The sequence below is a fragment of the Actinomycetota bacterium genome (assembly GCA_035765775.1).
In the GTDB taxonomy this organism is placed as follows: Bacteria; Actinomycetota; CADDZG01; order JAHWKV01; family JAOPZY01; genus DASTWV01.
The window spans coordinates 1-42,144 of record DASTWV010000012.1; the positions used below are offsets into that span (position 1 = coordinate 1).

General features: G+C 72.0%; 39 protein-coding genes. 22 read left to right on the top strand and 17 right to left on the bottom strand.

All coding sequences use genetic code 11. The features are described 5' to 3' along the window. Positions 1–173 precede the first annotated feature (173 nt). Together VFW71_02195 and VFW71_02200 are read right to left on the bottom strand one after the other, a co-directional pair. Positions 174–551, bottom strand: coding sequence for a hypothetical protein (locus tag VFW71_02195; protein ID HEU5001574.1), 378 nt, complete (start codon positions 549–551; stop codon positions 174–176). Between the two features lie 118 nt (positions 552–669). Then, positions 670–2,103: an NADH-ubiquinone oxidoreductase-F iron-sulfur binding region domain-containing protein gene (locus VFW71_02200; protein HEU5001575.1), complete on the bottom strand. Its 1,434-nt coding sequence runs from the start codon at positions 2,101–2,103 to the stop codon at positions 670–672. A gap of 193 nt (positions 2,104–2,296) precedes the next feature. Here VFW71_02200 and VFW71_02205 point away from each other — a divergent pair, with 193 nt between their 5' ends. Further along, positions 2,297–3,805, top strand: coding sequence for an NAD(P)-binding domain-containing protein (locus VFW71_02205; GenBank protein HEU5001576.1), 1,509 nt, complete (start codon positions 2,297–2,299; stop codon positions 3,803–3,805). Here VFW71_02205 and VFW71_02210 read toward each other — a convergent pair. From VFW71_02210 to VFW71_02230, 5 genes are all read right to left on the bottom strand, one after another. Beyond that, positions 3,695–4,945, bottom strand: coding sequence for an alpha/beta hydrolase (locus tag VFW71_02210; protein ID HEU5001577.1), 1,251 nt, complete (start codon positions 4,943–4,945; stop codon positions 3,695–3,697). The two genes, VFW71_02205 and VFW71_02210, sit on opposite strands and share 111 nt — an antisense overlap. A gap of 268 nt (positions 4,946–5,213) precedes the next feature. Beyond that, on the bottom strand, positions 5,214–5,834 hold the full coding sequence (locus tag VFW71_02215) for an LON peptidase substrate-binding domain-containing protein (GenBank protein HEU5001578.1): 621 nt from the start codon (positions 5,832–5,834) through the stop codon (positions 5,214–5,216). 421 nt (positions 5,835–6,255) lie between these two features. Then, positions 6,256–7,245: a zinc-binding dehydrogenase gene (locus VFW71_02220; GenBank protein HEU5001579.1), complete on the bottom strand. Its 990-nt coding sequence runs from the start codon at positions 7,243–7,245 to the stop codon at positions 6,256–6,258. A 48-nt stretch (positions 7,246–7,293) separates the two neighbouring features. Continuing rightward, the gene (locus tag VFW71_02225; protein ID HEU5001580.1) at positions 7,294–8,046 is read right to left on the bottom strand and encodes a hypothetical protein; all 753 of its coding nucleotides are present in this window, start codon (positions 8,044–8,046) and stop codon (positions 7,294–7,296) included. 41 nt (positions 8,047–8,087) lie between these two features. Further along, positions 8,088–8,459: a hypothetical protein gene (locus VFW71_02230; GenBank protein HEU5001581.1), complete on the bottom strand. Its 372-nt coding sequence runs from the start codon at positions 8,457–8,459 to the stop codon at positions 8,088–8,090. Between the two features lie 190 nt (positions 8,460–8,649). On the opposite strand from VFW71_02230, the gene glgX reads away from it, so the two are divergent. From glgX to treZ, 3 genes are read left to right on the top strand one after another with little or no spacing between them, the layout of a single operon-like run. Further along, a complete protein-coding gene (glgX, locus tag VFW71_02235; protein ID HEU5001582.1) occupies positions 8,650–10,791 on the top strand; it encodes a glycogen debranching protein GlgX in 2,142 nt (713 codons plus the stop codon). Continuing rightward, positions 10,788–13,478, top strand: coding sequence for a malto-oligosyltrehalose synthase (gene treY / locus VFW71_02240; protein HEU5001583.1), 2,691 nt, complete (start codon positions 10,788–10,790; stop codon positions 13,476–13,478). Before glgX ends, treY begins: the two co-directional genes overlap by 4 nt. After that, positions 13,475–15,229, top strand: a complete 1,755-nt coding sequence (gene treZ, locus VFW71_02245; protein HEU5001584.1) for a malto-oligosyltrehalose trehalohydrolase — start codon at positions 13,475–13,477, stop codon at positions 15,227–15,229. The genes treY and treZ overlap by 4 nt, the downstream gene beginning before the upstream one ends. Before the next feature lie 88 nt (positions 15,230–15,317). On the opposite strand, the gene VFW71_02250 is transcribed toward treZ, so the two are convergent. Then, positions 15,318–16,061 (bottom strand): class I SAM-dependent methyltransferase, encoded by a 744-nt coding sequence (locus VFW71_02250; protein HEU5001585.1) that lies wholly within the window; start codon positions 16,059–16,061, stop codon positions 15,318–15,320. A 195-nt stretch (positions 16,062–16,256) separates the two neighbouring features. Here VFW71_02250 and VFW71_02255 point away from each other — a divergent pair, with 195 nt between their 5' ends. After that, positions 16,257–17,024 (top strand): neutral zinc metallopeptidase, encoded by a 768-nt coding sequence (locus VFW71_02255; protein HEU5001586.1) that lies wholly within the window; start codon positions 16,257–16,259, stop codon positions 17,022–17,024. Between the two features lie 99 nt (positions 17,025–17,123). Further along, entirely contained in the window at positions 17,124–17,966 is an 843-nt protein-coding gene (locus VFW71_02260; GenBank protein ID HEU5001587.1) for a GNAT family N-acetyltransferase, read from the top strand. An 85-nt stretch (positions 17,967–18,051) separates the two neighbouring features. On the opposite strand, the gene VFW71_02265 is transcribed toward VFW71_02260, so the two are convergent. The 3 genes from VFW71_02265 to VFW71_02275 all read right to left on the bottom strand — a co-directional run bounded on the left by VFW71_02265 (position 18,052) and on the right by VFW71_02275 (position 20,829). Next, positions 18,052–19,179, bottom strand: coding sequence for a potassium channel family protein (locus VFW71_02265; protein HEU5001588.1), 1,128 nt, complete (start codon positions 19,177–19,179; stop codon positions 18,052–18,054). Between the two features lie 63 nt (positions 19,180–19,242). Continuing rightward, entirely contained in the window at positions 19,243–19,710 is a 468-nt protein-coding gene (locus VFW71_02270) for a MarR family transcriptional regulator (protein HEU5001589.1), read from the bottom strand. A 147-nt stretch (positions 19,711–19,857) separates the two neighbouring features. After that, positions 19,858–20,829 (bottom strand): sigma-70 family RNA polymerase sigma factor, encoded by a 972-nt coding sequence (locus VFW71_02275; GenBank protein HEU5001590.1) that lies wholly within the window; start codon positions 20,827–20,829, stop codon positions 19,858–19,860. A 242-nt stretch (positions 20,830–21,071) separates the two neighbouring features. Here VFW71_02275 and VFW71_02280 point away from each other — a divergent pair, with 242 nt between their 5' ends. Both VFW71_02280 and VFW71_02285 read left to right on the top strand, forming a co-directional pair. Next, positions 21,072–21,914 carry a class I SAM-dependent methyltransferase gene (locus VFW71_02280; GenBank protein HEU5001591.1) on the top strand — a complete coding sequence of 281 codons (843 nt, stop codon included), beginning with the start codon at positions 21,072–21,074 and terminating at the stop codon, positions 21,912–21,914. A gap of 64 nt (positions 21,915–21,978) precedes the next feature. Next, on the top strand, positions 21,979–22,320 hold the full coding sequence (locus tag VFW71_02285) for a DUF4870 domain-containing protein (GenBank protein ID HEU5001592.1): 342 nt from the start codon (positions 21,979–21,981) through the stop codon (positions 22,318–22,320). 29 nt (positions 22,321–22,349) lie between these two features. On the opposite strand, the gene VFW71_02290 is transcribed toward VFW71_02285, so the two are convergent. After that, positions 22,350–23,003 (bottom strand): RDD family protein, encoded by a 654-nt coding sequence (locus VFW71_02290; GenBank protein HEU5001593.1) that lies wholly within the window; start codon positions 23,001–23,003, stop codon positions 22,350–22,352. Positions 23,004–23,077: 74 nt separating this feature from the next. Here VFW71_02290 and VFW71_02295 point away from each other — a divergent pair, with 74 nt between their 5' ends. The 4 genes from VFW71_02295 (at position 23,078) to VFW71_02310 (ending at position 25,719) form a co-directional block, all read left to right on the top strand. Further along, complete coding sequence (locus VFW71_02295) at positions 23,078–24,331, top strand: MurT ligase domain-containing protein (protein HEU5001594.1); 1,254 nt, start codon at positions 23,078–23,080, stop codon at positions 24,329–24,331. Beyond that, positions 24,328–25,065: a glutamine amidotransferase gene (locus tag VFW71_02300; protein ID HEU5001595.1), complete on the top strand. Its 738-nt coding sequence runs from the start codon at positions 24,328–24,330 to the stop codon at positions 25,063–25,065. Before VFW71_02295 ends, VFW71_02300 begins: the two co-directional genes overlap by 4 nt. A 98-nt stretch (positions 25,066–25,163) precedes the next feature. Next, positions 25,164–25,358, top strand: a complete 195-nt coding sequence (locus VFW71_02305) for a hypothetical protein (GenBank protein ID HEU5001596.1) — start codon at positions 25,164–25,166, stop codon at positions 25,356–25,358. Positions 25,359–25,377: 19 nt separating this feature from the next. Further along, a complete protein-coding gene (locus tag VFW71_02310) occupies positions 25,378–25,719 on the top strand; it encodes a pyridoxamine 5'-phosphate oxidase family protein (protein HEU5001597.1) in 342 nt (113 codons plus the stop codon). Between the two features lie 21 nt (positions 25,720–25,740). On the opposite strand, the gene VFW71_02315 is transcribed toward VFW71_02310, so the two are convergent. Beyond that, entirely contained in the window at positions 25,741–26,739 is a 999-nt protein-coding gene (locus VFW71_02315; protein HEU5001598.1) for a zinc-dependent alcohol dehydrogenase family protein, read from the bottom strand. Positions 26,740–26,841: 102 nt separating this feature from the next. On the opposite strand from VFW71_02315, the gene VFW71_02320 reads away from it, so the two are divergent. From VFW71_02320 to thrB, 3 genes are all read left to right on the top strand, one after another. Continuing rightward, on the top strand, positions 26,842–28,131 hold the full coding sequence (locus VFW71_02320; GenBank protein ID HEU5001599.1) for a homoserine dehydrogenase: 1,290 nt from the start codon (positions 26,842–26,844) through the stop codon (positions 28,129–28,131). Then, complete coding sequence (gene thrC, locus VFW71_02325) at positions 28,128–29,183, top strand: threonine synthase (GenBank protein HEU5001600.1); 1,056 nt, start codon at positions 28,128–28,130, stop codon at positions 29,181–29,183. Before VFW71_02320 ends, thrC begins: the two co-directional genes overlap by 4 nt. 63 nt (positions 29,184–29,246) lie before the next feature. Beyond that, positions 29,247–30,104 carry a homoserine kinase gene (thrB, locus tag VFW71_02330; GenBank protein HEU5001601.1) on the top strand — a complete coding sequence of 286 codons (858 nt, stop codon included), beginning with the start codon at positions 29,247–29,249 and terminating at the stop codon, positions 30,102–30,104. A gap of 24 nt (positions 30,105–30,128) precedes the next feature. Here thrB and VFW71_02335 read toward each other — a convergent pair whose 3' ends face one another. Further along, positions 30,129–30,374, bottom strand: a complete 246-nt coding sequence (locus tag VFW71_02335) for a hypothetical protein (protein ID HEU5001602.1) — start codon at positions 30,372–30,374, stop codon at positions 30,129–30,131. A 254-nt stretch (positions 30,375–30,628) separates the two neighbouring features. Then, the gene (locus VFW71_02340) at positions 30,629–31,177 is read right to left on the bottom strand and encodes a hypothetical protein (protein ID HEU5001603.1); all 549 of its coding nucleotides are present in this window, start codon (positions 31,175–31,177) and stop codon (positions 30,629–30,631) included. 41 nt (positions 31,178–31,218) lie between these two features. Here VFW71_02340 and VFW71_02345 point away from each other — a divergent pair, with 41 nt between their 5' ends. From VFW71_02345 to prmC, 7 genes are all read left to right on the top strand, one after another. Further along, positions 31,219–32,598 carry a 2,3-diphosphoglycerate synthetase gene (locus VFW71_02345; GenBank protein ID HEU5001604.1) on the top strand — a complete coding sequence of 460 codons (1,380 nt, stop codon included), beginning with the start codon at positions 31,219–31,221 and terminating at the stop codon, positions 32,596–32,598. Positions 32,599–32,681: 83 nt separating this feature from the next. Continuing rightward, positions 32,682–33,806: an AAA family ATPase gene (locus tag VFW71_02350; GenBank protein ID HEU5001605.1), complete on the top strand. Its 1,125-nt coding sequence runs from the start codon at positions 32,682–32,684 to the stop codon at positions 33,804–33,806. A gap of 68 nt (positions 33,807–33,874) precedes the next feature. After that, the gene (gene rho / locus VFW71_02355; GenBank protein HEU5001606.1) at positions 33,875–35,965 is read left to right on the top strand and encodes a transcription termination factor Rho; all 2,091 of its coding nucleotides are present in this window, start codon (positions 33,875–33,877) and stop codon (positions 35,963–35,965) included. A 64-nt stretch (positions 35,966–36,029) separates the two neighbouring features. Beyond that, positions 36,030–36,242: a 50S ribosomal protein L31 gene (gene rpmE, locus VFW71_02360; GenBank protein HEU5001607.1), complete on the top strand. Its 213-nt coding sequence runs from the start codon at positions 36,030–36,032 to the stop codon at positions 36,240–36,242. 23 nt (positions 36,243–36,265) lie between these two features. After that, entirely contained in the window at positions 36,266–37,183 is a 918-nt protein-coding gene (locus VFW71_02365; GenBank protein ID HEU5001608.1) for a DUF1385 domain-containing protein, read from the top strand. A 47-nt stretch (positions 37,184–37,230) separates the two neighbouring features. Next, the gene (prfA, locus tag VFW71_02370; GenBank protein HEU5001609.1) at positions 37,231–38,298 is read left to right on the top strand and encodes a peptide chain release factor 1; all 1,068 of its coding nucleotides are present in this window, start codon (positions 37,231–37,233) and stop codon (positions 38,296–38,298) included. Next, the gene (gene prmC, locus VFW71_02375; protein ID HEU5001610.1) at positions 38,282–39,172 is read left to right on the top strand and encodes a peptide chain release factor N(5)-glutamine methyltransferase; all 891 of its coding nucleotides are present in this window, start codon (positions 38,282–38,284) and stop codon (positions 39,170–39,172) included. The genes prfA and prmC overlap by 17 nt, the downstream gene beginning before the upstream one ends. On the opposite strand, the gene pepD is transcribed toward prmC, so the two are convergent. Both pepD and cysN read right to left on the bottom strand, forming a co-directional pair. Continuing rightward, a complete protein-coding gene (gene pepD / locus VFW71_02380; protein ID HEU5001611.1) occupies positions 39,169–40,683 on the bottom strand; it encodes a beta-Ala-His dipeptidase in 1,515 nt (504 codons plus the stop codon). The two genes, prmC and pepD, sit on opposite strands and share 4 nt — an antisense overlap. A gap of 10 nt (positions 40,684–40,693) precedes the next feature. After that, positions 40,694–42,034 (bottom strand): sulfate adenylyltransferase subunit CysN, encoded by a 1,341-nt coding sequence (gene cysN, locus VFW71_02385; protein HEU5001612.1) that lies wholly within the window; start codon positions 42,032–42,034, stop codon positions 40,694–40,696. Positions 42,035–42,144: the final 110 nt, after the last annotated feature.

Here is a 42,144-nt window from a genome sequence, read left to right on the forward strand (position 1 = left end):
CGGTAGCGGTGGACATCGATGCCGGTGTAAACCTTCATCTGGGCCTCCTCCCCCGAGCTCGAGCTGCGTACAACCGTGGAGCCTACGAAGCTCCCTGAGCAGGGGGTCGAGGCCCGACCCTCATATCCTCAAATGTCCCCCGAACGATGTGGGCGGCGGCCCGGTTTCGAGGCTCAGAGCTCCGCTTCGTTGGCCGTGGGCAGGGCAGAGGCCTCCAGGGGCTCGCCCAGCAGCTCCTCGGTTTCCTCCCGCATGCTTGCGACGTCCGCCTCGACGGCCGTTGTCGGCGGAGGCGTTTCCCGCGACGATGGTGACATCTCCGGGGCTTCGCCCAGGAGGGCCGCGTCTTCCCGCCGCCACTCGGCGACCTGCTGCTCGGCGACGTCGAGGTTCACTGACGGGACAGCTTCGGCATCGGCCCCCGAAGCGGCCTGCACGGAGTCCTCGGCAGCCGGCTCCGCCTGGGTTTGGCCCCCCGCAGCGCTTTCCGCCAGATCCTGCTCGTCCGCGACGTCGTCGGTACGGCCTTCGGCCTGCGTCTGTTCCGTCATGGCCCGCTCCCTCTCTAGGGCTGCCTGTGGACGCTACGTATGTAGGAGTACCCAGTTCGAGGGCCTTGTTGTCCCGACTGGCCCGTGGGAGACCGCTGGTCTGGGGCCCACCGCAGATCTACGGGATGATCGGCTGGTCGTCGTAGGTCCAGTCGGAGCGCTTGTGCGAGTAGTGGTCGTCGAAGGTGAACTCGCCGGTTGCCTCGTTGAAGTCCACCAGCTTCGGGATCTGGAGCTCCCGGGTGAACGGGCAGCCCCCGTACTCGATGTGGGCCTCGACCTCCCCGACGAAGATGCGCAGAATGCTTTGCACCACCACCGACTCGGCCTGAGGCACGTAGCAGCGGTTGCCGTCGGTCACCCGGTTGCACGCCGCCAGCGCCTCCCGCACGAGGCCCTGGGTCCCGGTGCCGGCCTCGAGGGCCCGCAGCCGCTCGGTGATCAGGAGGGACTGGGTCTTGCAGGGCACACACTGGCCGCAGGACTCGACGTGCAGGAAGTTGGAGAACAGCACCGCCGCCTTCATCATGCAGGCGGTGTCGTCGTAGACCATCCAGCTCCCCGAACCCAGGCCGGAGCCGACGGCGGCGATCGAGTCGTAGTCCATCGGGGTGTCGAAGAACGAGGGCACGAGCACCGGGTTGGAGACGCCGGGCACCAGGGCCTTGAACTCCCGGCCGGGCAGGGGGCCGCCGCACACGTCGTAGAGCAGGTCGTGAGTGGAGATGCCGAGCGGCAGTTCGTACACGCCCGGGCGCACGAGGTCGCCCACCATGGTGAAGATCATGGTGCCGGGCGAGCGGTCGGTGCCCAGCGAGCGGAACCACTCCGGGCCGTTGCGCAGGATGCCGGGGATGTTGGAGAAGGTCTCGACGTTGTTGACCAGCGCCGGGTAGGGGTGCTCGGGGTCGGCCAGGATGCCCTGCATGTACGTGGGCAGGATGCGGGGCATCGGGTCGCGGTTCTCGATGACCTCCAGCAGGCCCCGCTCCTCACCGAAGAGGTACTCGTCCGGTCCGAGGCGCAGCTCGATGGGCACCGAGCCCAGCATGTCGGCTTCCTTCATCTCCTTCAGGGCCCGCTCCATGGCTTTGACCTGCGGGTGGAACCGGCGCTTCAGGGCGACGAAGGCGGCGCTGGCCCCGGTGGCATAGGCACCGATGGCCACGCCCTCGAAGATCTGGTACGGGTTGCGGGCCATGAGGAGGCGGTCCTTCCAGGTGGCCGGCTCGCCCTCGGCGCCGTTGCAGCACAGGTACTTGGTGGTGGCGGGGTCCGCCCGCATCGACCCCCACTTGACCCCGGTGGGGAACCCGGCACCGCCCCGGCCCCGGAGCCCGGAGCGGCGCACCATGTCGATGATCTCCGCCTGCGGCACCGCCAGCGCGATCTCCAGGGCGTCGCCGCCACCCAGGGAGATGTACTCGTCCAGCGACTCGATCGGCCGCTCCGGCAGGACCCGGTTGCAGATGACATAGGGTGTGACCTGCTCCGGGTAGGGCTCGCCGAGATGCGGTGCGGCGGTTGCTGTCGCTTGCGGTGCATCGGCCACGGGGCACGACCTCCTGTTGCGGCTTGGGCTGGCGTTGACGGTAGATTGGTGGCACGCAGGCCAGGTGACGCGGTGATCCCTGCAGGGTAGTCCACTCGGCGCCGCCGGAGGGTTCGCCGGCGGCCGTCTACGGCCTGCGCGCGGGCGGGCGCGGGCCTGAGTCACCATCGTAGCGCTGGCAGAAAGGAACCCGGTGCTGGACGCTGCGGCGGCGCGGGAGGCCGACGTCATCGTGGTGGGGGCCGGCCCCACCGGCATCGCGGCCCTGTTCGAGGCCCGCCGGCTGGGGCTCTCCGCCGTGGGCCTGGAGGCCGGGAGCAGCCCGGCGGCGTCGATCCGGGACTACCTGAGTGGCCTGGTGCTCATCTCCCGCCCCACCGACTACGAGGTGGCCGGCCTTCCGCTGGACTGCCGGGACCCCAACCAGCTCACCCGGGAGGACGTGTTGCACTACCTGGGGCGGGTGGTGAACTACGGTGCCCTGGACATCCGGGAGGGCGAGCCGGTGCGCTCCCTGACGCCGGCCCCGGGCCCGGGCGAGTGGGTGCTGGTGGAGACTCCGTCGGGCACCTGGCAGGCCCGCCACGTGGTGGTCACCACCTGGTACCGCAGCCGGCCGCCCCCCCCGGGGCTGGTGAACCCGGACGCCGGGGTGCGGGTGATCACCGCCCTGCACGACGGGGTCGAGGTGGCGGGCCGGGAGACGGTGGTGGTGGGGGGCGGCCTCTCCGCCTTCGAGCACGCCACGGCGGTGATGCTGCACGGCCAGCGCGTCACCATCGTGTCCCGCCACCGCCTGCCGGCGGCGTTCCGCACGCCGCACTTCGAGACCCTGCTCGCCGTGACCGGCTCCGAGGTGGTGGAGCACGCCGCCGAGCTCCGCCTCGGTGAGCGCGGCCTGGAGTTCCGGTGGGGGATCGATGCCGCGCTGCGCCGCGTGCCGTGCGAGTGCCTCGTCCTGTGCCTGGGCCACGAGGTGGACCCCGCCGTGCAGGAGATGCTCACGAAGGCCGGCGTGCTGACCCCCGAAGAGGTCGAGCAGGTGCGGGCCTCGCCGACCCCGGACACCATGATCCGTCACGGCCGCCCCCTGCAGGAGGCCATCGCCGCCGCCCTGGCAGCCTGGCCGGACTTCCGTACGAAGCTCATCGGCGGGGTGGGCGGCATCCGCCTGGCCGGTGGGGGGCTGCACATCGGCGGCGCCCACTCGGGCGTGCGGGTGTCGATGCGCACCGCGGTGCTGGCGGTGCGGGACGCCGCCGGCGTGCCCCCCGGCCCCGAGCTGGGCGCCGGGCTGCCGCTGCCGATGGCCATGGCCCGCTTCGTGCAGATGCCGCCCGAGGAGGCGACGCCCGAGGTGCTCGGCCCGATCCGGCCGCTGCGGATCGCGGCCTGGTCGCGCACTGCGATGGCGCTGCGCAGCCGGGACAACTTTGAGGCCAGCCCGCAGCCGGTGCCCGGCCGCCCGGTGGCCGCAGGGCAGTCGCCCTACCTGCTGGCCCCGCACCCCGACGACCCGGTCATCGGCCAGATCCTGGCGCTGGCCGACGGCAGCCACTCGGTGGCCGACCTGCGGGAGCACCTCGGCCGGTCAGTCGAAGTCCGGCGCCTCCTCGGGGCCTTGCGGTACCTCTGGCAGAACAACGCCCTCACCTGGCTCCCGCCGGTCGCCGGCCCGCCTCGACCCGGCCAGGGCGGGTGAGGCCAGGAAGGCGCTGAGGGCGGCGGCGCACCGGGCCCGGTCCACCACCCAGGAGTCGAGGTGGTCGCCCGCGGTGCGGACATAGGTGACGAGATCGCTGCGGGCGGCGGCCAGCCGGTCGGAGGGGCCGACGGGGACGGTGGCGTCGGCTTCGCCATGGATCAGCAGCGCCGGAACGCCGAGGTGGTCCGCCAGGCGCACCTGGTCGAACAGGTCCCAGTCCACCCCCACCCGCAGGCGTGCCAGCCGCTTGGCGGCGACGGTGAGGGCGGGCGGCAGGTGGCGCTGGGCGGCGGCTAGGACCAGGGTCTCGTGCCAGTCCAGCACGGGTGAGTCCAGGACCAGGCCGGCGATGAGCCCGGCCAGCGAGGAGCGACGCAGGAACTGGAAGGCGATGGCCCCGCCCATCGAATCGGCCACCAGGACGACCCGTTCGGCACCGTGGCGGCGGGCGTAGCGCACCGCAGCTTCCAGGTCCTCCCACTCGGTGTCGCCCAGGTGGTAGAGGCCATCGGGTGACGCCGGGGCGCCGACGTCGTTGCGGTAGGTGGTGATCAGCGTGGTGGCACCGGCGGCGTGCAGCTCGGGCAGCATGCGCAGCATGGCGACCCGCCCGTGGCCCCGGCCGTGGACCGCCACCGTCCAGAGTGGCGGGCCGTCCGGCTCCCCGTCCGAGCCGGCGGGCACCAGCCAGGCAGCCATCGGGCCGAGCACGCCGGGGACCTCCACCTCCTCGTAGGTGAGCCCGTAGGCGGTGGCCGGGGTGCCCTCCACGGCATGGCGTTTGATGCGGGTCCGGGTACCCACGGTGAGCTCGACCCCGCAGCGGGCGGTGAGCGCCCGGCGGGCGCCCAGCGAGGTCTCTGCCACCACCGGCCCGAGTTGGCCGTAGCCACCCAGCCATTGCAGCGTGGCCGCCCCGGCCTCCGTGGTCGCCTCGGTGGCGGGCAGCGTGACGCAGTACGGGTCGAGGGCCAGGACCTTCAGCCCGTAGGGGTCGCCTGCCCGGGCCGGGTCGAGAAGCTCGCTGGAGAAGTACCAGGCGGCCCCGAGGAATCCGAGGGCGCCCGCCCCCGCCCCGGCGACGAGGCCAACGGTGGTCCGGCGGGCGATGTGCTGGAGGCGCTCGGGCGTCGGCATCGCCCTCACCTTACCGACTGGGCTGGGTCGACTCCACCGGATCGATGGCGGGCCCCGAACCTGAGTGCATCGTGCAACTCAAGGCACGGATTCTGAGCCGTCGCTGTTTCGAGCGGGTAGCCCCTAGGTTCGGGTAGGTTCGGGCCACCGCCAGGTCCAGTTCGCCGGCCTGGTGCACGTTTCACCGCGCATTGTGCGGTCAGTCATGGGCAAAGGAGGGAAGAGGGCGAATACCGGATCCCTGGCCAGCTCCACCTGACGGCCCCGCTCAGTCCTTCGTCACATGCCCGTTCGCCGCCGCCCGGCGGGCGATCTCCCGGCCCCGCAGATCCTCGGTCACCGGGCCGGTGAGGGCCTCGGTGAGAAGGCGGACCCGGTCGCGCTCCGAGCGGCTTGCCAGCAGCTCCTGCTTGAGGGCGGGCGGTAGCTCGACCACGGCGGCGATGGCGAAGGCGAGGGCCTCGTCGTCCGAGGGCAGCGGCGACGCGGCGGGGTCGGCGCCGATCTGCACCAGGAGGCGGTCGAATGCCTGCCGGCAGCGGGCGGCCTCGTCCGGGGTCGCCGGGTCGGGGAGGTCCTCGAAGTCCTCCACCCGCCCGGTGATGAACGAGCGCCCGGCGGTGAGCTCGACCAGGTGGAACCGGCGGCCGCCGGCCACCACGATGTCGAAGGTGCCGTCGGGGTGGCGGGTCAGCACCTCGGTGACGGCGGCCCGGGTGCCCACGGGGCCGATCTGGTCGCCATGGCTGCGGATGAAGCCGAAGGGTTGCGAGCGCTCGAGGCACTCGCCGATGAGCTCGCGGTAGCGGGGCTCGAAGATATGGAGCGGGAGGCGCTCGCCGGGCACCAGGACGGTGCCGAGAGGGAACAGACCGAGCGTCTCGGTCACGGGGAACACCCGCCGGGTGGGGCCTGCTGCACCTGTTGCGGCCGGCGCACGGCCCCACCAACGAGCGAGCGACGAGGCGGACTGCGCACGGGGAAAAGCGCCCCTTCAGGCACGATGGGGAACGTTACGGCCGCACGAAGAGTTGTCCGCGTGCTGTTACTGGTCCTTGCTCTTGAACGTCAGCCCGATGGTCGCGATGACTGCGACGACTACCAGGATGATGAACCAGTAATTGTGCGCGAGGTTGCCATACACCATTGACGCCATCCAGTGCTCACCTCCCCCCTCGTCGAGTACTACGACACGCCCGGCCGTGTTTCCGGTCCAGAGCCCCCATGTGCCGCGTCCGCTTGCCCGTTGGTCTCCCTAAGACACGCTGACTATACAAGAGGGCGGGGGGCATCGGCTGCACCGTCCCGGCTCAGGCCGGAGGCGGCTCGGCCACCCGCATGACGATCTTCCCGAAGACGTCACCGGCCAGTAGCCGGGCGAGGCCGGTGTGGGCTTCGGCCAGCGGCAGGACCGAGTCGATGACCGGCCGGACGCCGGTGGCCGCCAGGAAGGAGAGCAGGGCCGCCAGCTCGCCCGACGAGCCCATTGTGGAGCCGACCACCCGCAGCTGGCGGTAGAAGATCCGCCGGAGGTCGGCGGGCGGGTCCGGGCCACTGGTGGCACCGATGGACACCAGCGTGCCACCGGGCAGGAGCGCCTTTAGCGAGTGCTCCCACGTCGCTTCGCCGACCGAATCCAGCACGGCGTGCACCCGGTCGGGCAGCCGGGCGCCGCTCTCGAAGGAGTGGTGGGCACCGATCTGCACGGCCCGCCCGGCCCGCTCGGGCGTGGGGCTGGTGACCCACACGGTGAGCCCGGCGGCCCGGCCGAGCACGATGGCGGCGGTGGCCACGCCGCCCCCCGCCCCCTGGATCAGGACCCGGTCGCCGGGGCGCAGCCCCGCCTTCACGAACAGCGCCCGGTAGGCGGTGAGGTAGCAGGTGGGCAGGCAGGCGGCCTCGTCGAAGCTCAGGCCCTCAGGCTTGGGCAGCAGGTTGCGGGCCGGGACGGCCACCCACTGGGCCAGGGTGCCATCGTGGCGCTCGGACAGCAGGGAGAAGTCGGGGGCGAGTGTCTCGTCCGGGGAGCCGCCGGGCGCCGGGGTGGCGATCACCGCGTGCACCACCACGGGTGCCCCGTCGGGCCCGAGCCCGGCGGCGTCGCACCCCAGCACGACGGGGAGCCGGCCGGGGTCGACGCCCACCCCCCGCAGGGTCCAGAGGTCGTGGTGGTTGAGGGAGGCGGACAGCACCCGCACCGTGACCCAGCCGGGCGGCGGGTCCGGGTTGGGATGGTCCCCGAGCCGGAGGCCGGACAGCGGGTCGCCGGCGCTGGAGGAGGCGGCGAGGGCGGCGAGCATGGCAGGCACCTTCCCACACCTGCCGGCGGGACGGCATCGCCGGGAGGGCTACAGCGCCTTCAGGTCGGCCCTGACCTTCTGGGCGCCGGTCCGGGCGGTGACGAAGTCGCTGCGCGCCTGGCCCATGTCGGTGCGGGCCTGGGTGAGCACCGGCTGGGCGGCGGCCCAGTTGTTGTCCGCCAACGGGAGCACCATGGCGGGCACCGGGGCGGCGGCGTTGAGCCCGGCGGTGATGGCGGCGTTGAGGGCGCCCTCGTCCGCCTGGGCCTGGGTGACGTCCTTGCCCTTGGCCTTCGCCCGGTCGATGTCGGCCTGCAGCCGGGAGGACAGGTCCTGGAGCCTCGCGACGGCGTGGGCAGCGGTGTCGGCGGCGATGGTCAGGTGGATCTTGGGCTCCTGGATGATGTACCAGTGGAACTGCGCCACGATGCTCTTGCAGTCGGCCCGCAGCGTGGCGAGGTCGCTGTCCCCGGCGATCTTCTCGCCCAGGGCGCTCAGCCCGGTCTGCTCAGCCGCGATCTGGCCCTGCAGCTTGGAGCGGTCCGAGCCGGTCAGGTACTGGTTGTCCTTCACCACCGCGGTGGCCGTGGTGATGCTGGCGAGGCGGTTGTTGACCGCGGTCTCGCAGCGCTGCTTCAGGGTGTTCAGGGTGGTGCCGGCGGTGCCCGGGACCACCGTGGAGGTGGTCGGGGTGGAGCTGGTACCGGTGGCACCGCTGGCGAACGCCGGGCCGGCGAAACCGATCAACAGACCGCCGGCGACGGCCATGACGCCGAAGCGCCTGACGAAGGTGGTGCCCATCGCAGATCTCCTCTCGTTGCTGGTTGGGGGCTGGTGGTGGGTTAGTTGGAGGGGACGTCGTTCTCGCCCTGGCCGCTGGCCTGGTCGGCGGTGGAGAGCTCGGTGTTGAGCTGCGCCAGGTCCTGGGCGATCGCCGCGTCGTCCTGGGTCTCGGCGGTCTGGTCCTGGGTGGTGCTGTCGGGGCTGGACTGCGCTCCCGCCGCCCCGCTGCCTGCGCCCGCGGCCGGGGACGGGGGAGGTACTGCCGGCACCGCGGTCGGCGCGCCCGCCGCCGGGGTGGCTCCGGAGTCGGCCCTCGCCGGTGCCGGAGGGGTGGTGTTGGCCGCCCGGGTGCCTGCAGTGCACCCGGCTGACAGCACGGCGGCGCCCACCAGCACGCCGGCCCTCCAGATCCAGCTTCCGGTCTTGGCCATGTGCCACTCCTTTCGCGGGAAGCTCGGTGCTTCCATACGAGGAAGCGCCCAGAGCACCTCGGCGGATACGGCGGGTACGGTGAAAGCTCTGTGAAATGCAGGTGCGTTCGGCGTGAAGGCGGGTATGACAAGGGCGGCCGCCTGACGGGGGGCCCGCCCGGCGCGCCGAAGAAACGATGGGAGGACGCAGTTGACCGACACCAACCGGCCTGACATCCAGGTGTGGCCCGGGCAGCCCCTGCCCCTCGGCGCCTCCTTTGACGGGGCCGGGACCAATTTCTCGTTGTTCTCCGAGGTCGCCGAGAAAGTCGAGCTGTGTCTCTTCGACGAGGAGGGCGCCGAGACGTGCGTGGTCCTCCCCGAGCGCACCGGCTCCTGGCGCCACGGCTACCTGCCGGCGGTGCGGCCCGGCCAGCGCTACGGCTACCGGGTCCACGGGCCCTACTTCCCGGCTGAGGGCCTGCGATGCAACCCCGCCAAGCTCCTGCTCGACCCCTACGCCAAGGCGGTCGAGGGTTCGGTTGAGTGGTGCCAGGCCGTCTTCCCCTACCGCTGGGGGCCGGGCGACGACCGCGACGACGTCGCCGAGGAGTCCGATTCGGCACCCTTCGTGCCCAAGAGCGTGGTGATCAACCCGTTCTTCGACTGGTCCACCGACCGGCGCCCGAACCGCCCGCTGCACGAGACGGTGGTCTACGAGACCCACGTGAAGGGCCTGACGATGCGCCATCCGGACGTGCCGCCCGAGCAGCGGGGGACCTATGCCGGGCTGGCCTCGCCGGTGATCATCGACTACCTCACCCGCCTGGGTGTCACCGCGGTGGAGCTGATGCCGGTGCACCAGTTCATCCACGACCACCGCCTGGTGGCGCAGGGACTGCGGAACTACTGGGGGTACAACTCGATCGGGTACCTGGCCCCGCACAACGAGTACTGCGCCGGCCCGCACGACGGCGAGCAGGTCCAGGAGTTCAAGTTCATGGTCAAGACGCTGCACGAGGCAGGCCTCGAGGTGATCCTCGACGTGGTCTACAACCACACCGCCGAGGGCAACCACCTGGGGCCGATGCTGTCGTTCCGGGGGATCGACAACGCCGCCTACTACCGCCTGGTCGCCGACAACCGCCGGTACTGCATGGACTACACCGGCACCGGCAACAGCTTGAACATGCGCCATCCCTCCGTGCTGCAGCTGATCATGGACAGCCTGCGCTACTGGGTGCTGGAGATGCACGTCGACGGGTTCCGCTTCGACCTGGCGGCGACCCTGGCCCGGGAGCTGCACGACGTGGACCGCCTGTCGGCGTTCTTCGACCTGATCCAGCAGGACCCGGTCATCAGCCAGGTCAAGCTGATCGCCGAGCCGTGGGACGTGGGGGAGGGCGGCTACCAGGTAGGCAACTTCCCGACATTGTGGTCGGAGTGGAACGGCCAGTACCGTGACTGCATGCGGGATTTCTGGCGGGCCCAGCCGCAGTCCCTGGGTGAGTTCGCCAACCGGCTGACCGGCAGCTCCGACCTGTACGAGGGCGAGGGCCGGCGGCCGTACGCCAGCGTCAACTTCGTCACCGCCCACGACGGCTTCACGCTGGCGGACCTGGTCTCCTACAACGAGAAGCACAACATGGCCAACCAGGAGGACAACCAGGATGGCTCGGACGACAACCGGTCCTGGAACTGCGGGGTGGAGGGTCCGACCGACGACCCCGAGGTCCTGGAGCTGCGCGCCCGCCAGCAGCGCAACTTCCTGGCGACGCTGCTGCTCTCCCAGGGCATCCCCATGGTGCTGGGCGGCGATGAGATCGGGCGGACCCAGGATGGCAACAACAACGCCTACTGCCAGGACGACGACATCTCCTGGTACGACTGGGAGGCGGCCGGGGAGGCCGCCAACACCGAGCTGGAGGAGTTCACCCGCCGGGTGATCGCGCTGCGGGCGCAGCACCCGGTCTTCCACCGCCGGCGCTGGTTCCAGGGCCGGCCGATCCACGGCAGCGCCGTCCGGGACATCGTGTGGTACCGCCCCGACGGCATCGAGATGTCCGACGACGACTGGAACGCGTCCTGGGCGTCCTCGGTGGCCCTCCGACTGGACGGCGAGGGGATCTCCGAGCCCGACGCGCGCGGCGAGCGGGTGCACGACGATACGTTCTTCCTGCTGGTCAACGGCCACTACGAGCCGCTGTCGTTCACCCTGCCCGAGGGGGAGTGGACGCCGGTGCTGGACACCGCCCTGCCTCTCGGGGGCATGGATGACGAGTGGGACGCCGTGAGCGGGGAGCGCAAGGTGGCCGGGCGCAGCATGGTGGTGCTGCGGGGTGCTCCTGCATGACGCACCTGCGGGCGACGTACCGGCTACAGCTCCGGCCCGAATTCGGCTTCGAGGACGCCGCCGCAGTCGTCTCGTACCTGGCTGAGCTCGGGGTGTCCCATGTCTACACCTCGCCCCTCCTGCAGGCCGCTCCGGGGAGCACCCACGGCTACGACGTCGTCGACTACGGCTGGGTCTCGGAGGAGTTGGGGGGCTCCGCCGGGCTGGCCGGCCTGGAAGGCGCCGTGGCCGGGAGCGGGATGGGGATGGTCATCGACATCGTCCCGAACCACATGGCCACCGGGCCGGAGAACGCCTGGTGGTGGGATGTCCTGGAGAACGGCCCCGCCAGCCGGTACGCCTGCTGGTTCGACATCGACTGGCACGGCCCCGAGACCCGGCTGCACAACAAGGTGCTGCTGCCCATCCTCGAAAGCCACTACGGGCGCGTGCTGGAGGCCGGCAAGATCTCCGTGGTCCGCACCGGCGCGGTGTTCCAGGTGCACTGCCCGGGCCACCCGCTGCCGGTGACCCCCGAGTCGCTGGACCTGCTCCTGCTGCTGGCGGCGATCACCTCAGGCTCCGGGGAGCTGGAGAGCATCGCCGCGGCCCTGGGTCGCCTGCCGCCGGGCACCGCTACCGACCCGGAGGCCGTGCGCGAGCGGTCCCGGGACGCCGAGGTCCTGCTGGGGTCGCTGGCCCGGCTGCTGGACGACCGGCCCGCCGTGGCGGCCGCGGTGGACGCCGCCCTGGCGCTCTTGAACGCCGACCCCGACACCCTCGATGTCTTCCTGGAGCGGCAGAACTACCGCCTGGCCTACTGGCGTACCGCCGGCCGGGACCTGCCCTACCGGCGCTTCTTCGACATCAACACCCTGGTGGGGCTCAACATGGAGCGGGAGGAGGTCTTCGCCGCCACCCACGCCCTCATCGGCCGGTGGCTGGATGAGGGCCGGCTGGACGGTGTGCGCGTGGACCACCCGGACGGTCTGCGGGATCCTGAGGGGTACCTCGGGCGCCTGCGGGAGAAGGCGCCTGCGGGCTGGATCGTGGTCGAGAAGATCCTGGAGCAGACCCCGGAGGGCGAGGAGGCCCTGCGGGCCTCCTGGCCGGCCGACGGCACCACCGGCTACGAGTTCCTCAACCGGGTCAACGGCCTGTTCGTCGACCCGGCGGGCGAGCCGGCGCTGAGCGACCTGTACCTGGAGTTCAGCGGCGAGGTGCGCGACTTCGGTGAGGTCGCCCTCGCCTCGAAGCACGACGCCATGTCGAGCGTGCTGGCCAGCGACATCAACCGCCTGACCGAGCTCATGGTGCAGGTGTGCGAGCGCCACCGGCGCTACCGGGACTACACCCGCCACGAGCTACACGAGGCGCTGCGGGAGTTCCTCGCCTGCCTGCCGGTCTACCGCACCTACGTCGATGCCGACCGGGACCGGCTGGCACCCGAGGACCGGTCGGTGGTCCTGGCCGCCGCCGAGCGCGCCCGGGCCCGGCGCAGCGACCTCGACCCCGAGCTGTTCGAGTTCCTCACCGCGGTCCTGACGCTGGTCCTGCGCGGCCCGCAGGAGACCGAGCTGGTCATGCGCCTGCAGCAGATCTCGGCGGCGGTGATGGCCAAGGGCGTCGAGGACACCGCGTTCTACCGCTACCACCGGCTGGTGTCCCTGAATGAGGTGGGCGGGTCCCCGGAACACTTCGGCGGCGACGTGGCGTCGTTCCATCGTGCCTGCCGGCGGGCTGCCGAGCGGTGGCCCCGGGCGATGCTGACCCTGGCCACCCACGACACCAAGCGGGGCCCGGACGTGCGCGCCCGGCTCAACGTGCTCTCCGAAATTCCCGACGCCTGGGCGGGGGCGGTCATCGAGTGGATGAAGCACAACGACCGCCACCGGTCGCCTCAGGGGGCAGCAGTATGGCCCGACCACAACCTCGAGTACCTGCTCTACCAGACGCTGGTGGGAGCGTGGCCGCTCTCCGGGGACCGGGCGCTGGCCTACCTGCAGAAGGCGGCGAAGGAGGCCAAGGAGCACACGTCGTGGACCGATCCCAACCCCGAGTACGACGCCGGCCTGGAACATTTCGTACGCGAAGTACTGCGCGACGAGTGGTTCCTCCGGGAGCTGGAAGCCTTCGTGGGGCAGGTCCGCGGGCCGGGCTGGGTGAACGGCCTGGCGCAGATGCTGGTCCTGCTTACCGCCCCGGGGGTCCCCGATCTGTACCAGGGCACCGAGCTCTGGGACCTGAGCCTGGTGGACCCCGACAACCGGCGCCCGGTCGACTACCCGCTGCGGGTCCGGATGCTGCAGCGCCTGGAGTCCGTACCGGCCGGGGGGCTGTGGGCCGAGGTGGAGTCGGGGCTGCCCAAGCTGGCGGTGGTCAGGGCGGCGCTGGACGTGCGGCGGCGGTTCCCGGCTGCCTTCGAGGGGTCCTATGAGCCGCTGGCGTCCGAGGGGGAAGCGGCTTCCCACGTGGTGGCATTCTGCCGGGGTGGGGAAGTGGTGACCGCCGTCCCGCGTCTGGTCATGGGCGTGCTGGGCGGGCGCGACGGCTGGGGCCTGCGCCCCGGCCCCGCCTGGCGCACCGCGCTGATCCTGCCGCCGGGCAGGTTCCGGGAGGCGATCTCGGGGCGGGTCTTCGAAGGGGGTGCCGCCCTGGGCGACCTGTGGGCCCACCTGCCGGTGGCGCTGCTGACCCGGGAATCGTGACCCGCTTCGCCGTCTGGGCGCCCCAGGCCCGTGAGGGAGTGGCGCTCGTGGCCGGGGGCCGCCCGGTGCCGATGGCGCCCGCCGCGGGGGGCTGGTACGCCCTGGAGGTGCCGGCCGGGGCGGGATCGGGGACCGAGTACCGCTTTGCGCTCGACGGCGGCCCTCCGCTGGCCGACCCCCGCTCGCCGTGGCAACCGCACGGCATCGACGGCCCCTCCCGGGCGGTGGACCACTCGGCGCACACCTGGACGGACGCCGGCTGGCGGGGTGCCACCATGGCGTGGCTGTCGGGCGGGGCCATCTATGAGCTCCATGTCGGCACCTTCACGCCCGAGGGGACCTTCGAGGCCGCCATCGCCCACCTGGACCACCTGGTGGCGCTGGGCGTCCGGGCGGTGGAGCTGATGCCGGTGGCGGAGTTCTCCGGGGACCACGGCTGGGGCTACGACGGCGTGTTCCTCTTCGCCCCGCACCACGCCTACGGGGGCCCCGAAGGACTGAAGCGCCTGGTGGATGCCTGCCACCGGGCGGGCCTGGCGGTGCTGATCGACGTCGTCTACAACCACCTCGGGCCCGCGGGCAACGTCCTGGCGCAGTTCGGGCCGTACTTCACCGACCGGTACGCCACCCCCTGGGGCTCGGCCGTGAACCTCGACGGGCCGGGCAGCGACGAGGTCCGGCGCTTCTTCATCGACAACGTGCTCATGTGGTTGCGGGACTACCACGCCGACGGGCTGCGGATCGACGCGGTCCACGCCATCGTCGACACCTCCGCGGTGCACCTGCTGGAGGAGATGGCCGGAGCCGTGGCGGGCCTGGAGGGCGAGGTCGGCCGTTCCCTGGTGCTGATCGCCGAGAGTGACCTCAACGACCCCCGCGTCGTCCGCCCCGAGGCCCTGGGCGGCTACGGCTTGGACGGCGTGTGGAACGAGGACTTCCACCACGCCCTGCACGCCGCCCTCACCGGCGAGCAGGCGGGCTACTACCAGGACTTCGGGCCGCTGAGCGACGTCTGTGCCTGCCTGGAGCGGGGGGCGGTGTATGACGGGCGTGTCTCGCGGTTCCGGGGCCGGCGCCACGGGCGGCCCTTCGACGGGGTGGCGGGGCGCTCCTTCGTGGGGTTCGTGCAGAACCACGACCAGGTGGGCAACCGGGCGGTGGGGGACCGGCTGGCCGCCCTGGTGCCCATCGGGCGCCTGAAGATCGCCGCCGCCCTCGTGGTGCTCTCGCCCTTCGTGCCCATGGTGTTCATGGGCGAGGAGTGGGGGGCCTCGACGCCGTTCCAGTACTTCACCGACCACCGGGACCCCGAGCTGGGCGCCGCGGTCTCCTCCGGCCGGCGCCGGGAGTTCGCCGCCTTCGCCGGTATGTCCCCCGACGAGATCCCCGACCCGCAGGACCCGGCCACCTTCGAGCGCTCCAAGCTGCGCTGGGCCGAGCTGGGCGAGCCGGCGCACGGCCAGCTGCTGACGTGGCACCGCAGCCTCCTGGAGCTGCGCCGCAGCCTGCCCGACCTGGCGGGCGGGCCGTTGTCCGCCGTCGAAGCGTCATGCCGGGACGATGCCGAGGAGCGCTGGATCCGCATGCGCCGGGGTGCGGTGGAGGTGGCGGCGAACCTCGGGCCCGCGCTGGTGGAGCTGCCGGTGCCCGGCCAGGGCCGGCTGGCGCTGGTGTCGGCGCCCGGGATCTCGCTGGTGCAGGGGCGCCTGTCCCTGCCACCGGATACGGTGGCCGTGGTGGTGGGGACGTGAGGTCACGTTCTTCGTGACGCTGGCTGCCGGCAGGCGCTGACGACCGATCGCCGGGCCGGCGAAGCCCCCTCAGGCCTTCCGGGCCCCCTCAGGCCTTCCGGGCCATGATGTTCAGCCGCACATAGTCCAGCTCCAGTGCCGGGAGGCGGTCCGCCACCGCCGCCACGAAGGCTCCGTGCTCTTCGGGCGGCCGTACCCGCAACTGCGGCCACAGCACCACTGTCGCCAGGAAACGCTCCAGGTCCTCCCGGGTGGCATAGGGCGTCGGTTCGGGGTGCAGCCAGGTCTCGACGTCCACGAAGCCGGCCCGCTGGAGCCGCTCGGCGGTCAGCTCGGCGGTGGCGTACTGCTTCGGGTACGCCTCTCCCGGCGCCACCTGATCCAGTGCCCGGTACACGCTGGCGATGTTGCCCGCCCCGCCGCACTGCGCCACCAGGGCGCCGCCCGGCCGGACCACCCGGGCAAGGTGACCGAACAGCGCCTGGTGGTCCGGGATCCAGTGGAAGGTGGCCGTGGACACGATGGCGTCGAGGCACCCGGTCGCCAGCGGCAGGTGCTGGCGGAGATCGGCGTGCAGGAAGGACAGGCGGCCGGCCGAGCCCGCCAGGCGCTCCCGGGCTTGGCCGAGCATGGCCGCCGACCCGTCCAGGGCAACCACCCGGCCGTGGGGAAGCAGGTCCAGCACCCCGGCGGTCACCCGCCCGGTGCCGCACCCGGCGTCGAGCACCGTCTCGTCGCCGTCCAGCGCCAGGCGACCGATGACGGCCTGACCCCAGCGGGCCTGCGGGTCGGCGATGCGGTCGTAGGTGGCGGCGTCCCACTCGTGCGGCATGGCGCCACGGTATCCGGCGGCCGCCCCCGGGGTGGCGTGGTCGGGCACTGCCACCCACGCCGGGCGGGGGAGGCCGGCGCACAATGGCAGGTGTCCCTAGGGAGATTTTCGGCAGGGAAAGGCAACGATCCCACCCGGGCCCGGGTTCCTGGCCCGACGCGGGCGGACCCCGCCCCCCACGGCCAGCTGGTCTCCTTGAAGAAAGCAACCGCCTGGGTGGCCATCCCGCTGGCCGTGGTCGTGGCCATCCTGGCCGCGCTCCTGCTCCCACGGGCCTTCCGCACCCCGCTGCTGGACCGGCTGCCCCCGCCACCGGGGCGGCCGGCCACCAGCCGGCTGACCGGGATGCCCGACCCGCAGGCCGACCCGACCGGGTTTGCCGGGGCGCTGGCGGCCCGGCTGAACGCCTTCTGGGGCAACGAGTTCCCCGCCATCGGCCGGCCGTACCGGGCGCCTACCCTGGACCGGTTCGCCGACGCCACCTCGCTGCCCTGCTTTCCGTTGATGGACTTCAACGACGGGCCGCCCTACTACTGCTTCCTGAATGACACCGTGTACGTCCCCCAGCAGTACGTCTCCGACCTGGCCGGCTCCCCCGGGGTCAGCGGCACGGTGGCGGTGGCCTACAGCCTGGCCCACGAGTTCGCCCACCACGTCCAGCACCTCAGCGGGCTGGGGGCGACCGTGGAGGACTCGGAGGCCAAGCCGGGCGCCGCCGCCCGCCGGGCGCTGGTCAGCTACGAGCTCCAGGCCGACTGCCTGGCCGGGCTGTTCCTGCGCACCGTGCTGGCGCCGGGCTCGGTCGACCAGACCGCGCTGGCGGCGGCCCAGACCGCGGCCATCGAGATCCACGGCCCCGAGGGTGGGGCCTCGCTCGACACCCACGGCACGCTGGAGCAGCGCCACCGGGCCCTGTGGGCCGGCTTCCAGACCGGGCGGGGGGTCACGTGCCAGGCCCTCTAGGCCATCCGCTATCCTCCGCATCGATCCGAGCACCACAGCCCCCAGCCCACCCGTTCCGACGACGGGGCACCACGACCGGACCGATGCCGGGAGGTCCCATTGGAGTTTGCGCTGGTCCCGGACCCAGCCGCCTACGCCGACCGGGTCGAGCCCTTCCTGCTGGCCGACGAGGTGCTGCACAACCTCGCCCTCGGGATCATCGCCAATGCCGGGCCCGACACGGTCCTGGCGCTGGTCGAGCGCACGGGGGAGGGAGAGGGGGCGGTGGCGTGCGCCGCGGTGATGGTGCCGCCCCGGAACCTCGTGGTGTCGCGCTCGCCGACTGTCGGCGCGCTGGCGGTCCTGGCCCACGGGCTGCACGACGCCGGGATCGCTCTCCCTGGGGTGGTCGGACCGGCGGCCGAGGCGCTGTCCTTCGCGGGCACCTGGCGGGGGGTAGCCCTGCAGCCCGTCCACCGGCGCAGCGCCATGCAGCTCTACCGGGCGGATGCCGTACGCGACCCGGCGCACCGGGCCGCCGGGAGGGTCCGGGCGGCCACCCGCCGCGACGCCGACCTCGTCGCCCGCTGGATCACCGCGTTCAACGAGGAGGCCCTGCCCGACGCCGCCCATGACCCGGCAGCCGCCCGCCGGATGGCGGAGGACCACATCGACCGGGGGTACCTGTGGCTGTGGGACGACGGGGAGCCGGTGGCCATGACCGCGGTGGGTGGGTCCACCCGGCACGGCGCCCGGGTCTACGCGGTGTACACCCCGCCGGCGCACCGGCGCCGGGGCTACGCCGCCACCCTGGTGGCCGAGGTGACCCGCCAGCTCCTGGCGTCGGGCAAGCACTGGGCATGCCTGTTCGCCGACATGATGAATCCCACGACCAACCACATCTACCAGGAGATCGGCTACCGCCCGGTGGCGGCCTTCGACGACTACCGCTTCGGGCCCTGAGCCCGGCATCCGGCCGTTGGCCGCCTCCCCATGGAGGTACCGCTCTGCGTTTCTGTATACATATGGAGCCCCCCCGTGCGGTGCCCTAGTGCTGGCGGGGGCTGGGCCCGCGCCGCATCCACCGGCGGGCGGGGCGGCCCTCCCAGGCGGTCACCTCCCAGTTGTCGGACGCCTCCTCGGCGGGCATCCACGCCGGCAGTGGCATCCGGAGGTGGGCGGAGAGCGCCCGCAGGTAGGGCTCGTAGGTGGCCCGGAGCGATCGGAGCTCCTCGCCAGCGCGCTCGCCCGCCGCCGGGGTCAGCCCGCTCTCGGAGATGTGGCGGCGCAGGCGGTCCAGCCCTTCGGGGGGGAGCCGGTCCACGCCGCCCCGCACCGGTGGGGTGCCGAGGATCGCGGCCAGGTCCACCGCGGCATGGCGGGCCATGGCGAAGGTGAGTCTGGCCTGGCTGTCGGTGATCTCCGCCATCCCCGCCATGACCAGGGCGCAGGCGTCCAGGATGACGGTGAGGGCGGAGAGCCAGGACTGGTTGTCGTGCTGGGACCGGAAGTAGGCCAGCACGGGATAGGAGAGGTGGCTCTCCAGGAGCTCGGCGCACCACAGCTCCCACTCCCGCAGGAACTGCAGGCCGGACTCGGCGTAGACCGGCCCCCGGCGGCCGAGCAGCTCCCCCGCACTGGGCGGTGAGCCCGCCCGTTCGTCCAGCAGGGAGATGCGCACCTCCCGCCGGGAGAAGGACTGGTACAGCACCGGCAGGTACGAGATGACCAGGGCGAGGAACGCCAGCCCGGCGCCCGCCTCGGCCACGGTCACGAGCCGGCCCAGACGGTTCGCCGGGGTGATGTCGCCCAGCCCGAGCGTGAAGAACGTGCTGGCGCTCAGGTACACGAGGCTGAGGAAGGTGTGCGCCCCGGCGGCATGGACCCGCCCGACGCCCTCGATCATGAGGGCGAAGCCCAGGATCAGCCCCCCGCCCCACACCGCCAGCAGGAACAGGAGGGAGAGCGGGCCGTAGTAGCTGAGGTAGGTTTCCCGCCGGGGCGTGGTCCGGGGGACCCGGGCGCCCAGCGTCCACAGGCTCCAGGTCGTCCGGTAGAACGCCCGGGCGATACGGAAGCGTCGGGAGACCCGCCGGGGCAGGATCAGGGTCTCGAAGGCATCCCAGAACACCACCAGGACCAGGGCGACACCAAGCGCGCCCAGCAGGATCTTCACAGCGCAAGCATCGCGGGTTGTCGCGGTCGTCGCGGTCCCGCGGGAGCCGGTGCCCGGGCGGTGTCAGGCCCCGCGGCACCCGTACTGGGCGAGGTGGTCCTCGATCTTGCCGAGGGCCTGGACGAAGGCGTCCCGCTCGCTCTCCGACAGGCAGGCGAGCAGCTCGGCCATCATGCGGCACTGCTCGGGCATCAGTCGATCCATCAGGGAGCGGCCCTCATCGGTCAGCTCGATGAGGAGCATGCGCCGGTCGTCGGGATGGGCCTGGCGGCGCACGAGCTGGCGGCGCTCCAGCGAGTCGATCAGCCCGGTGACCGTCCCGCGGGTGACGAGGAGCTCCTCGCCGATCTCGCACGGGGACAGCGAGCGCTCCGCCCGCAACAGGACCGTCAGGACGTTGACCGTTGCGACACTGAGGCCGAAGGGCCGGACCTGGCCGTTGAGCCTCCCGGCCAGCATCCCCTCCGTACGCTGCAGGCGCTGGACGCACTCCACCGAGCTGCGGTGGGTGTCGCTGGTCTGCGTGTCCATGGTTGCCATCCTCCGTTCCCCGGCCCCCAGCCGTCCAGGACTGCGGCCGCGGCCTTCCGCACGATGTTATTCACCCTCCCTTAAGGGTACGGCGCGGATCTGTGGGCCGCAACGATTTGGCCGCGACTGCGCGGGGTGGAGCGGGCGCTACGGGGCGAGCGCCTCCCGGAGATTGTTGGGTAGGCAGGGGTGGCGCAGCTTCGACAGGGCCTTGGCCTCGATCTGGCGGATGCGCTCCCGGGTGAGGGCGAACTCCCGCCCGACCTCCTCCAGGGTGCAGGCCTGCCCGGTCAGCAGCCCGAAGCGGAGGGCGAGCACCTTCTTCTCCCGCTCGGTCAACGCCTCGAGCATCCGGCGCAGGTCCTCCTGGCGGAGGGCGAGGGCGGCGGCCTCGAAGGGTCCCTGGGCCTCGGTGTCCTGGATGAAGTCGCCCAGCTCGGCGTCGTCCTCACCCACGGGCTCGTGGATCGACACCGGCTCGGGCAGCACCCGGAACGCCTCCCGGACCTTCTCCGGGTTCATGCCGGCGGCCACCGCGATCTCGTCCAGGGTGGGCTCCCGGCCCAGGCTCTCCAGCAGGTCCGACGCCACCCGGCGCAGCTGCTGCAGGGTGTCCACCATGTGCACCGGGATGCGGATGGTGCGGGCCTTGTCGGCGATGGCCCGGGTGATGGCCTGGCGGATCCACCAGGTGGCGTAGGTGGAGAACTTGAAGCCCCGGCGGTAGTCGAACTTCTCCACCGCCCGGATGAGGCCCAGGTTCCCCTCCTGGATGAGGTCGAGGAGAGGGAGCCCGGCCACCGAGTAGCGGCGGGCGATCGACACCACGAGGCGCAGGTTGGACTGGATGAAGCGCCGCTTGGCGGCCTTGCCGTCCCGGACCTGGGCGTGGAGGGCCTCGGACGTGGCGGCCGACATCCGCTTCTTCGGGATGGCGAGGGTGGCCTCGGCCGCCTTGCCGGCCTCGATGGCCTTGGCGAGCTCCACTTCGTCCACATCGGTGAGCAGCGGGTAGCGGCCCATGGCGTCGAGGTAAAGCGCGAGGGGATCGAGCTGGTCGGGGCCGCGCGTCCGCGCGACGTCGTTCTTGCCGGACGCTACCTTCGAGATCTGGCTCATGTCGGTCGAGAAGTCCTCAAGTGTGGTCGGTCGGTATGGTGTCTGCGCACCGGCTCCTCTGCCAGGATGTTTCCATCATGGTTTCCAGCAGGGAACCGGCACGGCGACGAGGGAGCTGGTGCAGCCATCAACCTTACACTGCCCAGGGCCGGGCTTGACAACACCTAGCTGGCCGAATCTGGCTTGATCGCCCGGCGGGCGCTGCCGGGGATCGCCGGCCGGCGCCGATCCGGAGGGACCCGATGAGCACACCGACCGAGCTGTTCGAGGCCTGGCACCGCGACCTGTCGGGCTGGGGGGTCCCGGACGAGATCCTGGCGGCAGCGCCCGAGCCGCCCTGGGGCTTCCCGCACCGGGTGTTCGCCGAGCGGGCGCAGCAGCAGGTGGCCGGGCGGGAGGGGCCGTCGTACCGCCGGGCCCGGGAGGCTCTGCCGGAGGGAGGAACGGCCCTGGACGTCGGCTCGGGGGCGGGGGCCGCCTCGCTGCCGCTGGCTGACCGTGCCGGGCGGGTCACCGCGGTGGACAGCGACCCCGACATGCTCGCCGCCATGCGGGCCGTGGCAGCCGCCCATCCGGCGATGCAGGCCGACATCGTGGGCGTCGTAGGGACGTGGCCGGACGTGGCCCCCGAGGTGGACCCCGCCGACGTCGTGTGCTGCCACCACGTGCTGTACAACGCCCCCGACCTCCGCCCGTTCGCCGAGGCCCTGCACGGCCACGCGCGCCGGCGGGTGGTCTGCGAGCTGACCGAGCGCCACCCCCTGGAGCCGATGAACCCACTCTGGCTGCAGTTCCACAATCTGCGCCGCCCATCCGGGCCTTCGGCGGAGGACGCCGCGGCGGCACTGCGCTCGCTGGGGTACGGGGTGCAGCTGGAGATCCGGGACTCCGGCCCGCTGCACCACTACGAGAGCCTGGAGGAGATGGTGGTCTTCCACCGCAAGCGCCTCTGCCTGCCCGCCTCTCGGGACCCGGAGGTGGCCGACGCCCTCGTGGCCCTGGGCGTGGACCCGGCCGACCCGGTCGCCCTGGGCGCCGGCCGGCCCCTGGTGACGCTCTGGTGGGACACGGGTCCGTCCCAGTAGCGCCAGCCGGTAGAGTTCCGGCGGTTTTGGGGCCGGGTTCCACCGGAGTCAAAGAGGTCGGTCGATGGATCGGGACGAACGCATGCTGGCGACGATGGTGCACCTGCTCGCCTTCTGCGGGCTGCTCTTCCCGCTCGGCGGCAACGTCCTCGGCCCGCTGATCCTGTGGCTGGTGAAGCGGGACACGTCGATGTTCTTCGACGAGAACGGCAAGGAGTCGGTCAACTTCCAGATCAGCATGCTGATCTACGTGCTGGTGGCCACTCTCCTGATCGAGGTGCTCATCGGCATCCCTCTCGTCGCCGTCCTGCTGGGAGCCGACGCGGTGCTGGTGGTCATCGCCGCGGTAAAGGCCAACCGGGGCGAGTTCTACCGGTACCCGATCAGCATCCGCTTCATCAAGTAGGCCCTGAAGGGGCCCGCTCCCGCCCCCGGTCAGGGCTGCGGTGGCCCCACGACGGCGGTGCCCGCCAAGCGGTCGTGCCAGGTGCGGCCGGAGGGGTCACGCCAGGCGCCGGTGAACCCGAGGCCCACGGCCGCCGCGGACAGCACCATGGCACCGGCCCGGGCGAGGGCGCGGCCGGCACTGACCGGCGTACCCTCGGCGGAGACCAGGCGCAGGCCCAGGAGCTGCATGCCCGGTGTCCGGCCGGCGCGCGCCCAGAACAGGGGCTGGTAGCCGGCCAGCACCAGCACCACGAGCACCCAGGCCAGCATGCTCCCGTGGGGGGCGCCGGCGTTGACGATGACCGAGATCTCGGCCCCGAGGGCCCAGGCAACCAGCGCCGCCACGCCGGCCAGGAGGAGATCGACACCCGCGGCGGCGAGCCGCCGCTCGAAGGGAGCCTTGGCCAGCGGCGGGGCGACGGCCGCGGGCGCAGCCACCCGCAGGGGGGGCCGGCGGGGGATGACCGCGGTGGCCCGGTACAACCGGTGGCCGCAGCTCGGGCAGAAATTGACGCGTGCATCCCGGCCCCCATCCCGGCCCATATTCCCGCCCGAACCCCGGTCCGCGGTGGCCCCGGGATTGTGGTTCCCGACAATGGGGGTCCCGCAGTGGGTGCAGTAGTGGAGCTGGCGGACGGCCAACGCTGTCTCCTGGAGGCTCGCGGTGGGAGGGTCTTCCCTAAAGGTCGACGCCGGGGGCCGTAGGCTTTAGGGCCGTGACCGCGACCTCGCCCCGGCTCTCGGCCCGGACCGCGCTGGCCCTCCGGGCCGGGCGCATCGCCGGGCTGGTGTCCCGCCGCGCCGGGGTGGGGGCCGGGGTGACGATCGGGGGCCGGGTGGCCCTGGTGGTGTCGCCCAAGGCCCTGGCGGAGCTGGCGGCGGGCCGGGGGCCGTGCGTGATCTCGGGCACCAATGGCAAGACCACCACCACGCGGCTGATCGCCGCCGGCATGGTGGGTGCCGGGCGGCGCGTGGTCTCCAATGGCACCGGCGCCAACCTGGCGTCCGGGCTGGCGTCGGCGCTGGGCGAGGGCGACCGCGCCGCGCTGCCGGTGCTGGAGATCGACGAGGCGGTGCTGCCCCGGGTGATCGGTGCCCTGGACCCCGGCCTGGTGATCCTCACCAACTTGAGCCGGGACCAGCTGGACCGCTACGGCGAGGTGGGTACCGTGGCCGGGCGCTGGCGCCAGATGCTGCAGGACCGCCCGGGCCAGCGGGTCATCGCCAACGCCGCCGACCCGTTGGTGGTCTGGGCGGCGTCGCCGGCGGAGACGACCTGGGTGGATACCGGGCTGACGTGGCGGGAGGACGCCACGGTGTGCCCCGCCTGCGGGGCCCTGCTGGAATGGGGGGACGGGGGCTTCGCCTCGGCGTGCGGGTTCCACCAGCCGGTACCGGACATCACCCTGCGCCACGGTGTCGTGTCGCTGGGCGGGGAACAGGTGGCACTCAGTCTGGACCTCCCCGGCCGCTGGAACCAGGCGAACGCCGCGATGGCGCTGGCCGCATGCCAGGCCCTCGGCGTGGCCCCGGCTGCGGCGGCGGCGTCGATGGCGGCCGTCCGGGAAGTGAGCGGCCGCCAGGCCACCTGGGCGCTGGGCGACGGGCGCCGGGCCCGGCTGCTCCTGGCGAAGAACCCCGCCGGGTGGACCGAGGTCCTGCACTACGTCGCCGGCTCGGCGGCCGGGATCGTGCTGGTCCTGAACTGCCAGGTCGCCGACGGCAAGGACCCCTCCTGGCTGTGGGACGTGCCCTTCGAGCTGCTGGCCGGCCGCGGGGCGGGCCGGGTGGCGGCGGCAGGGGAGCGCGTGCTGGACCTGGCCGTGCGGCTGCGGTATGCCGGCATCGAGCCCGTCGTCGAGCCCGATCCGCTCCGGGCGGCGGCAGCGGTGGATGGCGACGGCGTCGAGGTGCTGGCCACCTACAGTGCGTTTGTGGCGCTCGGCCGGCGGCTGCGGGGTGCGCCGTGACGGATCCTGTGCGCATCGGCCTGATCTACCCCGAGCTCATGGGCACCTACGGGGACCGGGGCAACGCGGTGGTGCTGGAGCGCCGGCTGGCGTGGCGAGGCCTCGCCGGCGAGGTGGTCACCATCCCTGCCGGCGAGCCGGTGCCCGGAGGCCTCGACCTCTACGTGCTGGGCGGGGCCGAGGACGTCCCCCAGACCCTGGCGGCCGAGGGCCTCCTGGCGTCGAAGGCGGCGATCGGCGGGGCGTTGGACGGCGGGGCGGCGATGCTGGCCGTGTGCGCCGGGTTCCAGCTGATCGGCTCCAGCTACGTGCGCACCGATGGTGCCCGGGTGCCCGGCATGGGCCTGGTGGACGCCGACACGGTGGCCGGCCCCCGGCGGCGCATCGGCGAGGTGGTCATCGACCCCTTCCCGGGCGGGCTCCCCCTCCTCACCGGGTTCGAGAACCACGCCGGGGTGACCACCCTCGGCCCGGGGGCGCGCCCACTCGGCGCCGTGCTGGTGGGCACGGGCAACGGGGACGGCCAGGACGGCGCCTGGGTGGAGCGCCGCTTTGTGGCCACCTACCTCCACGGCCCGGTGCTGGCCCGTAATGCCGCTTTGGCCGACCTGCTGCTGACCTGGGTGGCCGGCCCGCTGCCGGCGCTGCGGGACGGATCGGGCGACGCCCTGGTGGAAAAGCTGCACGCCGAGCGCCTGGCGGCGGCCGGGGTCGGCAGATCCGGCCGGCGGTGAGGCCCGTGCCCGGGAGGGAAGCCGGGAATAGAGCGGGGCCTGGGTTACATTGAGCTATGACGGACGTAGAAGATCCCGCGCTGCACAAGGAGGAAGTCATGGCCGATGAACGGCAGGGGCACGGCGGCGGCAGCAAGAACCACGGTCTCCCGCTCGGGGAGGCCACGCCCGAGGAGCGCAGGCGTTGGAAGGCGCAGCTCGAGGAGTCGGGCAAGTACAACCCGGGCGCCAGCCTCAAGGAGCTGATCGCCAAGCGCGACGCCCCGAAGACCACCGCAGCTGACGACATCTGAGCCCGCATCTAAACCCACGTTGACTGCAGGTCCGGTCTCCTTCGAGGACTGGGAGCGCGAGCGCATCCACGGCGCCATCGGGGTGCTTGCCACGGTGAGCCCCGACGGCGGGCCGCACGCCGCCCCGGTGCAGGTCAACGTGGAGGGTGACACCCTGCGCTTCGAGACCGAGCCCGACGCCCGCAAGTTCAAGAACCTGGTGGCCAACCCCCAGGTGGCTATCTGCGTGTTCGGGAGCCCGAAATGGGGCGTCGTGGTCCGGGGGAGGGCCGAGGTGCTGACCGCCGACGACGGCCGTGGGCAGGCCCAGGTGCGCCTGCACCCGGGCTCCAAGGCCACCTGGCGCCGCCGGGAGGGTTGAGTCCAGTCCCCAGGCGAGGCCTTAGAGGACCAGCACCGCCGCCCCGGTGAACGCGCCGTGGGCCAGGTCGGCCAGGGCGCGGGGTGCCTCCTCGAACGGGTAGAGGCGCGTCGTCGGCCGCACCGGGATCCGGGCGGCGGCGTCCAGGAAGTCCCTGCCATCCTGGCGGGTGTTGGCGGTGACGCTGCGCAGCGTGCGCTCCTGGAAGAGGTGCTCCTGGTAGTCGAGCGGCGGTATGGCGGAGAGGTGGATGCCGGCCACCGCCAGGGTCCCGCCCCGGTCCAGCGCCGCCAGGGCCACGGGGACGAGATCACCCACCGGGGCGAAGAGGATGGCGGCGTCCAGCGGCTCGGGCGGGGCGTCGTAGGCGCCCCCGGCTGAGGCCGCCCCCAGTTCCCGGGCGAGATCCCGGGCGGCGGCATCCCGGGTGAGGACGTGGACCCGGGCGCCCTCGGCCAGGGCCACCTGGGCGGTCAGGTGCGCCGACCCCCCGAACCCGTAGATGCCCAGCCGGCCGCCGGGCGCCAGCTTGCAGGACCGCAGGGCCCGGTACCCGATGATCCCGGCGCACAGCAGGGGAGCCAGGTCCTGGCCGGGGACCCCCTCGGGGAGCGGATAGGCGAACGCCTCGGGCACCACGGCGTACTCGGCGTAGCCGCCGTCGGCATCCCAGCCGGTGAACGCCGGTGCCACGCAGAGGTTCTCGCTGCCCGCCCGGCAGAACCGGCAGGTGCCGTCGGTGCTGCGCAGCCAGGCCATCCCCACCCGGTCGCCCGGGCGGAACCGGTGGGCGTCGGGGCCGAAGGCGTCCACCCGGCCCACGACCTCGTGGCCCGGCACCCGGCGCCGCCAGTGGGGGGCAAGGTCGCCCTCGGCGAGGTGCAGGTCCGTGCGGCAGACGCCGCAGTGGGTCACCTTGACCCGGATCTCGCCCGGCCCGGGGATGGGCACCGGCAGGTCCACGAGGGCCAGCGGGCCGCCGTCGATCGGCCCGGGCTGGTCGACTACCCAGGCCCGCACGGTGCCCGCGTGGTGCTGCGTGCCGTCCGGCTCATCGAGAGCCAGGATAATGGGACCCGAATTCACGCCGCGTGGCGCTTGAACCTCGACGTGGGAGACGACGTGGGAGACGAAATCGGCATCGGGCTGCTGGGCTGCGGCATCGTGGGCTCGGCGGTCGCCCGCATCCTGTCGGCCCACGCCGACGAGATCACCGAGCGCTCGGGGGCGCAGCTGGTCATCCGGCGGGTGGCCGTGCGCAACCTGGCGAAGGAACGGGCGGTGGACGTGCCGCACGACCTGTTCACCACCGACCCGATGGCAGTGGTCCTCGATCCCGATGTGCGCATCGTCATCGAGGTCATGGGCGGCATCGAGCCCGCCCGGAGCCTGATCCTGGAGGCGCTCGGCGCCGGCAAGTCCGTGGTCAGCGCCAACAAGGAGCTGATCGCCACCCTGGGACGGGAGATCTTCGAGGCCGCTGAGCGCTCCGGCGCCGACTTCGCCTTCGAGGCGGCGGTGGCAGGCGGCATCCCGATCATCAAGCCCCTGAAGGAGTCCCTGGCGGGGGAGCGGATCTCCCGGGTGATGGGCATCATCAACGGCACCACCAATTTCATCCTCACCCGGATGAGCGTCGAGGGCCTCGAGTTCGACCAGGCCCTGGCCGAGGCCAAGCGCCTGGGCTACACCGAGCTGGACCCCTCGGCCGACATCGAGGGCTTCGACCCCGCCGCCAAGGTGTCCATCCTGGCCAGCATCTGCTTCAACGCCCGGGTGGTGGCCGGTGACGTCTACCGGGAGGGGATCACGGAGGTGACCGCCCGGGACATCGCCTTCGCCCACGACCTGGGCTATGAGGTCAAGCTGCTGGGCATCGCCGAGATGGTGGACGGGCAGGTGGCCGCCCGGGTGCACCCGGCGATGATCCCGCTGTCCCACCCGCTGGCATCGGTGCGCAACAACCTGAATGCCGTGTTCGTCGAGGGGGTCAACGTCGGCCAGCTCATGTTCTACGGCCAGGGTGCCGGGGGCCCGCCCACGGGGACCTCGGTGGTGGGCGACGTCGTCGACCTGGCCCGCAACATCACCACGGGCAGCCGGGGCGTCGGGTGCACCTGCTACCACCACAACGCCCGGATCCGGCCGATGGACGAGACCGCCTCGCAGTACTACATCCTGCTGGAGGTCGAGGACCGCCCCGGGGTGCTGGCCCGGGTGGCGCAGACCTTCGCCGACCGCGGGGTGAGCATCAACAGCGTGCGCCAGCAGGGCTACGGCGACGAGGCCCGTCTGGTGCTCATCACGCACCGGGCCCGGGAGCAGGACTTCCAGGCCATCCTGGGCGACCTGCGCGGCCTGGAGGTCGTTGAGGAGGTGGCCTCCTGGATGCGGGTCATCGACGAGGAATGAGCCACATGTGGCGGGGGATCATCGAGGAGTACCGGGACCGCCTCCCGGTCACCGAGACCACCCCTGTGGTGACCCTGCAGGAGGGCGGCACGCCGCTCATCCGGGCGCACCGGCTGTCCCAGGTGACCGGGCTGGAGGTGTACCTCAAGTACGAGGGCGCCAACCCCACCGGGTCGTTCAAGGACCGGGGCATGACCCTCGCCGTCTCCAAGGCGGTGGAGAACGGCGCCAAGGCCATCGTGTGCGCCTCGACCGGCAACACCTCGGCCTCGGCGGCGGCCTACGCCACCCGGGCGGGCGTGGTGTGCGCCGTGCTCATCCCCAGCGGCAAGATCGCCCCCGGCAAGCTGGCCCAGGCGCTGGTGCACGGCGCCCGGGTGATCGAGATCGATGGGAACTTCGACCAGGCCCTCGAGATCACCCGCAAGCTGGAGGCGTCCTACCCGATCACCCTGGTGAACTCGATCAACCCCTACCGCATCGAAGGCCAGAAGACCGGGGCGTTCGAGGTCTGCGACGCCCTGGGGCGGGCACCGGACCTGCACCTCATCCCGGTGGGCAACGCCGGCAACATCACCTCGTACTGGAAGGGCTACCGGGAGTACCACCGGGACGGCATCATCGACTCGCTGCCGGCGATGCACGGGTTCCAGGCGGCGGGGGCGTCCCCCATCGTGCGGGGCCACCCGGTGGATGACCCCCGGACGATCGCCACCGCCATCCGGATCGGCAACCCGGCCTCCTGGGACAGTGCCCTGGCTGCCGCGCAGGACTCGGGCGGGTCGATCGCCGCGGTACGCGACAAGGACATCCTGGAGGCCTACCGCCTGGTGGCCCGGGAGGAGGGCCTGTTCTGCGAGCTGGCTTCGGCCGCCTCGGTGGCCGGTCTGCTCCAGCTGCACGCCGCCGGCCGGCTCCCGGCCAGTGGCATGGCGGTCTGCGTGCTGACCGGGAACGGGCTGAAGGACCCCGACTGGGCCATCATGGGGGCGCCCCCGCCCCGCCGGGCGCGCCCCGAGGTGGTGGCAGTCGCCGAGGCCATTGGCTTCTAGGCCATTGGCTTCTAGGCCTCTGTCGGGCTGGCGTTGAGCTACTCCGGTTCGGTTGCGGTCCGGGTGCCGGCCACCACCGCCAACCTGGGACCCGGGTTCGACTGCCTGGGGGCTGCGCTCGGTCTGTACCTGGAGCTGGTCTTCGAAGCGGCCCCCTCGTCGGAAACCGTTGCGGCAGACCCGGCATTCGTCGCCGGGCCAGTCGGCGAGGACCTGACCCACCGGGCATTCGTCGGGGCGTGGGCGGCGGTGGGGGAGCAGGCGCCGCCGGTGAAGGTCACCGTGGCGCGGGCCTACCCGGCCGGGCGGGGCCTCGGGGCGTCGGCGTCGGCGATCGTGGGCGGGCTGGTGGGGGCGCGGGCGCTGGGTGGGTTGGCGCTGTCCGACGACGAGCTGGCGGGCCTGGCGGTGCGCATCGAAGGCCACGCCGACAACGTGCTCCCGGCGCTGTTCGGGGGCCTCGTGCTGGCGGGCTCGGGGGTGGGGTGGCAGCGCTTCACGCCCTCGCCGGCGGTGTGCCCGATCGTCCTCGTCGCACGGGAAGCCTTTGCCACCAAGGCCGCCCGCCAGGTGCTGCCCGACGCCGTCCCCCGGGCGGACGCCCTGGCGAACATGGCGGCATGCGCGGCACTCGTGGCGATCCTGGCCGGGCTGCAGTCCCCCACGGGGCTTCTGCGGGCCACGGAGGACCGGTTGCACGAGCCCTACCGGCTGCCCCTGATGACCGAGACCCGGGCGCTGCATGCCGGTCTGCGGGCTGCCGGGGTGCCCGCCGCCCTCTCGGGGGCGGGGCCGTCCGTGCTGATCCTGGTGGATGATGTCGCCGCCGGCGAGGCCCGGGAGGTGGCCCGGGACCTGCTGCCGGACGGGTGGGGCATCGCCGATGCCGGGTGGGACCTTACCGGGGCGCGGGCCCACTGAGCCCGCGTACCCCAATCCGGCGGCTTACCGGATGTAGCCGAGGTACAGTGCGATAAGAAGGATCGTGAGGATCGTCCCGATGATCCCCAGGATGTAGCCGGCATTGGCGGCGCCGCTGATCGCCCGCTCCCGGCGGCCCAGGACAATGGCGATGATGCCGGGGACGAAGAACAGGTTGGCAAAGATCGAGATGATGCCGAAGACCAGCGCAGCGATGGCGGCCCCACTGCTGACCGGCCTGGCCGACGGGGGATAGTACTGGTAGGACATCGCGGGCTCCTTTCGCTCGTGGCGCGTTCTGCTTTCTCACCACGGCTCCTACCCGCCCGGGCACCGGATAACTGCGTTGGGCGGCGCCTTAAAATTTTCTGTGATTCCTCAGGTCGCCACGGAGACCCGTACGTTTCTCTGGGTGCAAGATGCCCGCATAGCCCCAAGGAAGGCGGCCCCTCGGCGGAACTCGGGGATTTTCGTCCCGGCCACTGGGACCAATGTCCCCGAGATGAAGTGGGCGGGGCCCGGCTCTACTTCGAGGTGGCGTGGGCCAGTACCTGGTTCATGAGCATCTCCAGCGTCCGCAGGTCGGTCTGGGCGCTGGTCACGAAGGCGTTGGAGCCCTTGAGGGCGTACAGGACGATGGTGGTGCCGTACTGCGACGCCAGCGTGACGTAGTAGGCCTGGTCACCCACCCCGGCGACGTCCGCCCAGGTCTGGTTGGCGGTGAGCTGGGACTTGTCGGCAGCGAATGAGGCCGCGGTCTCGCCGACGATGACGTCCACCGTGACCAGCTGGCCGGGGCCGGTGAACGTGCAGTCGGTCTCGGCCTGGGAGGGGTGGTCCACCGTCGGGACGCCCACCGTGGTGCGGAGGGCGGCGTTCACCTCGTCGGGAGTGACGATGGTGCAGCCGATGGCCGGGCTGGCCGGGAGCTGGGTGGGCAGCGCGGAGGGGCTGGCCGAGACGCTGGGGGTGGGAGTGGGAGTGGGGGTGCTCTGCGGTGCCTTCGGCGAGGCGGAGCAGGCGGCCAGGGTGACCGCGATTCCCAGGCACAGGGCGGGCACGAGAGGGCGCACGCCGACAACCTATCGCAGCGCGCCGTAGGCTCAGCGGGTCCATGGCACCTCCCGGTGTTGCGCGCGATCCCCGTTGCCTTGTCCTGGTGGACGGGGAGCACTACCCACCGGTCATCGCCCGAGCGCTGGCAATGCTGGTGGCCGAGGGCGACCGGCCCGTCGCCGCCCTGCTGGTGGGGGGTCAGGAGAAGCTGGGCCAGGTGCCGTGGGACCTCGGCATCCCGGTGGAGGTGCCCTCCGGCATCGAGGACCGGGAGGCGGCCCTGGCCCGGGTCCTGCGCCAGACGGGGGTCAGGCGGGTGGTGGACCTGTCCGACGAGCCCATCCTGGGCTACACCGCCCGCACCCGGATGGCCTCGGTGGCCCTGTGGTGCGGCGCCACCTACGAAGGGGCCGACTTCTGCTTCACCCCACCCGACCGATCGGCCCACCCCGCCGTGCCCTCGGTGGCGGTCTTCGGGACCGGCAAGCGCACGGGCAAGACCGCCATGGCCGGCTTCGCCGCCCGCTTGTACCGGGAGGCGGGCCTCGACCCGGTGGTGCTGGCCATGGGGCGGGGTGGCCCGGCGGAGCCCGAGGTCCTGGCCGCCGGCACCCGGCTGGACCGGGAGCACCTGCTGGCCCTGGTGGCCGAGGGCCGGCATGCCTCGAGCGACTATGTCGAGGACGCCATGACCTCGGGGGCGGCCACCGTCGGCGCCTGGCGGGCCGGCGGCGGGCTGGCCGGGGCGATGGCCTACACCAACTTCCCCGCCGCCCTGGCGGCGGCCGAGGCCCTGGCGCCCGGACTGCTGGTGCTCGAGGGCAGCGGCGCCGCCATCCCGCCCGCCCGGGCGGGGGCAGGGGTGCTGGTGGCCAATGCCGCCACGGCCCCGGAAGCCCTCGGCAGCTACTTCGGTTTGTACCGGTTGTTGCTCGCGGACGTGGTCGTGCTTACAATGTGTGAAGAGAGCCTCGGCCAGGAGTACATGGCGGCGGCCAAGCGTTGCGCTCGGAGTACTTCCCTCAGCCAACCAAAGGTTGTTTGCACCGTCTTTCGACCCTACCCCCTAGCAGACGTCTCGGGAAGGAAAATCTGGTTCGGAACCACGGCGAACGAGCGGGCGGGACCGGTTCTCAAGCACCATTTGGAGGCAACGTTCGGGTGTGAGGTAGTCGCAATTAGCCATGCCTTGGCGCGGCGGGACGAGTTGCGGCGGGACCTCAGTTCGCTGGCGGATGCGGCAGGCGGTCACCCGGTGGAGGCGTTGGCGGTAGAGCTGAAGGCAGCAGCCGTGGATGTGGTCACGCGCTGGGCAGCAGAGCACGGACTGGACGTGGTGTACGTGGACAATCGCCCGCAGGTCGTCGGTGGCGAAGGACCCCTGGAGCCATTGCTGCTGGAGGTTGCGCAGCTGGCCCGTACACGATGGACGCCGTGATGGGTGGGGGAAACTGCGCCAGGCGGTAACCGGAATGGTTCCAGCATTGTGAAGACCAAAATGAAGAGGCAAAGGAAGCCGCAATGAAGGTCCGCCGGGCGGCGACGCCGGCCCCGATCCTCATCTCCGACACCACCCAGGGCCTCCCGTATTCCAAAGGCCTGCTGGCATCATCGATGATGGTGGCCGGCGTGGCGCCCGCCCAGGCGTACCGGGTTGCCGAGCGGGTGGAGCAGGTGCTGGTGGAGCGGGGCGTGAGCCAGATCTCCGGGACGGAGCTCCGGGACCTCGCCGCCTCGATGCTGGCCGAAGCCGACCAGGCCCACGCCCAGGGCTACCTGGACTGGCAGGCGGTGGAGGACCTGGAGCAGCCGCTGGTCATCCTGATCGGCGGGGCCACCGGGGTGGGCAAATCCACCATCGCCACCCAGCTGGCCGCCCGGCTCGGGATCACCCGGGTGATCTCCACCGACGCCATCCGGGAGGTGTTGCGGTCCGCCTTCTCGGAGGCCCTGATGCCCAGCCTGTACGTGTCGTCGTTCAATGCCGATGCCGCCCTCCGGGTGCGGTCGATCTCGTCGCCCGCCGAGCAGCTGATCGTGGGGTTCCAGGAGCAGGTCACGGCGGTGTCGGTAGGCATCAAGGCCCTGATTTCCCGGGCTCTGGAGGAGGGAACCGATATCATTGTGGAGGGTGCCCACGTCGTCCCCGGTTTCCTGGACGGGTGGGAGGAGGAGTTCACTCAGGCGGTCCTGGTCCCCGTGGTCGTGGCCGTGTCGGATGCCGAGACCCACCGGACCCACTTCGAGCTCCGGGCAATGGAGACCCGGGCGCGGCCCCGGGACCGGTACCTGGCCCACTTCGACAAGATCCGGGCGCTCCAGGCCTACATCGTCAAGCAGGCGGAGCGGACCGGTACCCCGGTGGTGGAGATGGTCGACCTCGACTCAGCCCTCCAACGGGTCGCGGCCCTGGTGATGACCAAGGCCCTGGAGCGGGCGGGGGCCTGGAAGGAGGCCGAGGGCGCAGCGGCCCTGGGGACGGCGCCGGATGCCCCCCAAGTGGACGACGTGAACGACGTGGGTGATGCAGGTTCTCCGGTGGCATCGGGGCGCCGGTCACGCAACGGGTTGAGCGCCACACGCCGGGTGGCGAAGGCGGGCCGGATGGGAGCCTGGGAGCCCCTCGGGGCACGGAGGCGAGGTTAAGGGGGGCATTCAGATGACACAACAGCTTGTCCAGCAACGAAAAGCACGCAGAAAGGAGGCGGGAACGAATGGATGAGACCCAGACCCAACAGCGGTCGATGCTCGCCGGAAAGCTCGTTTCCGAGCTCCAGGCGATCGCCGAGCAGGTGGGAGTGAAGGACCCGAAGAAGCGCAAGAAAGCGGACCTCATCGATGCCATCCTCGGGACGGTTCACGGGAGCCCGGAGAGTGGCGGCAACGGTACGGTCAATGGGGGAGAGGAGCGCCAGCGCGGGTTTGGCGCACCTCCCGCGGGCGAGAGCGGCAACGGCGCACCGGCTGCCGGCCCCGTTCGGTCGGCGCCGGCTGCTCTGCCTGCCCCAGCTGGGGAGGGGCGGAACGGGACCGCCGCCGCGGCCCCCCGTCCCCACACGCCGTGGCGTCCCCCCGTGGTGCCCGGCATCCCGGTCCCACCGCAGCCCGGCCTGGCTCCTGCCCCGGCACCGGTTGCCGAGGGTGCGCCCGCGCCGTCGGCACCCACCGGTGGGACGGAATCCAGTCGGACGGAATCCAATGGGACGGAATCGGCGGCGCAGTCCGCAACCGCGTCTGCAGCGCAGGCCCCAGCGCAGGCCCCCAGCGGGGAATCTGCGGATGCCGCCAGCGCATCCCAGGCACCGACCACCGACACCCCGGCCTCCCCGGGAGAGGCTGCCGCCACCTCGGCGCCGGCCACCGGCGAGTTGGCATCGGCGGAGGCGTCGTCCGGCGCCCCGTCCTATGCCCCCTCCCAGGGCGAGGGGCGGCCCGAGTACCGCCGGGACCGTGACGGTGAGGGGGGTCGGGACCGTGGCCGGCGCCGGCGGCGCCGGGACCGCAACGACCGGCCCGAGCGCCCGGGCGACCGGGTGGAGCGGACGCCGGACCGCAACTTCGACCGCGGGCAGGACCGCAACTTCGACCGCAACTATGACCGGGGCGCGGACCGGAACATCGACCGGGGCGAACGGACGGACACCCGGCCCCGGCGCGAGCCGGAAGTCGAGGACACCAGCGACCTCGAGGTGCGCACCGGCATCCTGGACGTCCTGCCCGAGGGCTACGGCTTCCTCCGCACCAGCGGCTACCTGCCCGGGCCGGAGGACGTCTACGTGTCGCTCTCCCAGGTGCGGCGCTCGCAGCTCCGCCGGGGCGACCACATCGTCGGGGCGGTGCGCAGGCCCAAGGAGGGCGAGAAGTACCAGGCCCTCGTGCGCATCGACAAGGTGGACGGCATGGCCCCCGAGGAGGTCATCGGCCGGAAGTGGTTCGAGAAGCTGACCCCGCTCTACCCCGAGACCCGCCTCCACATGGAGCTGGCCGAGAACCCGGCCCAGATCGCCCAGCGGATCATCGACCTGGTCGCTCCGATCGGCAAGGGCCAGCGCGGGATGATCGTCTCGCCGCCGAAGGCGGGCAAGACCACGATCATGAAACAGATCGCCAACTCGGTCACCTCCAACAACCCCGAGTGCCACCTGATCGTGCTGCTGGTGGACGAGCGGCCCGAAGAGGTGACCGACATGCAGCGCTCGGTCAACGGCGAGATCGTCTACTCGACCTTCGACCGGCCCTCGGAGGACCACATCCAGGTCACCGAGCTCACCCTGGACCGGGCCAAGCGCCTGGTGGAGCTGGGCAATGACGTGGTGATCCTGCTGGACGGCATCACCCGGCTCTCCCGGGCCTACAACCTGGCGACGCCGGCGTCCGGGCGCATCCTCTCCGGCGGTGTCGACTCGACGGCCCTCTACCCGCCCAAGCGGTTCTTCGGTGCCGCCCGCAACATCGAGGAGGGCGGGAGCCTGACCATCATCGCCACCGCCCTGGTGGATACCGGGTCCCGGATGGACGAGGTGATCTTCGAGGAGTTCAAGGGAACGGGCAACTGGGAGCTGCGCCTCGACCGGCGGGCCGCCGAGAAGCGGATCTTCCCCGCCATCGACATCCAGGGCTCCGGCACCCGCAAGGAGGAGCTGCTGCTCTCCTCGGATGAGCTCGCCCTGGTGTGGAAGCTGCGCCGGGTCCTGCACGCCCTGGAGGGCGTGGCCGCCCTGGAGCTGCTGGTGGACAAGATGCGCCAGACCAAGGGCAACATGCAGTTCCTGCGGGAGATCTCCAAGGTGACGATCGGCGACTGACCGCTGCGCCCGGGCCCGAGCTACCATTGGCGCGACCTGCACGGACAACGAAGAGAGGCATCCCATGAAAACCGGCATCCACCCCGACTACACCATCGCCACGGTGCGGTGCTCGTGCGGGGCAACGTTCCAGACCCGCTCCACCAAGCCCGAGCTCAAGGTGGAGATCTGCTCGCAGTGCCATCCCTTCTACACCGGCAAGCAGAAGCTGGTCGACACCGGTGGGCGGGTGGAGCGCTTCGAGAAGAAGTACGGGCGGCGCGCACCCCGGGCCTAGTCCCGAGTCCCGCGGTCCCCGCCGTGGCCAGCCGCTACCCGATCGGGGGCCAGGCGCTCCTGGAGGGCGTGATGATGCGCGGCCCCCGGTCCTGGTCGGTGGCGGTGCGCACGCCCGACGGGGCCATCGCCGCCTCGGCCTACCCGTTGCCCTGGAACGCCGCCGCCCACCCCTGGGTGCGCTGGCCCTTCGTGCGCGGCGTCTGGGTGCTGGCCGAGCAGCTGGCCATCGGCATGCGGGCGCTGCGCCTGTCCGCCGCCTACTCGCTGCAGGAGGCCACCGGGGCGTCGGTCGAGACCACCGAGCGCCAGCTCACCTGGACGATGGCCATCGGCATCGTGGTGGTGCTGGCGGTGTTCATCGCCGGTCCCGCCCTGGCCGCCAAGCTGGGGGGCCACGCGGTGGGCGCCCGGTCGTCGGTGGCCCAGAACCTGCTGGAGGGGGCGATCCGCCTCGGGCTGTTCCTGGGCTACATCCTGCTGATCTCGCTGGTGCCCGGGGTGCGGCGCACCTACCAGTACCACGGGGCCGAGCACAAGACCATCGCCGCCTACGAGGCCGGGGACCCCTTCGAGCCCGAGGTGGTCGACCGCTACTCGACCCTGCACGTGCGCTGCGGCACCAACTTCCTGTTCATCGTGCTGTTCCTCACCATCATCGTGGGGTTGGGGATCGACATGATGGTCCACGGGCTGCCGCTGGCCATCACCGCCCGGCTGGTGGCCATCCCGATCCTGGCCGGGGGCGGCTACGAGGTGATCCGGGCAGCGGGCCGGGACCCCGACTCCCGGGCGCTGCACATCGTGAGCCTCCCCGGGTTGGCGCTGCAGAAGATCACCACCCGGCCCCCGGACCACAGCCAGATCGAGGTGGCGGTGAAGGCGATCGAGGCGGTGATCGCCGCCGAGACCGCCGCCGATGCTGCGGCCGACTCCCGGTAACCTTTCCTTTCGATCTTTCGTTCGACCCGGATTGGGAGGAGCGCTGAATGCTTGACCGGCTGGCCCAGATCGAGACGCGCTATGACGAGGTCCAGGCGCAGCTCCAGGACCCCGACATCCTCACGCGCCCCGACCAGCTCCGGGAGCTGGGCAAGGTCAACGCCGAGCTGGAGGAGATCGTGCTGCCCTACCGGCGCTACCGCAAGGCGCTGGAGGAGGCGGCCTCGGCCCGCCAGATGGCCCGGGAGGAGTCCGATCCCGAGATGAAGGCGCTGGCCGAGGCCGAGTACGAGACCCAGCAGGCCCTCGCCGACGGGCTGGAGGGCCAGCTGCGCACCCTGCTGCTGCCCAAGGACCCCAACGACGACAAGAACGTGATCGTGGAGATCAAGGCCGGGGAGGGGGGCGAGGAGTCGGCCCTCTTCGCGGGCGATCTGTTCCGCATGTACCAGCGCTACGCCGAGCGCCGCTCATGGAAGAGCGAGGTGCTCTCCTCGCAGCCCTCGGACATGGGTGGCTTCAAGGATGTGACCTTCGAGGTACGCGGGCGGGGGGCCTACTCCCGGCTGAAGCACGAGGCCGGCGTGCACCGGGTGCAGCGGGTGCCGGACACCGAGTCCCAGGGCCGGGTACACACCTCGGCGGCCGGCGTGCTGGTGATGCCCGAGGCCGAGGAGTTTGACGTGCAGATCGACGCCAAGGACCTCGAGGTGGACGTCTACCACTCCAGCGGGCCGGGTGGGCAGTCGGTGAACACCACCGACTCGGCGGTGCGCATCACCCACAAACCCTCCGGGCTGGTGGTGGCCTGCCAGGAGGAGCGCTCGCAGCTCCAGAACCGGGAGAAGGCGATGCGCCTCCTGCGTGCCCGGCTGTACCAGGCAGAGCAGGAGCGCCGCCAGGCCGACATCATCGCCACCCGGCGGAGCCAGGTGCGCACGGTGGACCGCTCGGAGAAGATCCGGACCTACAACTTCCAGCAGGACCGGGTGACCGACCACCGGTTGCCGATGTCGCTGAACCAGCTGCCCTCGATCCTGGCCGGGGACCTGGACCGGTTCATCGATGCCCTCATCGCCAAGGAGCGGGCCGAGCAGCTTGCCGCGGTCGACTGAGGTTCCGCTCCCGGCGGGTGCCACCGCCGTCTCGGCGCTGCGCTGGGCGGGGCGGCGGCTGACGGGGTTCGTCGATTCCCCGTCGGTGGATGCCGAGGTGCTGTTGCTGTCGGTGCTCGGCGGGACCCGCGCCCGGCTCTACGCCGCAGGGGACCTGGTGCTGACATCGGTGGTGGCGGGCCAGTTCGTGTCGTTGGTGGAGCGCCGGGGGGCGGGGGAGCCACTGCAGTACCTCACCGGGCGGCAGGTGTTCCGGGGCCTGGACCTCCAGGTCGGGCCCGGCGTGCTGGTCCCCCGCCCGGAGACCGAGGTGGTGGTGGAGCGTGCGCTTGCGTTGATAGCAGCGGTGCCCTCGCCGGTCGTGGTCGATGTCGGCACCGGGTCGGGGGCCATCGCCCTGGCGATCGCTGCCGAGCGGCCGTCGGCGGCGGTATGGGCCACGGAGGTCAGTGGGGCGGCACTGGCCTGGGCCGGGCGCAACGCCGCCGGCCTCGGCCTGGAGCGGGTGGCGTTCGTGGAGGGCGATCTCCTGTCCGGCCTGCCGCGGGCGCTGCAGGGGACCGTGGACCTGGTGGTGGCGAACCCGCCCTACCTGCCGCAGGCATTGGTGGAGTCGGCTGCTGCCGATGTCCGGGACCACGAGCCCCGGGTGGCGCTGGTGTCGGGGCCCACCGGGCTGGAGGTGCCGTCCCGGCTGATTGCCTCGGCCTGGGCGTGGCTGCGGCCGGGTGGGTGGCTCGTGATGGAGACGTGGCCGGGGCAGGCGGAGGACCTGGTGGCGCTGCTGGGGGACGCCTACGGGGAGGTGGCTGCCCGGCCGGACCTGGCCGGGTCACTGCGCATGGTGGAGGGCCGGCGGCCGGTTCGCTCCTAGGTCTGCGGGGCGCCCAGCAACTCCAGCAGGGTGACCACCACCCGCCAGGTGGACGCCACGCTCGGCGCGTGGACGTGCTCGTCGGGCGTATGGAGGCTGGTGATCCGGGGCCCCATCGACACCGCCTGGGTCCCGGGCAGCTTGGCGATGATGATCCCGCACTCCAGCCCGGCGTGGATCACCTTGACCTCGGGCGGGTGGCCGTAGACCTGCTGGTAGGCCTGCCGGGTCAGGGCGGTCAGCGGCGCATCAAGGGCCGGGGGCCATCCCGGGTAGGCCTCGCTCGAGGTCACCGTGCCCCCGGCCGAGCGGGCGATGTCGCCGACATCGGCCTGCACGCCGTCCAGATCGCCATCGAGGAAGCTCCGGGGGCTGAGGAGCACGTTGAGCGCCGCCCGCCCCGCCGAGACCGGGTTGGAGACTGCCATCGAGGCCAGGGCGAGGTTGCACGAGGTCTGCACGATGCCGGGGGAGTCGGCGCTCCAGGCGAGCACGCCGTGGGGGAGGCGCTGCAGCATGGCCAGCACCGAGGAGGTCCCGGCTGCGTCAACCGATTCCCCGGGAACCGTCGCCGGGGTGATGGCGATCTCGAGCGCCGGCTCGGCGCCCAGCCAGGTGTCGATGAGGGATGCCCGTCCGCGGGCGAAGGCCCCCTCGGCGGCGGCCGCCGCGGCCGGCGGGACCACGACCGTCGCCTGTGCCGACCGCGGGATGGCATTGGATGCCGACCCGCCGGCGATGGTGGCAAGGGTGAGCCCGTCGATCTCGTGGCGTACGGCGCCCAGGAGCGCCGCCAGCACCTTGATGGCGTTGGCCTGGCCTTCGTGGATCTGCACGCCGCTGTGGCCGCCCCGCAGGCAGGAGACGGCCACCTCCCAGGCCGCCGACCCGGCAGCCGGCGGGGCGAGGGCCAGCGGGACCGAGACCTCCAGGCTCCGGGCGCCGGCCGAGCCGATGATGATCTCGTCCGGGCTCTCGGTGTCCAGGTTCAGCAGGGTCCGGGCCTGCACCATGCCGGGGTCCAGGGCCAGCGCCCCCTTGAGGCCGATCTCCTCCTCCACCGTGAAGAGCAGTTCCAGGGGGCCGTGGCGCAGCCCGGTGGTCGTCAGGACCGCCAGCGCCATCGAGGCCCCGATCCCGTTGTCGGCGCCCAGGGTGGTCCCGGTGGCGTAGATGTCGTCGCCCTCCCGGCGGGGCCGGACCGGGTCGGACGCCCAGTCCTGGACGACGCCGGGGAGCTGGTCGCACACCATGTCGAGATGCCCCTGGAGCGCCACCGGCGGCCCGCCGGGGCCATCGACCGTGGCAGGCACCCGGACCACCACGTTGCCGTAGCCGTCCTGCTGCCACCCGGCGCCGGCAGCGGCCGCCACCGACAGGACGTAGGAGCGGGCCTGCTCCTCGTGGCACGAGGGCCGGGGGATGGCGTTGAGGGCGGCGAAGTGCCGCCACACCTCGGGAGGGTCGAGGCCGCGGTAGGCCTCGGGGAGGGGGACGTCGGGTTCGGGCACGCCCGCGAGTCTAGTGGGGCGGGACCCCGCCCCCGGCTGCGCCCCGGATCATCCCGGCCCCGACGGTGTTGTGGGTCGCCTCGTCGATCAGGATGAAGCTGCCGGTCTCCCGGTTGTCCCGGTACTCGTCGAAGAAGAGGGGGGCGTGGGTCCGGAGCCGGACGCGCCCGATGTCGTTCAGCCGCAGCGATTCGGCGGCTGCATCGCCGTGCAGGGTGTTGATGTCCAGGCGGTACTGCACGTCCTGGACCACGGCCCGCACGGTCCTCGTGGTGTGCTTCAGCTGGTACCGGGCGCCTGGCCGCAGCTCGGAGCGATCGGTCATCCAGCACACCATCGCATCGATGTCCTGGCTGATCGTCGGCATGTTGTGGGGCCGGCAGAGCATGTCGCCCCGGGAGATGTCGATGTGGTCCTGCAGGGTGATGGTGACGGCCATGGGCGGGACAGCCTCGTCCACCGGACCGTCGAAGGTGTCGATGCCGGCGATGGTGGTGGTCACCCCGGACGGGAGGACCAGCACTTCGTCGCCCGGCCGGAGCAGCCCGCTGGCGACCGCCCCGGCGTAGCCCCGGTAGTCGTGCAGGTCGAGGTCGCGCTGGTTCTGGGGCCGGATCACGTACTGGACCGGGAAGCGGGCGTCGATCAGGTTCCGGTCCGACGCGATGTGGACCTCCTCCAGGTGGTGCAGCAGCGACGTCCCCTGGTACCACGCCAGGTGGGGGGACCGGTGCACCACGTTGTCGCCCAGCAGGGCCGAGATCGGGATGAAGGTCAGGTCGTGGATGTCGAGCTTCATCGAGAAGGCGGTGAAGTCGTCCCTGATGTCCCGGAACACCTGTTCGGACCACCCCACAAGGTCCATCTTGTTGATGCACACCACCATGTGCGGGATGCCGAGGAGGCTGGAGAGGAAGGCATGGCGCCGGGACTGCTCGAGCACGCCCTTGCGGGCGTCGATGAGGACCACGGCGAGGTCGGCGGTCGAGGCGCCGGTGATCATGTTCCGGGTGTACTGGGCGTGCCCGGGCGTGTCGGCGATGATGAACTTGCGCCGGGGGGTGGCGAAGTACCGGTAGGCGACGTCGATGGTGATGCCCTGCTCGCGCTCGGCGCGGAGGCCGTCGGTCAGCAGCGCGAGGTCGACGTAGTCGCCCTTGCTGGCCCGCTCGACCGCCTCGTACTGGTCCTCGAAGATCGCCTTGCTGTCGTAGAGCAGCCGGCCGATCAGCGTGCTCTTGCCGTCGTCGACCGAGCCGGCGGTCGCGATCCGCAGGATGTCCTTGCGGGCGACGGCGATGTCGTGGGCCTGCTCGGCCGCTGCGGAGTGGACGTCTACGGGGGTACCCATCAGAAGTAGCCCTCGTCGCTCACGACCCGTTCCACTCCTGGTCGAGCGCCGTGGCGTCCGTGGGACGTCCGGGCGGGGAGTGCCGGCCCTCGGCGTCGGTGATGACCGAG

Coding starts and splice junctions, on each gene's coding strand:
- VFW71_02305 (HEU5001596.1), top strand. CDS start 25,164: ATGGCCGATGAACGGCAGGGGCACGGCGGCGGCAGCAAGAACCACGGT.
- thrC (HEU5001600.1), top strand. CDS start 28,128: ATGAGCCACATGTGGCGGGGGATCATCGAGGAGTACCGGGACCGCCTC.
- VFW71_02195 (HEU5001574.1), bottom strand. CDS start 551: ATGACGGAACAGACGCAGGCCGAAGGCCGTACCGACGACGTCGCGGAC.
- VFW71_02285 (HEU5001592.1), top strand. CDS start 21,979: ATGGATCGGGACGAACGCATGCTGGCGACGATGGTGCACCTGCTCGCC.
- VFW71_02280 (HEU5001591.1), top strand. CDS start 21,072: ATGAGCACACCGACCGAGCTGTTCGAGGCCTGGCACCGCGACCTGTCG.
- rpmE (HEU5001607.1), top strand. CDS start 36,030: ATGAAAACCGGCATCCACCCCGACTACACCATCGCCACGGTGCGGTGC.
- VFW71_02275 (HEU5001590.1), bottom strand. CDS start 20,829: ATGAGCCAGATCTCGAAGGTAGCGTCCGGCAAGAACGACGTCGCGCGG.
- VFW71_02225 (HEU5001580.1), bottom strand. CDS start 8,046: ATGGGCACCACCTTCGTCAGGCGCTTCGGCGTCATGGCCGTCGCCGGC.
- cysN (HEU5001612.1), bottom strand. CDS start 42,034: ATGGGTACCCCCGTAGACGTCCACTCCGCAGCGGCCGAGCAGGCCCAC.
- VFW71_02220 (HEU5001579.1), bottom strand. CDS start 7,245: ATGCTCGCCGCCCTCGCCGCCTCCTCCAGCGCCGGCGACCCGCTGTCC.
- VFW71_02210 (HEU5001577.1), bottom strand. CDS start 4,945: ATGCCGACGCCCGAGCGCCTCCAGCACATCGCCCGCCGGACCACCGTT.
- treY (HEU5001583.1), top strand. CDS start 10,788: ATGACGCACCTGCGGGCGACGTACCGGCTACAGCTCCGGCCCGAATTC.
- VFW71_02230 (HEU5001581.1), bottom strand. CDS start 8,459: ATGGCCAAGACCGGAAGCTGGATCTGGAGGGCCGGCGTGCTGGTGGGC.
- VFW71_02250 (HEU5001585.1), bottom strand. CDS start 16,061: ATGCCGCACGAGTGGGACGCCGCCACCTACGACCGCATCGCCGACCCG.
- VFW71_02345 (HEU5001604.1), top strand. CDS start 31,219: ATGGCACCTCCCGGTGTTGCGCGCGATCCCCGTTGCCTTGTCCTGGTG.
- VFW71_02335 (HEU5001602.1), bottom strand. CDS start 30,374: ATGTCCTACCAGTACTATCCCCCGTCGGCCAGGCCGGTCAGCAGTGGG.
- rho (HEU5001606.1), top strand. CDS start 33,875: ATGGATGAGACCCAGACCCAACAGCGGTCGATGCTCGCCGGAAAGCTC.
- VFW71_02270 (HEU5001589.1), bottom strand. CDS start 19,710: ATGGACACGCAGACCAGCGACACCCACCGCAGCTCGGTGGAGTGCGTC.
- prfA (HEU5001609.1), top strand. CDS start 37,231: ATGCTTGACCGGCTGGCCCAGATCGAGACGCGCTATGACGAGGTCCAG.
- VFW71_02350 (HEU5001605.1), top strand. CDS start 32,682: ATGAAGGTCCGCCGGGCGGCGACGCCGGCCCCGATCCTCATCTCCGAC.